At 53.5% G+C, this 57671-nt stretch carries 46 protein-coding genes, 1 tRNA gene and 1 pseudogene (1 of these 48 running past the window's edge); 16 read left to right on the top strand and 32 right to left on the bottom strand.

All coding sequences use genetic code 11. From position 1 onward, the window contains the following. The 5 genes from BITS_RS08430 to BITS_RS08410 form a co-directional block, all read right to left on the bottom strand. Window positions 1–107, bottom strand: partial view of a carbohydrate ABC transporter permease gene (locus BITS_RS08430; RefSeq protein ID WP_026642379.1) — the 5' portion only. It extends 829 nt beyond the left edge of the window; only the first 107 of its 936 coding nucleotides appear in the window; its start codon is at window positions 105–107; its stop codon lies beyond the left edge, outside the window. Between the two features lie 108 nt (window positions 108–215). Beyond that, window positions 216–1526, bottom strand: coding sequence for an ABC transporter substrate-binding protein (locus BITS_RS08425; RefSeq protein WP_026642380.1), 1311 nt, complete (start codon window positions 1524–1526; stop codon window positions 216–218). 246 nt (window positions 1527–1772) lie between these two features. Further along, a complete protein-coding gene (locus BITS_RS08420; RefSeq protein ID WP_026642381.1) occupies window positions 1773–2783 on the bottom strand; it encodes a glycoside hydrolase family 43 protein in 1011 nt (336 codons plus the stop codon). 324 nt (window positions 2784–3107) lie between these two features. Beyond that, window positions 3108–4184 carry a LacI family DNA-binding transcriptional regulator gene (locus BITS_RS08415; protein ID WP_026642382.1) on the bottom strand — a complete coding sequence of 359 codons (1077 nt, stop codon included), beginning with the start codon at window positions 4182–4184 and terminating at the stop codon, window positions 3108–3110. 20 nt (window positions 4185–4204) lie between these two features. Then, complete coding sequence (locus tag BITS_RS08410; protein WP_026642384.1) at window positions 4205–6355, bottom strand: family 43 glycosylhydrolase; 2151 nt, start codon at window positions 6353–6355, stop codon at window positions 4205–4207. A gap of 128 nt (window positions 6356–6483) precedes the next feature. On the opposite strand from BITS_RS08410, the gene BITS_RS08405 reads away from it, so the two are divergent. Next, window positions 6484–8055 (top strand): glycoside hydrolase family 43 protein, encoded by a 1572-nt coding sequence (locus BITS_RS08405; RefSeq protein ID WP_026642385.1) that lies wholly within the window; start codon window positions 6484–6486, stop codon window positions 8053–8055. Between the two features lie 142 nt (window positions 8056–8197). Here the strand turns inward: BITS_RS08405 and leuA are convergent, their stop codons facing one another. After that, complete coding sequence (gene leuA, locus BITS_RS08400) at window positions 8198–10105, bottom strand: 2-isopropylmalate synthase (protein ID WP_026642386.1); 1908 nt, start codon at window positions 10103–10105, stop codon at window positions 8198–8200. 312 nt (window positions 10106–10417) lie between these two features. Between leuA and BITS_RS08395 the strand changes: the two genes are divergently transcribed. Beyond that, on the top strand, window positions 10418–11971 hold the full coding sequence (locus BITS_RS08395; protein WP_026642387.1) for a metallophosphoesterase family protein: 1554 nt from the start codon (window positions 10418–10420) through the stop codon (window positions 11969–11971). A gap of 116 nt (window positions 11972–12087) precedes the next feature. On the opposite strand, the gene BITS_RS08390 is transcribed toward BITS_RS08395, so the two are convergent. The 6 genes from BITS_RS08390 to BITS_RS08360 form a co-directional block, all read right to left on the bottom strand. Next, window positions 12088–12708: a DUF5701 family protein gene (locus tag BITS_RS08390; protein WP_026642388.1), complete on the bottom strand. Its 621-nt coding sequence runs from the start codon at window positions 12706–12708 to the stop codon at window positions 12088–12090. A 111-nt stretch (window positions 12709–12819) separates the two neighbouring features. After that, complete coding sequence (locus BITS_RS08385) at window positions 12820–13890, bottom strand: aspartate-semialdehyde dehydrogenase (RefSeq protein ID WP_026642389.1); 1071 nt, start codon at window positions 13888–13890, stop codon at window positions 12820–12822. 511 nt (window positions 13891–14401) lie between these two features. Beyond that, window positions 14402–14968 carry an ACT domain-containing protein gene (locus tag BITS_RS08375; RefSeq protein ID WP_026642391.1) on the bottom strand — a complete coding sequence of 189 codons (567 nt, stop codon included), beginning with the start codon at window positions 14966–14968 and terminating at the stop codon, window positions 14402–14404. 168 nt (window positions 14969–15136) lie between these two features. Next, window positions 15137–15901, bottom strand: a complete 765-nt coding sequence (locus tag BITS_RS08370; RefSeq protein ID WP_026642392.1) for an aspartate kinase — start codon at window positions 15899–15901, stop codon at window positions 15137–15139. A gap of 158 nt (window positions 15902–16059) precedes the next feature. Then, window positions 16060–16662, bottom strand: coding sequence for a recombination mediator RecR (recR, locus tag BITS_RS08365; RefSeq protein WP_026642393.1), 603 nt, complete (start codon window positions 16660–16662; stop codon window positions 16060–16062). 3 nt (window positions 16663–16665) lie between these two features. Further along, window positions 16666–19674 (bottom strand): DNA polymerase III subunit gamma and tau, encoded by a 3009-nt coding sequence (locus BITS_RS08360; protein ID WP_026642394.1) that lies wholly within the window; start codon window positions 19672–19674, stop codon window positions 16666–16668. Window positions 19675–20342: 668 nt separating this feature from the next. On the opposite strand from BITS_RS08360, the gene BITS_RS08355 reads away from it, so the two are divergent. Next, entirely contained in the window at window positions 20343–20942 is a 600-nt protein-coding gene (locus BITS_RS08355; RefSeq protein ID WP_026642395.1) for a TetR/AcrR family transcriptional regulator, read from the top strand. 125 nt (window positions 20943–21067) lie between these two features. On the opposite strand, the gene BITS_RS08350 is transcribed toward BITS_RS08355, so the two are convergent. The 8 genes from BITS_RS08350 to BITS_RS08315 all read right to left on the bottom strand — a co-directional run bounded on the left by BITS_RS08350 (window position 21068) and on the right by BITS_RS08315 (window position 27788). Next, window positions 21068–22180 (bottom strand): diacylglycerol/lipid kinase family protein, encoded by a 1113-nt coding sequence (locus BITS_RS08350; protein ID WP_044259798.1) that lies wholly within the window; start codon window positions 22178–22180, stop codon window positions 21068–21070. Between the two features lie 41 nt (window positions 22181–22221). After that, complete coding sequence (locus tag BITS_RS08345) at window positions 22222–22641, bottom strand: Rv3654c family TadE-like protein (RefSeq protein WP_026642397.1); 420 nt, start codon at window positions 22639–22641, stop codon at window positions 22222–22224. Window positions 22642–23077: 436 nt separating this feature from the next. Then, entirely contained in the window at window positions 23078–23503 is a 426-nt protein-coding gene (locus BITS_RS08340; RefSeq protein WP_051264368.1) for a TadE family type IV pilus minor pilin, read from the bottom strand. A 74-nt stretch (window positions 23504–23577) separates the two neighbouring features. Continuing rightward, window positions 23578–23862, bottom strand: coding sequence for a DUF4244 domain-containing protein (locus BITS_RS08335; protein WP_034534108.1), 285 nt, complete (start codon window positions 23860–23862; stop codon window positions 23578–23580). Between the two features lie 193 nt (window positions 23863–24055). Beyond that, window positions 24056–24658 carry a type II secretion system F family protein gene (locus BITS_RS08330; RefSeq protein WP_026642400.1) on the bottom strand — a complete coding sequence of 201 codons (603 nt, stop codon included), beginning with the start codon at window positions 24656–24658 and terminating at the stop codon, window positions 24056–24058. A 13-nt stretch (window positions 24659–24671) separates the two neighbouring features. Then, window positions 24672–25244 carry a type II secretion system F family protein gene (locus BITS_RS08325; protein ID WP_152571245.1) on the bottom strand — a complete coding sequence of 191 codons (573 nt, stop codon included), beginning with the start codon at window positions 25242–25244 and terminating at the stop codon, window positions 24672–24674. 260 nt (window positions 25245–25504) lie between these two features. Next, window positions 25505–26494: a TadA family conjugal transfer-associated ATPase gene (locus tag BITS_RS08320; RefSeq protein ID WP_026642401.1), complete on the bottom strand. Its 990-nt coding sequence runs from the start codon at window positions 26492–26494 to the stop codon at window positions 25505–25507. Between the two features lie 145 nt (window positions 26495–26639). Continuing rightward, entirely contained in the window at window positions 26640–27788 is a 1149-nt protein-coding gene (locus BITS_RS08315) for a CpaE/TadZ family protein (protein WP_051264370.1), read from the bottom strand. An 881-nt stretch (window positions 27789–28669) separates the two neighbouring features. Between BITS_RS08315 and BITS_RS08310 the strand changes: the two genes are divergently transcribed. The 4 genes from BITS_RS08310 (at window position 28670) to upp (ending at window position 34508) form a co-directional block, all read left to right on the top strand. After that, window positions 28670–30904, top strand: coding sequence for an RNA degradosome polyphosphate kinase (locus BITS_RS08310; RefSeq protein WP_026642402.1), 2235 nt, complete (start codon window positions 28670–28672; stop codon window positions 30902–30904). A gap of 527 nt (window positions 30905–31431) precedes the next feature. Then, entirely contained in the window at window positions 31432–32466 is a 1035-nt protein-coding gene (locus tag BITS_RS08305) for an NUDIX hydrolase (RefSeq protein WP_081693563.1), read from the top strand. 4 nt (window positions 32467–32470) lie between these two features. Then, a complete protein-coding gene (locus tag BITS_RS08300; protein WP_026642403.1) occupies window positions 32471–33271 on the top strand; it encodes a hypothetical protein in 801 nt (266 codons plus the stop codon). Window positions 33272–33869: 598 nt separating this feature from the next. After that, on the top strand, window positions 33870–34508 hold the full coding sequence (upp, locus tag BITS_RS08295) for a uracil phosphoribosyltransferase (protein ID WP_026642404.1): 639 nt from the start codon (window positions 33870–33872) through the stop codon (window positions 34506–34508). A gap of 151 nt (window positions 34509–34659) precedes the next feature. On the opposite strand, the gene BITS_RS08290 is transcribed toward upp, so the two are convergent. From BITS_RS08290 to dnaB, 6 genes are all read right to left on the bottom strand, one after another. Beyond that, entirely contained in the window at window positions 34660–35682 is a 1023-nt protein-coding gene (locus tag BITS_RS08290; RefSeq protein ID WP_044259795.1) for a glycerophosphodiester phosphodiesterase family protein, read from the bottom strand. 108 nt (window positions 35683–35790) lie between these two features. Then, entirely contained in the window at window positions 35791–37476 is a 1686-nt protein-coding gene (locus tag BITS_RS08285; protein ID WP_152571247.1) for an ABC1 kinase family protein, read from the bottom strand. Between the two features lie 47 nt (window positions 37477–37523). After that, complete coding sequence (locus BITS_RS08280; protein ID WP_026642407.1) at window positions 37524–37751, bottom strand: phasin family protein; 228 nt, start codon at window positions 37749–37751, stop codon at window positions 37524–37526. A 149-nt stretch (window positions 37752–37900) separates the two neighbouring features. Beyond that, complete coding sequence (locus tag BITS_RS08275; protein WP_081693559.1) at window positions 37901–38737, bottom strand: type 1 glutamine amidotransferase; 837 nt, start codon at window positions 38735–38737, stop codon at window positions 37901–37903. Window positions 38738–38739: 2 nt separating this feature from the next. Continuing rightward, window positions 38740–40137: a MurT ligase domain-containing protein gene (locus BITS_RS08270; protein ID WP_026642409.1), complete on the bottom strand. Its 1398-nt coding sequence runs from the start codon at window positions 40135–40137 to the stop codon at window positions 38740–38742. 1 nt (window position 40138) lies between these two features. Beyond that, the gene (gene dnaB / locus BITS_RS08265) at window positions 40139–41572 is read right to left on the bottom strand and encodes a replicative DNA helicase (protein ID WP_026642410.1); all 1434 of its coding nucleotides are present in this window, start codon (window positions 41570–41572) and stop codon (window positions 40139–40141) included. 651 nt (window positions 41573–42223) lie between these two features. Here dnaB and BITS_RS08260 point away from each other — a divergent pair. Continuing rightward, window positions 42224–43629, top strand: a pseudogene (locus BITS_RS08260) (MATE family efflux transporter). A gap of 278 nt (window positions 43630–43907) precedes the next feature. On the opposite strand, the gene BITS_RS08255 reads toward BITS_RS08260, so the two are convergent. The 3 genes from BITS_RS08255 to ftsY form a co-directional block, all read right to left on the bottom strand. Beyond that, window positions 43908–44246, bottom strand: coding sequence for a P-II family nitrogen regulator (locus BITS_RS08255; RefSeq protein WP_026642412.1), 339 nt, complete (start codon window positions 44244–44246; stop codon window positions 43908–43910). After that, complete coding sequence (locus tag BITS_RS08250) at window positions 44246–45532, bottom strand: ammonium transporter (protein ID WP_026642413.1); 1287 nt, start codon at window positions 45530–45532, stop codon at window positions 44246–44248. The genes BITS_RS08255 and BITS_RS08250 overlap by 1 nt, the downstream gene beginning before the upstream one ends. Before the next feature lie 417 nt (window positions 45533–45949). Further along, the gene (ftsY, locus tag BITS_RS08245; protein WP_026642414.1) at window positions 45950–47191 is read right to left on the bottom strand and encodes a signal recognition particle-docking protein FtsY; all 1242 of its coding nucleotides are present in this window, start codon (window positions 47189–47191) and stop codon (window positions 45950–45952) included. A gap of 71 nt (window positions 47192–47262) precedes the next feature. Between ftsY and BITS_RS08240 the strand changes: the two genes are divergently transcribed. After that, window positions 47263–48033 carry a TetR/AcrR family transcriptional regulator gene (locus tag BITS_RS08240; protein WP_081693560.1) on the top strand — a complete coding sequence of 257 codons (771 nt, stop codon included), beginning with the start codon at window positions 47263–47265 and terminating at the stop codon, window positions 48031–48033. Window positions 48034–48332: 299 nt separating this feature from the next. Beyond that, window positions 48333–49364: a glycosyltransferase family 2 protein gene (locus BITS_RS08235; RefSeq protein ID WP_026642415.1), complete on the top strand. Its 1032-nt coding sequence runs from the start codon at window positions 48333–48335 to the stop codon at window positions 49362–49364. A gap of 329 nt (window positions 49365–49693) precedes the next feature. Here the strand turns inward: BITS_RS08235 and BITS_RS09165 are convergent, their stop codons facing one another. From BITS_RS09165 to BITS_RS08220, 3 genes are all read right to left on the bottom strand, one after another. Beyond that, complete coding sequence (locus BITS_RS09165; protein WP_155804635.1) at window positions 49694–49870, bottom strand: hypothetical protein; 177 nt, start codon at window positions 49868–49870, stop codon at window positions 49694–49696. Beyond that, window positions 49867–50157 carry a DUF2089 family protein gene (locus tag BITS_RS08225; protein WP_026642418.1) on the bottom strand — a complete coding sequence of 97 codons (291 nt, stop codon included), beginning with the start codon at window positions 50155–50157 and terminating at the stop codon, window positions 49867–49869. The genes BITS_RS09165 and BITS_RS08225 overlap by 4 nt, the downstream gene beginning before the upstream one ends. A 354-nt stretch (window positions 50158–50511) precedes the next feature. Continuing rightward, complete coding sequence (locus tag BITS_RS08220; RefSeq protein WP_026642419.1) at window positions 50512–52053, bottom strand: C69 family dipeptidase; 1542 nt, start codon at window positions 52051–52053, stop codon at window positions 50512–50514. A 156-nt stretch (window positions 52054–52209) separates the two neighbouring features. On the opposite strand from BITS_RS08220, the gene BITS_RS08215 reads away from it, so the two are divergent. The 6 genes from BITS_RS08215 (at window position 52210) to BITS_RS08190 (ending at window position 57353) form a co-directional block, all read left to right on the top strand. After that, window positions 52210–53022: an amino acid ABC transporter ATP-binding protein gene (locus BITS_RS08215; protein WP_026642420.1), complete on the top strand. Its 813-nt coding sequence runs from the start codon at window positions 52210–52212 to the stop codon at window positions 53020–53022. 376 nt (window positions 53023–53398) lie between these two features. Next, window positions 53399–54208 carry an amino acid ABC transporter substrate-binding protein gene (locus BITS_RS08210; protein ID WP_026642421.1) on the top strand — a complete coding sequence of 270 codons (810 nt, stop codon included), beginning with the start codon at window positions 53399–53401 and terminating at the stop codon, window positions 54206–54208. A gap of 272 nt (window positions 54209–54480) precedes the next feature. Continuing rightward, window positions 54481–55143 (top strand): amino acid ABC transporter permease, encoded by a 663-nt coding sequence (locus BITS_RS08205; protein WP_026642422.1) that lies wholly within the window; start codon window positions 54481–54483, stop codon window positions 55141–55143. 326 nt (window positions 55144–55469) lie between these two features. Next, entirely contained in the window at window positions 55470–55742 is a 273-nt protein-coding gene (locus tag BITS_RS08200; protein ID WP_034534117.1) for a mycoredoxin, read from the top strand. Between the two features lie 383 nt (window positions 55743–56125). Beyond that, entirely contained in the window at window positions 56126–57019 is an 894-nt protein-coding gene (locus tag BITS_RS08195) for an aldose 1-epimerase family protein (RefSeq protein ID WP_026642424.1), read from the top strand. A 261-nt stretch (window positions 57020–57280) separates the two neighbouring features. After that, window positions 57281–57353: transfer RNA gene (locus BITS_RS08190), tRNA-Lys, on the top strand. Window positions 57354–57671 lie beyond the last annotated feature (318 nt).

The raw sequence follows: 57671 nt of genomic DNA, 5'->3' as shown, positions 1-57671 counted from the left end.
ATGAGCGCAGGTGCCGTGAACAGAATGCCGGTTCGCATATCACGACGCGATATGGCTTTCTTGTTCTCCTTGGCAACCTTGTGCGCTTCGTGCGTTGCAGCAGACATGGTTTCCTCCAAATACCGGTAGCTGTGGGTCGTAGCAACGGCCGCACGAGGCGGACTGCCTGATGCGGCCGTTTGGGTTAGCTGATCGGCGACCCGTCAGCCGGAATTTTAGTTTTCAGCGTACTCGTCCAGATATCCCTGGATCTTGGACTGCGCCTCATCCAGCAGAGACTGAATATCGTCATCCGTACGAGTGGTATTCGTGGTCAGCGTATCCAAGGTGGCAGCGATGTCACCGAAGCCACCCTTCAGGCCTGCGATGCCGATGAAGGACTTGCTGGTATTCTCGGAGATCTTGGCGATCAAAGGACGCTCAGAAAGCTCGTCAGCGGTTACTGTGGTGTTGTTCGGCGGATATGCGGAGCCCAGAGACCACTTCACCTGATTGTCGTGGTTGTTGTAATACTTGAAGAACTCATAGATGCCGTCCTTCTTTGCACTGTCGCCAACCTGGGAAGTGACCCACCAGTACAGGCCGGTCGAACCGATGTTGGAACCCTTGGTGCCGTCAGGATAGGTGTAGGAACCGGAGCCATCCGGAACCGGGAAGAGATCGTGGTTGATGCCCTTGTCGGTTGCGGCCTGGTCTTCCCACGGTCCGACGATCACCATTGCGGACTGACCGGATTCGAAGGACTCACGCGCTGCGGTGTCATCCATACCGGGAACGGTATATCCACCCTTGTAGAATCCACGCATCTTCTCGAGGAATGCCTTATTCTCCTCGGAATTGATGGAGACCTTGCCATCTGTGGTGTACAGGCCGGTGCCGTTGCCCTTCATGAACGGAGCCCAACCCGCATCAGCGAGAGCGATGCCATACTGAGAACCATCGGACTTCGTGAGCTTCTTGGCCACTTCGAGCAGCTGATCCCAGGTCTGCGGGATATCAGCGTCGGTCAAGCCTGCGGCCTGCCACATATCGGTGTTGTACCAGACGGCAGTCGGTGCGTAGCCCATTGGCACTGCGCACTTTTCTTCATTGCCGTCGACATTGAAAGTAATCTGGTCGACAACGTTTTCGATGTAATTATCGGTTTCGTTGTCCTTATTGTCATAGAAATCGCTGACGCACTGGAATGTTCCATCCAGCGACCAGCCCTGTCCGTTGTCTGCGCCGGTGGTGACGAAATCTGGACCGTCACCCGAGGTGACCTTGGTTACCATGGTCTCGCCAATGGTGCTCCAAGGCTGGAGCTGTGCGTCAATTTCATACTTGTCCTGGGACTTATTGAACCCATCGACGATGGACTGCAAGGTCTTGCCATCAGCTTCGGAGAAGCCGTGCCACATGGTGATTTTCACTTTGCCGTCAGCAGTTGTTTCAGCGTCATTGGATGAAGAACCGCATCCCGCCAAGCCCATCGCAAGGGCAAGCGTCGCCGCCGCGGCAGCCATCAAGCTTTTCTTAAATTTCATGGATCTCTCCTTATTGCTTCCAGACCACGGAACCACCGCAATCCCATTCGTCGCAAATCGGCAACCTCGATATTCCTGCCATTCGCCGCTCTGCGGGCAGCAGGTGGTGCATATCAACGTCATTGCTGGTTGTCCGTGAGCGTCACCGCTCATTTGCAACGTTGTAATTGAAATTATATCGTGTTTTCTATCGTTGTACAAATGAAGGACACGCCGATATTACCCGACGTTTTCCTCCTATTCACCTCACAACTTTGTGCCAGCCTGAGGACCGCCATCCGCAGGAAGCACTTCGGTAGTCGAAGGCGACCAGACCACATCCGGCTCTGGGACGCCGAAGTCGGGGCCTGCCTCTGTCCACCGGACCACGCCCACACGAGCATGGCGATTGGGGTCAAACAAGGGGTCACCCTTAATTTCCGTGTAGTTGCGGGCATGATAGATCATCAAATCAGTGACTCCATCCTCAGCCTTGACGAATGAATTATGCCCCGGACCGTACTGCCCGTTCTTTTCGCATGTTTTGAATACTGGCACCGGACTCTTGACCCACGACTTCGGATCGAGAAGATCGCTGCCATGCTTTGCCGCAAGCAGGCCGACTGCATATGGAACGCCGGTGCCTGACGCCGAGTAAGCAATATAAATATCCTCGCCGTGCCGCAATACCGCCGGTCCTTCATTCACTAGGAAATCAACGCATTCCCAGTCATATTCAGGCTTGCTCAGCATCACAGGGTCTCCGGCCAGCGTCCACGGATTCTCCATGGCAGCGATATACAGATTTGAATTGCCTGCAATTGCGGGATCTTTCTGCGCCCAGATAAGGTACTGCACGCCGTCAATGACCTCAGTGGTGGCGTCCAAAGAGAACGAGTCGATAGGAGTCTTGATTTGCCCCTTCTCCTCCCAGTGATCGCTGGTCGGGTCATCGTCCTTGTTTTCCAAAACATACATGCGATGCGTAGGAAGTCCGGACTCCTCGAATTCGCGCTCGGCAGCGGCGAAATAGATGTACCATGCATCATTCACTCGATGGAGCTCAGGAGCCCAGATGTATTTGCTCATCGGTCCGGATTCATGTTTGCGCCATACCACGGTTTCAGGCGCGGCCTGCAGTTCATTGATCGAGGAGGCATGCCGTATGGCAATGGTGTTGTACTCCGGATCCGAACCAGTGAAATAGTATTCATCGCCGACTTTCAGCACCCAGGGATCAGCGCGCTGAAGCACGACGGGATTGTTATAAACAACCATGTTTACCAACCTCTTCAAGCCAAGTGGTTCAAGATTTACAACGTTGAATATATCAGCTTTACAACGTTGAAACAAGACGGCGAGTCCGATTAGAGCAACAGACTTCCAATTACTCTCAACAATCCAAGCCAAAACTGTGCGCTCTGCAAGCCATACGGGATCTTCGAATCCATTTCCGACAGCGATATGCGCGAAGCAATACTCCCCTGACAAGCTTGTCTACGGCGACATCACAGCTGGCTTCGGCATGCTTCATATGAAAACGGGGGCCGCCTCACCAGCAGACCCCCGTAACAGTCGCTTTCTTAAGCTCTTACGCCGGTTTTACACCATCGTCGCCATATTCAAGGGTTTTGTCGATTGACGTACGACGAGCTTTGAACTCACCTTGCGGAATACCGACTCCCCTTCAGACACATCAAAGGGAGCCACTCTATCGATGCGATCCTTCAGCACCTTTACCGACATGCGAGCAACCGCATCCAAACCAGGCGAAATGGTTGTCAGGGCAGGAGAGAGATACTGCGAATCATCCGAGTTATCGAATCCGATAACCGAGACATCTTCAGGAATCCGCAACCCCCGCATCTGGATGGCATGCATGGCGCCGGACGCCAGCATATCGTTCAACGCAACCACACCATCGGGAACGACACCAGTATCCAACATCTCATTCATCGCGTTCACGCCGTCGATACGATGCCATTTTCCAGTGGGAGCCACCAGCCGCTCGTCAAACGGTACGCCAGCTTCATCCAAGGCTTCTCGATATCCCCGAAAACGCAATCCGGCCGATCCAACCTGCTCACCAGGATGCACACCCAATACGGCGATACGCTTGCATCCGGTCTGCAACAGATATGAAGTCGCCCTCTTGGCTCCCTCGACATTCTCCGTGGCCACATGATCGACCTGGTCGGTGAACATGCGTTCTCCGACTAACACCAGCGGATAATCGACGTTCAGTTGGTCGACATCCTCTTGACCGAGCTCAAGCGGGCTGTAGATCACACCATCCAACATGGCTTGCTGCGAACCGTGAAGCGCCTCTATCTCGCCATCGCGCGAATACAGGGTCGGCTCCACGATTACCCGAAGTCCAAGTTTCTTCGCCTCTTCGATAACCAAAGATGACAACTGCGCAAAATATGGCATCTGCAGATCCGGTACCACCAAAGCGATTATGCCTGTCGAGCCAGTGCGCAGGTTACGCGCCGAAACGTTGATGACATAACCGAGTTTCTCTATTGCAGCATTGACCTTGTTGCGTGTGGCATCTGATACGAACTGATAATCATTCACCACATTGGAAACCGTCTTAATCGAGACACCAGCTTCCTTGGCAACCTCTTTCATAGTGACGACTTGTTCGCCACCCCTGCCGCTCGCTTTTCTCGCCATGTTCGCTCCATTGGTTCCCGTCACACCACGGTGATGTTCATCGTTGTGCAGGCATATGCCGGATCAAGTTCCTCATGCGCCTGCATATCCAAAATCGGCATACCTTCTGCCGACCAGTGTACTCGGCGCACTTGTGCATCGCGGCCGCCATACCGCCCTTCGTTGTATTCGGCATTATGGAATACGTAGATCAGATTGCCATCTTCATCATGCGACCACATGCCGTGGCCGGTTCCCAGTTGCCATTCACCGTTGTACATCCCGGACTTTTGCAAAGGATAGTCCTGCTTGACCCAATTGGTGGGATCCAGCAAATCCACTCCCTTGCCAGCAGGCGCGGTCACCAATCCAGTGGTGTAGTCAATGCCCACCAACGATCCGGAATAGATCATGAAAATGACGCCGTCATGGACGGTGACATTCGGCCCTTCGGCAATCAGGTTATCCCATGCGAATTCAGGGACGATCAGTTGCGAAGGCGCGCTGGTCAATCGCGTTGGGCGCTCAGGATCAAAGCTCGCAATCCATACGCTGCCCACTTGTTGCCAGGCGTAATACCACGTTCCCGAATCCTCGAAAACCGTCATGTCAAGGCTGATGCGTTGCACAGGATTCAGCGCCTTGCCTTCCGGATCCAGGATCGGATCAGGCACGCTCCAATTCTTTGGCTCGCGCGGATCAAGATCCTTGCCGTCCTCATCCTTTCGCAATTGCATGATGTGACAGCTGCCGGTCCACATATCAGGCTTGCCTGCCCTGTCATTGGGACTTCCGTCAGGATTCACCCGCTCCCCGTCAAAGCAAGGCATAAACAGTATCGATAGCGCACCGCCAATAACATGCAATTCAGGCGCCCAGAAGCAGCCCGTCATTTCACGTCCTTCGCTATTGCGATCTCCGCGCTTCAACAGGTCGATTTCTGCGCTTCGCCCGCCCGATTCATCCGATAGTTCGGCGATGGATGAGGCTACGCGCAAAGGCATATGCGTCCTTCCTCCACGAGGATCGATGCAGTTGCCATCCTCATCCTCAGTGGCGATGAACATGAACATCGGCTCGCCATTCCAGTTCCACGCAAACACCGAAGGATCCGCACGTTCCACAGCAAAGGGCACAGGATAGGTTGCTTGGCGAACGCGACCGCTGAGAGTCACCACATCGCCTTTGCAGATCGTGCCCTTCGCGGCCTTCTGCACAATGTGCTCGATCTGAGCCTTATCCCAATCCACCTTGCGCCGAGCCTGGGAACCGTCAGAATAATCCAATATTGCCTTGGTCTGAGTTATCTCATTCAGGCGCGTACGCAGTGCATCTTCACCCTCGGCATCACATGCCTGCAGCCTCTGCTGAGGAACGCTCACCCCTGTGTTATACACGCGGCCAAAACGGCCTATCAAAGTCCGGGCCTCTTCATCGCTGATGGTGATGATATTGCCCACTATTGCATCATCGGGCAACGCCGAAGTCGAGAGCTGCGCAACCGATGCATCATAACGCATGATTGGCTTGGTCGGCATTGCCGTCTGCTCGTCCACAGCCTGCACCGGCAAGACTTGGGCTTCTCTGACCACAGACTCAAGATCATCCGTCCTAGAAGACATCAGCCTTCCGCTATCGTCTAGCCACGTCATCACATATCGAGGAGACGCACCGTGCACAGAAACCTGCACACCATGCACGCCGGAATCGGTGTCCAAATGGACCAATCCCAATTGCGTGAAGGACGTCAGATTCTGACTGAGCACCAACAAGAAAGACGAGCGCTCTGAACCATCAGGCTCGCCACCCCTCGCCGTTCGCGTCGCTGCTATTGCGAAACCGCCATGGTGATACCTGAATATGAACGGATCGCGCAAGCTCTTCAATTCCACGTCATTTCCGGGCATAACAGCGCCATATTGTGGCGCATTACTGAGAGCACGCCCTTCAGGCAAAGTCTCCCCTGCGAATACCTGCGCTGCCGTGCATGCCGATCGCATGTTGTCGGAGAGCTCATCGCTAGGAACCGCTGCGGCGAATAGAATGCCGTAATTGTCGTTGAGAGCGGTCCAGTCACCGTCAACCGAGGAACGGATTGCCAGATGCATACTGGCGGCAATATCTTCGTTATTGGCATATTCGCGGCCAGTGGGCTTACGTGTATAACTCATCAGTGAGTATGTGCGCGCCATATCAGTCCTTTGTCATGCTGTGAATCGGCAGGTTGTGCCATCGTTTTACATCGTTGTATAGTATATCGTATTACATCGTTGTACAAATCGCGAGATTTGAACACCAGTCTCATTGAGGAGCTACGGAAATGACATTTTCAGCCTTTGCGCGACGCGCTGCCGTGTCGATAATCGCCGCATTCACTTCGATTAATCTGCTCGCCGCTTGCGGAACGACCGGCTCAGGCAACTCTGCGTCAGCGAACGGCGAAAGCAACGACACGAATTCCATCTCCCGCGTTTCGGTGCACGACCCGTCCATCGTCAAGGCCAACGGAAAATACTATGTCTTCGGCTCTCATCGAGCATGGGCGAAAAGCGACGACATGGTGAATTGGACGACTTTCACCAATAACATCAACACCGACTATGCCACCATGCTGGGCGATATTTGGGAAAACTGGGCCAAGCAATCCTCGAATCCAGACATAACCGGCAATATGTGGGCTCCCGACGTGCACTGGAATCCCACCATGAAGAAGTGGTGCATGTATATGTCGGTTAACGGCGCCAACTACCGATCCGTTATCGTCCTGCTCACAGCAGACGATATTGAAGGCGACTGGACCTATGTGGGGCCGGTCGTGTATTCAGGGTTCACAAAAGTCAATGCATCACACACTGACGTGCCCAAAGTGCTTGGAGAAGACGCGGATCTTACCCGCTACCAATCGCAGACCGACACCGGCATCAATGCAATCGACCCCAGCATCGCAACCGATGACAATGGAGATATGTGGATGACCTTCGGCTCATGGTTCGGCGGCATGTGGATGTTCAAGCTCGATCCCGCCACCGGCTTGAGAGATTATAGCACCACATATCAGACCGAGACCAACAAATCCGATGCGTATTATGGCATCAAGCTCGGCGGGGGTTACGGCAATTCCGGCGAGGGTTCCTATCTCCTGCATACCAACGGATATTGGTATCTCTTCGCTTCGTATGGCGGCTTGGAGCAAACCAAGGGATACCAAATCCGCATGTATCGCTCGCAGTCCATAACCGGCCCATATGTTGATCAGGCAGGACACCCTGCGGTATCAGAACGTGCCATCGGCAATAACTGGCAGAGCGACAACGGCATTCGCCTGATGAGCTCTATCCAATGGAGCGGCAATGACAATGCGAATATCGAAGTGGCCCAAGGTCACAATTCAGCATTGGCCGATGATGACGGCACGGATTACATCGTGTATCACACACGGTTCTCAGGACGTGGAGAGGAACATGAAGTCCGTGTGCGTCAGTTGCTGCCTACATCAGATGGATGGCTGGTTGCAGCGCCATATGAATACACCGGCACCAAAGCTGATACAAAGGGATATGACGCCAAGGAGCTTGCCGGCACCTATGAATTCGTGATCCATGACCCGAAGACATCGTTCAAGGGGCCCAGGAAAGTCACTGATAAGAACAGCACCGATTATCGCGGCGTCAACAGGCCCATCACGATAACCTTGAACGTCGACGGATCGGTAAGCGGTGATGCCACTGGTTCATGGACGCACCAAGATGGCTCCAATGCCATGACCATAACCGTTGACGGCACCGAATACACCGGCGCTTTTGACAAGCTGCCAAGAGATCTCGACCGCAAAGAGGTAATGACCTTCAGTGCACTAGGCAATAATCTCTGCGTCTGGGGTTCTCAGAAATAGGCACGAGTCTGGCTATATGCGCCTGACCGTGCACAATGCCCAGCAATGTCAGACACAATGTCAGGCGCATACAACGAACGCCTACGAACAGGGGCGGTGTGCATCACAATCAGTATGCACACCGCCCCGTCAGATCGACTTATTACCGCTGCGAACGGTTGATCGCCGAGATAATGGCCTTCAAGGAGCTGGTGATAATCGACGAATCGATGCCCACGCCCCAGATAATCTGAGTTTCGGGATCCTCGCCGATCTGGCATTCCACATAGGAGGCCGCCATTGCATCCGTGCTGGCCGTCATCGTATGCTCCACGTAATCCATCACGGAGACGGTCACGCCCAAATTGTGCAATGCATTGATGAAGGCTGCGATGGGGCCGTTGCCAATGCCGGAAAGCTCCCGTTCAACAGGCTGGGCATCCGGCGTGACTCCACGATCAAGCAAACGCATCTTGAGAACGGTATCAGAACCATCCTCACCGGAGGAAATGGAGACCTTGAGCAGCTTCAGGCGTCCCCACTGTTCCAGACCGTCATCATGGTGGTCACCGACGATGGCTCCGGCTGCAGTGGCTCCGCCCTCTTCCACCGGCAGATACTCGTCCTTGAAGAGACGCCAGATATCCTCGTCCTTGACTTCCTTCTTGGTTTCGTCGGCGTAGGCCTGCACGATTTTGTCGAATTCGACCTGCAAACGCTTGGGCAAATCAAGATTGTGATTGGTCTTGAGCAGATATGCCATGCCACCTTTGCCGGACTGGGAATTGACACGGATAATCGCTTCATACGTGCGGCCGATATCCTTGGGATCAATCGGCAGATACGGCACCAACCACACGAAGCTGTCGAGGTCGGCACCGGCGCGGCCGGCGGCAACCTGTCGAGCTTCCAAGCCCTTTTTGATGGCGTCCTGATGAGAACCGGAGAAGGCCGTGAACACAAAGCTTCCGGCATATGGATGGCGCTCGGAAATCTTGATCTGATTGCAATATTCCACCGTCTTGCGGATCTCAGGCACATTGGAGCAATCGATTTGCGGATCGATGCCCTGAGTCAGCATATTCAGCGCCAAAGTCACCAGATCCACATTGCCGGTACGCTCGCCATTGCCCAACAGGCAGCCTTCGATGCGGTCTGCGCCGGCGAGAATACCCAGTTCGGCAGCTGCAACGCCCATGCCGCAATCATTATGCGGATGCAGAGAAAGCACGATGGAATCGCGGTCCGTCAAGCGATTCGACACGAATTCCACCTCGTCTGCAAATACGTTGGGCGATGTCATTTCCACCGTTGCCGGCAGATTGATAATCATTTTGTGCTCAGGTGTCGGCTTGATGACATCAATAACCGCATTGCACACCTCAACCGCATATTCCGGCTCGGTTCCGGTGAATGATTCCGGGGAATACTCATAGTAGAGGTCGATGCCCTGCGCCGCGCCTTCAAGCTCCTTGCACAACTCGGCCGCATCCACAGCAAGCTGCTTGATACCCGCGCGATCCTTGCGGAACACGACTTCCCGCTGAAGCACGGACACCGAGTTATAGAAATGCACCACAGCACGCTTGGCACCCTTGAGGCACTCATATGTGCGACGAATAAGATGCTCGCGAGCCTGGGTCAATACGACAATGGTCACATCGTCAGGAATCAGCTCGCGCTCAATAAGCATACGAATGAAGTCATAATCGGTTTCCGACGCGCTGGGGAAACCGACCTCGATTTCCTTGAATCCCATGGATACCAGAAGATTCCAAAACCGCAGTTTGCGTTCTGCGTCCATAGGATTCACCAAAGCCTGATTACCATCGCGCAAATCCACAGAACACCAGCGCGGAGCCCGTTCCAAAAGCTTGCCTGGCCAAGTGCGGTCCGGATTGTCAAAGGGCACCTGCTTGTTGTATGCAACGTATTTGTTGTATGGCATAGGGCTTGGCTTTTGCGCCTCGCCTACGAATCGGGCCGGAGGCAGTAGTGGGCTGTTGTTCCCTCCGTTGGACGCTGCGGCAACAGCCGCGAGATCAAACACTGATGATTGATCCTGACCCATCACTCCTCCTTTGCTTTGTTGTATGAGTCTGGTACACCGCATGGCAGCACTGTGTGAGCGACGCGGCATCGTGCAGCTCATACTATCGATACCGGCATTATTGCGCCGGAATGGTTTCACGATATGGTTTTCCCTTTTATGGTATGCCTTGCATTGGGCACACACGAAATACCACAGCCGCCGATCACATGTCATGGGCGATTGAACGGGACTCGTCTCGCCTCACGGCATCAGATGAACGGGGAATGAATAGCTGTCGATCTTCGCGTCCTTCCTTGGCATCACGCCGCATAACGCCATACAGTGGTGTCCATGAACCTGCGATTCCGCGAAGACGGCACCTTTCGAGTTCTCCAGCTTGCCGACATCCAAGATGGCCCTGATCTCAATGCGAATACCGCGCGTCTGATAACCGCCGCCATCGATTCCGTTCAACCTGATTTGGTGGTACTGACCGGTGATCAGATTCGCGGGTATGATCCGGCCTTTATTGACACCTTCCGATCGAGACGGCATGACGATATCGGCAAACACATACGGTTGGTGACCAAGATTGAATCGTTCCTACAAGGCCGTGGCTCACTTCGCGATCGCAGACCCACCGCCAGCGGCTCCGCTCATACGGCACTCCTCGAAAAAGCCAAGCATCAGGTGCGTTCCGCTTTCGCCGCATTCCTCGAACCAATCACTCACGCCGGCATACCTTTTGCAGCCACCTACGGCAATCATGATTTTCAATGCGGAATCCTCCCCGATGAACAGGATGAGTTGTATCGAGAATTTCCAGGCTGCCTCAATCCTGCGGCACCCGGTGGGGCATATTCCACAACTCGCTCTGATTTGACTATTGCGGACACATCTGAGGATGACACAACCGGATTCGCTTATTCGGCGGTGCCTTCCACATCGAGCAGGGCAACCTTCTTCGACGCGAGCAAGGCACTCTCCTCCGATCGTTCCCGCGCTGATTCGCGCAATCATGAATATGACGAGACCCGGTCACGCACTTCATCGGATGAGCTCGCATTAGAACCCGGCACATTCGCTTTGCCCATACGATCAGCCGACGGGAAACGCATTGCCATGAGCGTTGTGCTGGTGAATTCAGGCGATTATGAAAGTCTTTCCACACCATCAATCTCGCAACCCGACTCTTCCACAACAACCCATATGGATCTGGAAGACGCAGAAAGTTACGGCAATCCAACGTCTCAGGCAGTGGCTTGGCTGGAATCAGTGCAATATGCATTACGCAGAATGAACGGCGGAAAATCCGTGCCTTCCATAGCTTTCCAGCATATTCCGCCGCAGGAGTTCTACGACTGCCTGACCGAGGTCCCCACATGGACTCCGTATGCGGTCGATGGGTCGGGGCCGTTCTCTGGACATAGTTTTGTATTGAACCAAGACGCCCTTAAATCCGGCGGGATCCTGGGCGAGGGAATAAGCTGTCCAGACAGCAATGCCGGCATGGTTCAGGCGTTGCGCAGAGCAGGTTCATATTTCGCGCTGTTCTGCGGACATGATCATAAGAATGCCTTCGTCTCGCATATCGGTGGGATGGATTTTGGATACGCGCCCACATGCGGTTTTGCCAGCTACGGACCATCGGCTTCCACCCGAGGCGTACGTCTATTTGAATTCCATGAAAGCAACCCTCAAAACTACACAACTCGAGTACTCACATGGGCTGAGCTTGTAGGGCACCGCCCGAGTCCGGCATTGCGTATGTGCCTTGAAGATCTGCCGATAAGCGCAACGGCATGGCGGAATATGCTCAGACGTCCCCGCACAGCTATTGCGATATCTCTCGGCGCCTTGGGGATGATGTGCGTGCTGAAACGCCTAGTTCGTCGCAAACGCTAGAGCGTTGCGGTTTGCACTGTAACCGGCATGATTCATGCCATCCGTAATATGACCGACTTGTTACGGCACGTTCATACATCACGAATTGTGCAATACCGAATTGGCAGTCCGTCTGTTTAATAGAACAAACTGAGTCCTCGACGAGAAACGCAATAGGCATTGCCAAGCCAGGTATGGCGTGAGTTCGGCCATACCGACCCTAGTCTCGGCGCATTCTGACTCATCCAAATACTTGGCACTCGTCCGTCGGCACTGCGCGAACCAAGTAGATTGAAGCCATTCTTTTCCAGAAGCCATTCAGGATGTTGCGTGGCAATAGCCAGGCCCTCTTCCAAAGTCAACGGCGTCCTCTCATCGGAATCGATGAGCTTTCTTGCCACATCCGGCTCGCGGTTCACATAGCATGTTCCAGTATGAGGCTCAATGACCAGGTAGAAAGGGCCCTCAGGAGGCTCAAAGCCATCCTGCGGCATGAAGCTGGCGATATCACGCGGAGGCATTGTGGTAAAACCCGCCATACGATTGATACTGGTTCGTGCAATCAAGGATTCAGGAGAGACCAACTCTCGAGTTGGAATAAGCAAGATATTCGAGCCCAAATCGCTATGCTCGAGCTCTTCGATCAACGGCTGGGCCAATGCACGGAATGCCGCGTCGCTCATATCGGCGACATCAGGGTAACCCAAAGCCACAATACGATCCAACTGCTGCTGCGCCTCTACTGATGCCTTTGACATAGTTCCAGTGTACGTGCTTCCGCACTCATCCGCCGGAGGATTCATTGCGTGACCGAAGTTGACTGCCCTGCATGCCGTCAGTCAACGGCTATTCCACACGTTTACGAGCGTTTACAAACGATCCGCAAAATGCTTGCTCGCCACCAATTCAGCAAGCTGAACCGCATTCAAAGCGGCTCCCTTACGCAGATTGTCATTGGTCACGAAGAAAGCCAGGCCCTTCTTGCCGTCAACGGCCTGATCCTGGCGAATGCGCCCGACAAAACTCGGAGTCTTGCCTGCAGCCAATTGAGCAGTGGGAATATCCACCAATTCAACTGCCTGGGCCTTGCTGAGCACTTCTCGAGCGGCATCCGGGGTGGCGTCCTGCTCAAACTCCGCATTCACGCTCATGCCGTGGGCCGTGAATACCCCGACACGCACGCAGGTGCAGGAAGCTTTCAGCTCAGGCAAGTGCAGAATCTTGCGGCTTTCATTGCGCAGCTTCTGCTCCTCGTCAGTCTCTTCAGAACCGTCATCAACAATGGCGCCGATCATAGGAACTTCATTGAAGGCAATGGTGCGCACCACCTTGGTCGGCTCTGGGAAGTCAATCGCATCGCCCCCGAATACCAATTTATCCGCGCCCTGCTCGACGGCAGCCTTCGCTTCGTTCATCAACTGCTCAACCCCAGCGCGACCCGCGCCGGAAACTGCCTGATACGAGCTCACAATAAGGCGCTTTAATCCAAAGGCATCGGCCAAGGGCTTGACGACTGGCATGATTGCCATGGTTGTGCAATTCGGGTTGGCGATAATGCGATCCGGAACATCATCCAAATCTTGCGGATTCACCTCTGCAACGACCAGAGGAACATTGTCATGCATACGCCACTGCGAAGAATTATCGATAACATATGCGCCTGCCTCGGCGAAGCGAGGAGCCCAAACCTTGGAAGTGCCGCCGCCCGCAGAGAAAATAGCGATATCGATACCGGACAGATCGGCGGTTGCCACATCCTCAACGGTGATGTCATGACCTCGCCAAGACAGCACCTGACCTGCGGAATGAGCCGAGGCCAGGAACCTCAGATCCTTTACCGGGAAATCTCTCTCATCGAGAACGCGGCGCATCACCATACCGACTTGACCAGTTGCGCCCAAAACAGCAACATTGACGCCACGTTCACTTATCTGCACCATGCGGAGCTCCTTCAAACAGCATTGTGAAACCACTCACCCGAGTTATGAGGTACCCTACCATTCTGCATACCTTGCGGCCAAAAGCCTTGTTATCTCCATCTTTCGGACATTTGCAGACGAGATAGGCGTTATTGGTGAGGCAACATATCATGCGGCAACCGGCCAGCAATGCGGCACGGCGTTCTCGACGTGCATTGCCAACTTGGAATAGGACATTCCCGTCGCCGATTGCCCTTGCATAGCCGGGCATTCCCGCTATCAATCACCATCGCAAATGATTCATACAACGAACCGAGTGCATGGTCAGATGGGGACCGCTCGATTATGCGCATCCGCTGGTATCGCTGACACACTTCAACTTGTAGTCTCATTGGTGGCTTCCGGATTCACACCCATCCAAATGGTTTGCCAAACCACTTCAACCTGTGATGTCGTTGATGGCTTCTGGATTCATGCCCAATCAGTGGTTTGCCGACGCATTTCGACCCAAAATAGCCGAGAATGTCTTCAATCAGCGGCCGGTGCCGCCATACACCACAGCTTCCACGCTATCGGCATCCAAACCATATGCCGTATGCAGCGCACGCACGGCATCGTTGAGCTGCTCCAAAGGTACCAAGGCTGCGATGCGGATTTCCGAAGTGGAGATCATCAGCACATTGATGCCCTTTTCACTCAGAGCAGTGAAGAAACGAGCAGCCAGCCCGGAATGGGTCTTCATGCCCACACCCACTACTGCCACCTTGCCCACATTGGTATCCATATCGAAGGAGTGATAGCCGATTTCGTCCTGGCGCTCCTGCAATACATCCTCAACCCTTTTGGCATTCAAACCGGGGAATGTGAAGGAAATATCGGCAGTGCCAATGGAAGCGCTCGCCTGCACAATCATGTCCACATTGACGCCGACCTCGGCGAGAGTAGTGAACACCTTCGCAGCCATGCCCGGCTCATCCGGAACTCCACGCAGTGTCACGAGCGTTTCGCTGCTGTCGTGCGCAACTCCGTAAATAACTGGATTTTCAGGCCCTAGATCGGGAAACAGATCTCCCATGGACACATTGTCTTGGTCACTCATAATGCCGCCTTATCGTTGATATTCTGCAATTGAACTTATCAATTCGCCGGATTCCGGCTGAAACTTTCTCAACCCATCCACCTATTCGTATGCAGTCGCGTCACTCGAGCCACACAGTCTTTCGCATGGCTTATGCACACCGCCTTGGTGAATGAGCATCATTACCCGCTATTCCAAATTCGGCAAGGAACGCGGATCGACTTGGTTGGGCACGATAACCGTGCCTCGACGGTGCGAGAACGAGCTGCGCACATGCAACGGCATATTAAAGCGCTGCGCGTATTCTACGCACCGCAGAGCCAATACCTTCGAGCCGCATGACGACATTTCCAGCATCTCTTCATAGCCTATGGATTCGATACGTCGCGCGGTGGGAACAATACGGGGATCCGCAGTGAATACACCATCCACATCCGTATAAATCTCACATACGTCTGCACCTAAAGCCACCGCCAGGGCCACTGCAGAAGTATCAGAGCCACCACGTCCCAAAGTCGTGGCATCTCCGCCTTCGTTAATTCCTTGGAAACCAGCCACTATGGCAACGCTTCCCTTGCCTAAGGCACGGCGTACGCGATCCGGCTTCACCGCCTTGATATGGGCGGCTCCGAATCGGGCATCGGTCATGAATCCTGCCTGCGAACCGGTGAAGGAATACGCATGCGAACCTTCGGCGTGTATTGCCATTGCCAGCAGGCTCATGGAGATGCGTTCACCTGCGGTCATGAGCATATCCATCTCTCGTGCAGGAGGATTGGAATCGATGCTCATGGCCTGATCGATGAGATCGTCTGTGGTGTCACCCATCGCAGACACCACCACGGCCACATCATTGCCGGCATTCTTGGTCTCTACAATGCGTTTGGCGACGCGCTTAATCGAATCCGTGTCTGCCACGGAAGAACCACCGTATTTTTGGACGATAAGTGCCACGATTATCCAATCATTCGGGATGCAACAGCGTTCTGCACATTCTACGCAGTCGGCACGATTATAGGATTCGCGGTTTCAGCAGGAGAGATTGCTCCCGCTCAGCGAACACCAACGACGCGCTCTGGAGCACACCAACGGTGATCAATATTGCGACTGTTTCAGACTTCCCTACGCCCTGCGAGCGCACGGCCCAGAGTGATCTCATCGGCATATTCCAGATCCGATCCGACTGGCAATCCGCTCGCCAAACGCGTAACGGTGATCCCCAACGGTGAAAGCAGCCTACTCATATAGGTCGTGGTGGCTTCGCCTTCGATATTGGGGTCAAGCGCGAGTATGACTTCCTGAACCTGCGCGTCCTTCAAACGCTCAAGCAGCTTGGGAATATTCAGATCAGCCGGCCCGATATTCGACATGGGATTGATTGCTCCGCCGAGCACATGATATGTGCCGCGATATTCGCGCGTGCGCTCAATGCTCATCACATCCTTGGGCTCTTCCACAACGCATATCTTCGTATGATCACGCCTCGGATCCGCACATATCGGGCACGGGCTGCTCTCGCACACATTCCCGCAAATATCACAGAAAGTCACCTGTTCCTTGACCTCGGCGATTGCTTCGGCAAGTTCCTGCGCTTCATCTTGTGGTGCGGAAAGAATATAAAACGCTATGCGTTGCGCACCTTTGGGACCTATGCCCGGCAACCTAGAGAACGCGTCAATGACTCGCTGGATGGCGCCATCATATGCCAGTGCCATGTACTAGCCTTCCTGCAGTTTGTGATGTGACTGCGCATTCTTGGGATTCCGTGGATCATCAGCTGCGAAATCCTCAATGTGTTTCACGTCAAACAATCGTTCCAATTCTTCCAAATCCATGGCGTTTGCATCCCCCAAGGACTGGTCATCCATGGAATATTCATCCTCTTCAGCAGCAACCTGCGGCTCGGAATGCGCTGGCATGCCGTTGGCTGGCGGCTGATGACTCCACGGATCATCGTCTGAAACGACAGGATTGGACTGATTATTCCTACCCGCGTCCGGCCTTGGCGTCAAGTCTTGTTCTGCTCTCGGTGCGATTGGATGCCTTCCGGTTTGCATATTATCGGCAGATGCATCGAAACTGTCATTCTCAGCAGATCCGGCTGCATGGGCTACCGATCCATACGCAATTCCTGTGCCACTTGAAGCGGTATGGTCGCCGTACTGTCCGATTGAATGCCCATTCGGTCGCGCTGATTGCTGATCAGAACGCCCGTCCGGTCGTCCGCTTGTGCCATCCCCATGGGCTGTGGGTGTGCTTGCGACATCCACAGCCCATGGATCTATGCCATCGCTGATATCAGGCACTGCCACATGCTTGTGAGGAACATGCTCTGCTGGTTGTTGCAGTGCGTCTGAGACCCCCGCGGATGACTGCGACGATGAGGCATCTTGCCCTGGTATTGGCAAAGGATGCAGCCACGGGTCATCGTCTGCATCATCCTCATTCGCTGCAACGGCATCCGAACCTCCCTGCGTCGAGAGGCTGTCTGGATCCTCATTCAGCGAAGGAGTCTGCGCATTTGCCGTTTCCTCTGTGTTCGAAGCGTCCGAGGCGTCCGAGGCGTTCGGCGATCCGATCGCCCCTTGCGAGGAAGCGCCTAGGACTGGTGCACCCGTTCCATTGCCGTTTCCTCGATGACTTGAATCATCGCTGTCGCCATCATTGTTCACAGAAGACGTATCCTGCGCGGCATCCTGCTGTGTGGATGAGGCTCTGGGGGTTGGCATGGTCATTCCGACCGCCTTGCCCATTTTGGCGAGCGCAATCTGCTTTTTTACTTGTGCGAGTTGATCGCTTGACAGTCTGCTGACAGGGAATACTCGCTCACCGTTTGCCGCAACCTTGGTTGGAGCGATCTTCGTATTGGATCCGAATTCGGTAAATACCGCATCCAAAACGATTTGCTGTGCTCGCATCCCGCTATGTGCCGCGTCGGAGGATACCGCCAAGGCGAACGCATGCTGGCTGAGTGCATTTGCGAAGGTCATGGATAGATGCATCTTGCCTGGGGCAACAGGCAGCAGCTCTACAGTGGGCACGCTTTCACGTGAAACATATTCACGTATGTCGCTGGGCAGCGCTGCAACAACGGCATCCCAACGTTCATCTACGCTTCGGCCATCTGCAAAGGAGCCTAAGTCCACAGCCGCAGAATTCACAGCATTGCCCTGTGGCGGCGTGGCATTGGCAGCTCCTACAGAGGCATCTGCCGCTGCCTCGCCCCGCGTACCCGTGATATTTGCGGCAATATTATTGGGCCCTGCCGTATGTGCAAACTGATTGCTTGGTGCATCGCCTTGGACTTGAGCTTGCCCTGCTGCTGGCGATGCTGCCCACTCTTGGCTCTGCACATTATGTTGCGCCGTATTGGATGCGGCAGCTGACCGCTGGGTTCCCGATGCACCGAAGCTTTGCGATTGCTGAGCATTTCCAGCGACCGGTTGCACGGACTGTGCGGACTGATGCGCGCTGGTATTGCGCTGTTGCTGGAATCTTGACGCTCCAATAAACCCTACACGAGGACCATGTTGCGCCGAAGCTTGTTGTCTCTGCTGGCTTCCCGAACCAGTCGGAGGAAGCGCCCGATCCCCTTGATTGGCGCCGACCGAACCGAAACCGGACTCCATGCCCGCCAATAATCGTGCAGCGAGCAGCTCAAGCCGCATGCGGGGGGAGATGGCTCCGGTCATGCTGCCCAGAGTGCTGTTCATCGTCTCCGCCATGCCTGCGAGAGTGGCTAAGCCAAGTGCGGATGCTTGACGGCGCAGCACATCCATATCTTCTGCTGCGGCATCATCGCTCAAGGCACGTTCCGCACCTTGACCACCCAGACTGAGCACGAGGAGATCCCGAACCCGCGCGAGCATATCTTCCACAAAGCGGCGCGGATCAAAGCCCCCTACCACGACCTTTTGCACAACTGCGTAAAGGGCTTCGCCATCGCGATTGATCACGGCATCAATCGCATCACCGATTAGCGCCTCCGGTGTAAATCCGAGCAGAGCCACTGCAGAATCGTAACCGATAACCCCATCGACGGCTCCGACCATAAGCTGATCCAAAACCGAAAGAGTGTCGCGCATAGAACCGCCACCGGCTCGCATGGCGAGCTTGAGCACTCCCGGCTCAGCTGCGATATGTTCCTTCTTGCACACATCTTCCAGATATGGCCCCATCACCTCAGACGGCACCAAGCGGAATGGATAATGGTGGGTGCGCGAACGAATCGTGCCGATAACCTTTTCGGGTTCGGTAGTGGCGAAGATGAACATCACATGTTCCGGTGGCTCTTCCACGATTTTCAGCAATGCGTTGAATCCCTGTTGGGTCACCATATGGGCTTCGTCGAGAATGAAGATTTTATATCGATCTCGAGCCGGCGCGAATCCAGCTCGTTCGCGCAGCTCCCTGGCATCCTCAACGCCGTTATGGCTGGCTGCGTCGATCTCCACAACATCAATCGAACCTGGCCCACCGGTTGCCAAATCCTTGCAGCTCTCGCACTCTCCACATGGATGAGAAGTAGGACCTTTCGCACAATTGACGCAACGTGCCAGAATCCGCGCGGAACTGGTTTTGCCGCAGCCACGCGGACCGGAAAACAGATAGGCATGCGTTAATTTGCCCTCATCGAGCGCTCGGGACAAGGGAACCGTGACCTGATCCTGCCCTACAACCCCGTCAAATGTGTCGGGACGATATCGTCGATACAGTGCTAATGCCATACCTTCCAACCTACCTCATCGTCTTGTCCTCGATCCGTATTGCATAGCACAACATAAGTATTTCCTCGGCTTTGCCGAACAACACGCTAATGACGGCACATTCGACTGTTCTCTTCCACGCATTCCCTGCTATTTCCTCTTGTCTTTCCTGACGCCCCACGCATTCTCTCATTCCTTCTCCCAGCATCTCCTCAGTCCCCACGTCCCCTGTCCATTCTTGGCATCTCCTTTGACCCCCAAATCGCCCCCCCCTGCTCTCCCATCATCGCCTCGCTCTCCACGCAGTCCCTGCCCTCTCACATCATCTCCTTACACCCCAAGCCACACCCCTGACCTATCTCACCATCCCTTTGCCTCCCCCGTTCCCTCGCACTCATCTCGTCTTCTCCTTGCTTCCCATGCTCCTGTGCCCCATCTCATCTTTCTTCGCCCCTACGTCACCCCGCCCCCTCTCATCTATTCTTCTCTCTCCACGACGGTCCTTTCTCCGTATCCACTCACACCTCACTTCGCATCCGCTCGCACCTCACAACCTCAATACCTTCGCGCCCATGCACCCGGTTAGACGGTAAAATTCGCTGTCAGCATTGTTATGACATTTATGCTGTGCAGATATGTCGTATGATTGCCCGAAGATGACGAGTTGTCACCCAAGGAGTATTTCGGAGATGTCCGATTCAAGCCATTCTCAGTCCGCATCTGCAAAGCCGAAAAACACACGGCAAGCGATTGTTTTGGCAACCAAAGCCATCCTGCAGTCAGATGGTTTTACTCGGGTTTCCGTAAGCAGCATCACTCAACGTGCGCAGGTCACTCGTTCGCTGTTCTACCACTATTTCGCTGATAAGGAATCAGCTGCCAACGCCGCACTTGATTCGATTATCGACGATATGTTGGTGAGGGTGAAGGCGTGGGACGAACAACGCGAGGTAGGCAATATCGCCAAGGCTCTTGAAGATTTTGTTCAGCTCGCCAAATCAATCATCGTTGAGAGCGGGCCTTTTGGACAGCATATCGTTCAGTCAGGCAATGCAAAGTTATACATCGATTTCATCGACCGCGTGACTGAACGGGTCACCGACTACTTGTGCAACACCACAGTCCAGGATTTCGCCGAATTGCACAATATCCCGATCGCCTACGTGCGAGAAACCTTCCACATGCTCATTCCCGGCCTGATTGCAGTGCTGAGACTGAATCCGACCATTGACGATGTTGTGCTCAAGCAAATCACCGCGCAAACCCTGCATCTGGAGAGATACCTGTAGTTCACGTAAAGCTCAGGGAATTGCGCGATTCAGACACAGCGATCAAAGAGCCGCTTTGCGATAACATCCGAATGAACGATCTGCTTGTGAGGCATTCTTCCTTGGCGATATCGCGTTAAACGAATTCAGCGGCTCTCCCCTTCATACGATTTCTCCATACCGTGGTACTCAGCCACTGCAGGAGGAACGAGAACCTGCAGCGAATGCTCTTGCGCAGTCACCTTCACTGGAAGCTGTCCCACATACTCGCCGTCCGCCATCAATGCCGGTGGCTCGGCGCCCTCTGCATAATGACTGATTTCAATCGACTTCACACGTTGGGTGTGGAATATTGGTTGGTCAAGTATTTTCCCGTTGTATGCATTGGCTACTGCTGTGATGCATTGAGCAAGCGAAGGCATTCCTTCCAGCCAGATTACATCAAGCAAGCCATCATCCAGTTGAGACTGTGGCGACATGAATATGCCACCACCGACATATCGCGAATTCGCCACAGTCAGCAAAGGACTGAGCACATCACGCTCGTCCACCGAACCATCTTCAAGCACGGCGCGCAAATGGTATCCATATGGCTTAAGCCTGGTCAATTCAGTCATCAATGCCGCGAAATACCGCAATGTGCCATTGGGCAGCCTGGAGTGGTTGGCTCGATTATTCACGCTCGCATCCATGCCGCATGACAGCATGCCCGCATAATATTTGTCAACCTTCATGGAATCCGGCTGGTCTTCCTGCGCGTTTGCCTCATGAGAAACGGATTCATGAAGATTCTCCGCCTGTTCCGGATTGACATGTGCATCCTGCCGCACAGCCGACGCCAAAGAGGTCACATGACCCATATCCACTTCAATATGGGATCCACGCACAATCGCTCCGATAATTCCTTCGACTGCAATCTGCACACGGTCAATGGGGAGCCCCATGGACCGAGCAAAATCATTGCCCGATCCTATGGCGACTATTCCCAAGGGCTTACCGCTATGCCCAAGGGCATTCACACCCAACGACACCATTCCATCGCCACCGACGACGATGACGTAATCGAGATCGTCAATGGCATCACGAACCTTCTGCAGGGAATCCCCGTAATTCTCGCCCGTAAGATCAACAACCTCAAAACCATGTTCATTGCCGGCTTCGAGGAGCATGGCGTGAACGTGAGTATATGTCTCTCCTGCTTTGCCTTTATCGGAGGTCGGATTACCCACTACCGCCACGGTCCTACGCTCTTTTTCCATATCGTTCACATTAGCTTGACCCAATGCCGTTTGTCAGGAGCTTAAGGTGATCTGACACACTGCCTCGTCAAAGTCCCGACAGAATGCGCACTGCCGCCGACCTCAGCCCCACACTGCACCGGCCCGGCTCTTGAGGTGCGCCACACCTCATCGATAAATGGCAAGGACACGGGCACAGCCGTTTCCACGATGGAATCCTCGTCTTCGATGAAGCAGTGCACCACCGACGCCCCATTCGCCTTGCCGATTTCACGGGCAGTGCCACAGGGCGAATCGTCGAAGGCACGGATCTGCACAGCCGCAGACAATGCCGATAAATCGGCCGCCGTCCGCGCTTGTCGCTGTTTTATCAACAGCTGACCGGCCGATGCCGCAACCAGGGCCAAGATTGCCACCAGTGCAATCAAGGCAACACCTGCCATCGTTCCAGATCCCTCATCTTTGGCAGTTGCTACTTCCATGAAACTACGAGCGCAATGCATCACCCTTCCCTGCGGTTTGATTCGATGATGTCTCCGCGTTTTATGCATTGCAGTCACGGACATGTGCATCCCTGGCCTTATGCGATGATTGCTGCACCACAATTGTTTTTTGCAGCCAGAGCGTTGTATCGGCTCCATAATTACTCCCACTCGTTGATTTGCACCCTCGGCAATACTCTGGGCACGACTTTGGAAGATTCCTGCCCTGGGACTCGTCTAGCAGCCCAAAGACTGCATCTTGCGAGTTGTGAATAGCCTTATGGTGAGTTGCGGATTGCATTCCGGCGCTGCAAACATCGGCAGGACCCTCAGGCGCTGCGCGGAATTCTTCCTAGGCCGCCCTAGCATTCGATTGAAGATGGATCAATCGCCAGCCATTGCCAAAGACAGCTGGATCTCAGACTTCCACATCCCATCACTGTTTGACCACGGCAGCATGAGCCTCGACCATTGCGGGAATAACATGAAGAGGGCCCGGCATGGCAGTACATTTTACCAAGACCTCGTACCTGTTCCCTACATCTGTTATGGAAACCTGCACATGCTCCCCTGCAGTGGTTCGTGCCGCCATCCTCGCCTCCTGTTGATCTGCGGATAGCATCATGGCGCGGGCCGCTGCTGATGCAGCATCTTGGCAATCCATAGTCACCACAACCGCTCGGCACAGCGACAGCAATACTGCGGCAACCACAAGAACTGCAGGTAATACTATTGAAAATTCGGCAGTAGCCGAACCTGCATCAGCTTTGAACCAAATCGAATGCTTCGTTGCGAAACAATATTGCGAACACTTGCGTACAACAGCCGACACACTGTCTACGGCCTTGCTGGTTACTTTCATCGGTATCAATGCCCCTCGCCATCAACATCCCTGCTTCGGAACGCGTATGAAACACGATCGCAGGCGAACCGCAGCTAGCCAACGTTGAGCGCTTGTTTGACCAAATCGTTGAGCACTTCCCGTATGGCATCAGATTTCAAAATCACCACCAGCAAAGCCGCAAAGCCCGTAGCGGCAATAAGCACCACTGCGTACTCAGCGGTAACGGCGCCCTGCTCCGGATTTTCCAACAGAACCTCCAATCGTTTGCGCATATTCGCGTCAGGTATGCGCATGGCGTTTCGCCAGGTCTGAGCCGCCTCCCAGGCCCGATCAAGAGCGTTCCCACGATGTCCATCTGCATTCAGTGTGTAGTCCATGACATTCCCTTTCTTTTCCAATTGCATCCCGTCTGGGATGCTCTCAGTGTGCCTGATGTCACGCGATTGGCTCCGAAAATTACACCATTGTGGTCGGAGGCTCTCAGTTATCCACATTTCAGGCGTGTCGATGCAATACAGACGCTCGCATTGTTCCGTCATACTCCAGATGCATATGGCAACTCCATCGTGGCTACATCACGAATGACGCTATAGACGGAATCACTGCGATACACAGAAAAGCAGGCAAAAAGCAAAGTCCTGTGGGCAACAACAGGCGCACTGTCAGACGCGCAGCACTTTGCTCAATAGCAGAGCGTTCAGCAGCATCGGCACGCTCTATCGCCGCTTCGAGGCGTCCCACAGGAGAAACTCCCATATTCCAGGCGTCTGCGAGCGCATCTTCTATATCCCGATACATCCCTTCTATGGCACTCTTGGCTGAGTCGGATGTGGTTTTTGACCCACTATGGTCAATGTCATCAGGCCTTGCTGCTCTCCAAGCCTCGTCCCACGCATACCCGTGCCTGAGTGATTGAGCGGAATTGCACAGGCATTCCCCCAATTCACCGCCAACCGACTTACCCACTGCCCAAACGGCCTTTGGCACCGAAGCCCCCTGCCTTACCGCCACGGCGATCATTTCAAGAACCGTAGTTACCGCAGGCATGTCTTCATTCGGCGCCGCATGATGATCTGTCTGGATATGTTGAAGACTCCTAGCCTTCCTGCTGACAGATAGCCAGTACGCGAACGAGGCGGCGAGCGCTGCCGCAAGAGAAAACGCATTCAGCATGCCAACCCCTTCGTCAATCCCCGGCCTCTTGCATTGCCAAAGCCAAATGCGTATCTCCTGCGCCGCAAAGCAGGTGTTGCATCCAGAGCATACCTATTCCGTATGCGACTGCTCCCATTCCAAGAAATACCCAACCCAACCGCGAGCCAACTAGGAATTCCAACGGGTGAGCTCCTAGTACATATCCCAATGCCACCGTTGCAAAAGGCAGGACGGAAAGAAGCGTCACGGTGGAACGAGGCATTGCAAAAGCATTACGTCGCAGATCTTCCACAATGCATAGGCGTTTATATGATGCAGATACTGCAGCAAAACACTTCGCAGCTCCGCACCCCAGCGTTGTGCTCAATCGATAGGCCATTCCCAATTCCGCGGCGACAGCCTCTCCATGTCCCTCCCGTTCTTCCCGATCGGTTGCGCAGTCGTGCACCATCATTTGAATATCAACATCCTGCAAAGAGTTGTGCGAATGCGTAATGCGAATACCTTGAGCAATTCGCGCATGTGCTTCGTGAACGCTTGCCCCTGCTTTGACATGTGCATGCAAGGCGGCCAACATTGCAGAAATGCCAATTGGCCGTTGCATTTGGACACTCGAATCGTATGCATACGCCATAGTACGCAATCTCCATACAGTCAGCCCGCACGTGGCTTGTGTTTGCCATACATAGGCGCAAGCCGCGAGTATTGCCAATACCAATCCAATTCCCATAGCGCTTCCTTTCACGCGGCATTCCCCGCCATCGAACATGTATTGGAGCACTGCACCATGTGGCCCGTATGCGAATCCGCCCCATGTCTCTGTGCATCCGGATTCCCGCGATCCTGTATCGACCCCAAAACTCCTCACTCCCAGCGTTTGCTGAAATCTCGCCACCCGGATGACAGTTCGATCGCATTCCGTCCATCCCACCGAGCCACGCTTATGCCCGTCAAACTGCCCTCTTTCACGGTTAAATACCCCACTTGCGCTATGCGTCGAACACCTCGATGTCGCTGCAAATGAATAACAACATCAAACGAGTCCGGAGCCAAAGCCGTTACTGCCGGCGCTGACAAACCCGACAGCAATCCCAATGCAATCATTCGCGCGGGGACACGCTCCACACAATCCGCATGAAGCGTCACCAAGCCACCTCGATGACCTGAACTGAAAGCGCGCAATACATCCGCCAGTTCCTCGCCACGGCATTCTCCAAGCACCACACGATCGGGACGCATGCGCAAAGTCGCTTTGACGAGTTCAGGAAGACCTACTGCCCCAGCGCCTTCAACATTGGCTTCGCGCGTTGCCAACGACACATAATCAGCATGTCCGATATCACCGAGCTCACGCACTTCTTCTACGCTGACAATGCGTTCCTCTTCAGGGCATTGCCGCAACAATGCCCTCAACAGGGTTGTCTTGCCTGCCCCTGTTCCCCCAGTGATCAGAATGCTTGCACGACGTCGCACCAACGAACGCAGCAGATCGAGCCAATCCCTTGGAAACATACCAAGTGCCTGAAGTTGTTCCAGATGCAAACCTCCCCGTTGAGGAAAACGAATGGAAATTGCAGCACCATAGGGCACTAACGGTGCAATAACCGCATGCACACGCACTCCGCCCACAGTCGAGGCATCCGCTATGGGGCAGGCATCATCCAAACGCCTGCCGAGCTGAGCACATAATTGTGTGGCATATTCCCGCACAATATGAGGAGTCCGGAACGGGATCTGCGGAATGTGTTGGCGCAGTCCACTTCCCCAATCAGCCCATACCTTGCCATCGCATGTCACCACAATATCGGTGACTCCGTGCCGATCAGCAATCCCTTGCAAAGGACCTAGATCCATTTCGCCCTCATATGGGTCATCTACTGCGCCCATTCTTCAAACCCGCCCTTCTTACCCTCAGACCTGCTCTTCATATGAGTGTTGTTGGTACGCCCGCTCGCAAGATCCGTGTCGACTTGTAATGAAATCCCATAAACGCCTCTACCTATCTGTTCTTGACGTGTCTGCCGCGGCCTTTTCGCTTCCTCTCCTCACCGCTTGATTGCCGCACCGCCTCCTGAGGATGCTCAATGGCCTCTGCAATAGCTTCTATTGAGGAACGGTTGGATCTTGCAATGCGCCGCACACCCAATCCGGATCTGATATCGGCACACAGTTTTCGATCATGGTCGATGACACCCAATACAGGCAAACGCAAATATGCTTCTGCTTCCTCTGCGCTCACAGACCCTACCGTATGCGGAGCACCCCGGGGCATCATGCCGATCACAGACATAGGAATGTCGACAGCATCTTCGGTTCCCACTCCCAAAGCAGGGCCCGCACCATCGCAATATGCTTGTGCACGGGCCAATCCCAATACCGATAATTCTGCTGCGACAATGTGGAGTTCAGCTCCTAAATGCGCCTGAACCAGTTCCTCATTGCCCAGACCGCAATCGACGAGAACGATATCATTATGCTCTTGCAACGCCCGCACAGCGGCTTTCAATTCCCACCATTCAGTCCGTTTTCCTTTCCAAGGATTACAAGGCAATACGCCGATCCCTTCCCATTGCACAAGATCGCGTTGAAGCGCTTCGCTATTCAATCGTCCAAAAGGTGCCTCGATATCGCTCATTCGCAGCCCCTCATCATGTTCCAGCCCGAGCAGCACATCGATTCCGCCCGCGCGGAGATCGCCATCGACAATTGCGCATTCCGACCCATGCCGAGTCAAATACCATGCCACCATTGCAAGCAGGGTGCTCAAGCCTATTCCGCCATTCGGCGCACTGAACAGAATCACACGTCCACGAAAACCGCGCTCGCCGTCTTCCTCATATGCTTGACGCACCGGGGAGCTGCCGCCCTTATTTGAGAACGGATGTTCAACTGCGGCACTACGATTATTCGACTCGAATCCATGTAAAGTGTCATCGATTTCACGCTGATGTACCTTCCCTGCAAGCGCTTGGGGAAGATGCTCTCGATATTGTCCTTCGCCTTCATAAGTCACCCCGAACGACGGCAACGAGTCATCGGTATCTGCGGTGTAGTACTTTTCAGGCGGCACATTGCTCCCACCATGCCGAATGCCACCATGTTGCGAGTCCATTGCCACAAAACGCTCGTTGCCTATTTCCTGGGTCATACGACCATTGAACCGTGCTGATCACGAATGAGGCAGTGCATTCAGACAATGTGGTCGGAGGCTTGCGCGTGCTCACATCTAGGCATACAGAACGCTAAACGTGGGTTAGCGGACAAGAGCGATGCGGCTCACTTTGGTCTGAGACGAAAAAGGAGGCCCGCAATGCGAGCCTCCCTACAAGTCCAACTCGAGCAGAATCGCTTCACAACATCATCGTCGTAACGGTAAGTCTTTCCAATGCCCGTTCAACGTACCAGTCCTCGTGACCATACACCTTTGTGGGCTTCTGCTCTGTTAAGTTGTCCTTGTAGTTACACATTATGCTCAGTCATCGCCGGCCTGCAAGTTTCGCACCTGCTATGTGCTCTTATTTTCGCAAATGTAGCAATATGAGATATCGCATCGAGTTCATGTCCGCAGACGTGCAAATCGAACCGGTTATATGTGCATTTCCTTGTCACATCGAACATTAAACGGCGTGTCGTTCCCCTATAGTGAACACCCCTTGCGGCTCTCTATAAACACACTCTCTCCTCGCCGCCCTAAAGAGCATAGCCAATCGCATACGTACCGTGCTGAGCCCTGCGTCCACGGGTATTCTCAAAGGACTTCCAGTCCTCTCACAAAGCCAAATGCATATCTTAAGACCTCGCCGATTCACAACAGCGCTATCCAAACATCAAACACCTAATTCCCGCCAACCATATCCATTCACCGCAGCTCATTCACTGCAGCCCAATCACCGCAGCCCATTCACCGCAGCCCATTCACCGCAGTTCGCACACCGCAACCCGCCTACCACAACACCTCTTTTGTAAACAGCATCTAAATTTTGCTCAATAATCACGTGTCTGGTGGAGCGTACCGCATAGAGTAGTGGTATGGCACAGATTTTTGACGCACCCTCGAAGGCGATTCTGCGTAGTCAAATCGCAGAACATATCGCCGAAACCGACAAGGTCGACAAGCGCGACCGACCCGATGAATCCCCCTTGCCTGAGGACCGGTTCTTTGACCGTGAACTCAGCTGGCTGAAATTCAACAAACGTGTGTTAGAACTTGCCGAAAGCAACGACCTTCCATTGCTGGAACGTGCAAATTTCGGCGCTATATTCGCTTCGAATCTCGACGAATTCTTCATGGTGCGCGTCGCTGGACTCAAGCGCCGCATCGATTCGGGCATCGCCGTCACAGCAGCCTCTGGATTGAGCCCGCGCCAACAGCTGCGCGCCATCAGCGAGCAGGCGCATCGCCTCCAAGATGAGCATGCGCATTACATTATCGAGCACATTCTGCCAGCTCTCGCCGAAGAGCGCATCATGCTGCTGAGCTGGGATAAACTCACCGCGCCCGAGCAGGAGCGCCTTTCCAAGTACTACCGTCAACAGATCTTCCCTGTGCTCACTCCACTCGCAGTGGATCCTGCACACCCCTTCCCATACATCTCAGGAAACTCGCTGAATCTTGCAGTTCTCGTGGAAAATCCGGCTTCCGGAAAATCACATTTCGCACGTGTTAAGATTCCAGATAATATCAATCGTTTGGTACCGGTCGATGATCTCACCGATGAGGAAACCCGCGAAGAGCGATACGGTTTCATCACCATGGAGAACCTGATCATCGCTCACCTGGAATCGCTGTTCCCCGGAATGATCATCAAAGAAGCACGTTCCTTCCGCGTCACGCGCAATGAGGATATCGACGTCGAAGAAGACGACGCCGAGAACCTGCTCAACGCCATGGAGAAGGAATTGCTGCGCCGACGCTTCGGACCGCCTATTCGTCTGGAAATCTCTGATGCCACAAGCCCGTTCCTCTCGCAATTGCTCGCAAGCCAGTTGCGTGTGAGCGACGATGAGGTCTATCGCCTCCCCGCCCCGCTGGACATGACCGTACTCTTCGAACTGCAGGGACTTGACCGCCCGGATCTGAAGTATCGCCCGTTCATCCCCATAACCAACAGGCAGATCGCAGAAGTCGAATCCAGCCATGCACAAGATATCTTCGCATCCATTCGTGAGCACGATATCCTGCTGCATCACCCGTATGATTCCTTCTCGACTTCGGTCCAGGCATTCCTGGCTCAAGCAGCCGCAGACCCTCGCGTTCTGGCCATCAAGCAGACGCTGTACCGTACCTCAAGCAATTCGCCTATTATCGATGCCCTTATCGATGCAGCGCATGCAGGCAAGCAGGTGCTGGCATTGGTGGAAATCAAGGCTCGTTTTGACGAGGATGCCAATATCGCCTGGGCTCGTAAGCTTGAGCGCGCAGGCGTGCACGTGGTGTACGGCATCGTCGGTCTGAAGACCCACTGCAAGCTCTCTTTGGTGGTGCGCCAAGAGGCCGGTGGTCTGCGCAGGTACTGCCACGTCGGCACCGGTAATTACAACCCGAAGACCGCCCGTTTGTACACCGACCTTGGTCTACTCACCGTGGATCCGGTTGTGGGTCAGGATTTGACCAGACTGTTCAACCAGCTTTCCGGATATGCTCCGAACTCCAGCTTCCATCGCCTTTTGGTTGCTCCTCGCACCGTGCGCACCGGCCTGATCCAACGCATTCAGCGCGAGGAAGAGGCCGCTCGTGCAGGCAAGGAAGCTTGGATCAAGATCAAGGTCAACTCAATCGTTGACGAGAAAACGATTGACGCCTTGTATCGCGCAAGCCAAGCAGGAGTCTCCATTGATATCGTCGAGCGAGGCATCTGCGCTTTGAAGCCTGGAGTTCCGGGAATGAGCGAGAACATCCGAGTGCGCTCCGTGCTCGGCCGTTTCTTGGAACACAGCCGCATATATGCCTTCGCCAATACCGACGGCCCGCAGATCGGCGAAGGTCCTGCAACCGGTCCTGAGGTGTGGATTGGTTCGGCCGATTTGATGCACCGCAATCTGGACCGTCGTGTCGAGGCGTTGGTACGCATCACCGATTCTGAACAGATCAACGAATTGATCCGCTATGTGGATATGCAAATGGATGACACCACAGTCTCCTGGCATATGGAACCGGACGGGTCTTATGTATTGCATTCACGAGATGAAGAGGGACGTCCTTTGGTCGACAGCCAGGAATACCTCATCAAAACCCATCAGCGTCGTCCAAGCACGAATAATTAATAATCCCTAGCGCGCAATGCCGGCATTCTTTCCATACGATTGAGTGCCGGCATTATGCTGAGCAGCAGTCACATACGCCCCACGCATGCGGCCATTACCGAGAGGAAGTTACCATGTCTCGCACCATCGAAGCCGCCGGCGGAATCGTGTATCGAATCCGCCCATACGCCAATACACCGCAAACGCCAATTCTTGATTCCGTAACGCTTCCTGAATCGAATCCCCGCATACAACAGCACAATGCGAACGCATCCATTGATGGTTATGCAAATGCCACCAATGACAACGCTGCCACCAGCGCCTCCAACACCGCAGATTCCGACAATGCCGACGATATCAATATGCTCACCACTCATGACACAGACGTCATAGACCGAGAATCGGCGGCGAGCACAGGTGATTCTTCGCAAATCGCGGACATATCGCCCACGCCCAATACCGCCACCGGGCTCGACTCAGAGGAAGAGCATGACTCAAACTCATCTGAAACAACTCATCCGCAATATTCTTCGCAATACTCTGCACAGATGCCAACGCCGATTCTCCGTCATCATAACTGGTATCAACCTTCTGACAGCGTTGAGCAGTCTCTTGCTGACCGCATCGAATTATGCGTCGTGCACCGTCCCAAATACGACGATTGGAGCTGGCCAAAGGGCAAGCTCGAACCCAATGAGACGCATCGTCATGCCGCTGTTCGTGAGATGGGCGAGGAGACCGGCGTACCTGTGGTTCTCGGCCCGATACTGGGCGCCATTGAATACCCTATGGACAGCGAAGGCAGGCACGTCCGTCGTTCTGGGGGGAAAACCGGCAAAACCAAGCATGTGGTGTATTGGATGGCCCGTCCTATCGATGAGGCGTCAAATAGCCGTCGTTTCGCCGCTTTGGGACCAGTATTGCCCGCTGATATCAGCGAAATCGACGAAGTGGCCTGGGTTTCGATTCGTCAGGCACGCAAATTGCTGTCGCATCCTCTTGACCGCGATATTCTTGACCTCTTTGTTGATCGCATCGAAGAAGGCGCGGTCGAAAGCGAGTGCGTACTGATGGTGCGTCACGGCAAGGCGGAATCTCGCAAGCAGTGGGCCGGCACTGATGCCGACCGCCCAATTACCCCGAAAGGTGCTGCAGCAGCTTATGCTCTGAACAGGGAGCTGGCTTGTTTCAACCCCACTCGTCTGGTCACCTCCCCGTGGGTGCGATGCGCTCAGACCTTGCAGGTGTTGTCCTGGCAAACCGGAATACCCATGCAATTTGCCGAAGCCCTTACCGAGGATGCTTTCGATGAACAGCCTGAGGAATCGTGGGATTGCTTCCTGAAAGAGGTCGAATCGGCTCTCGCATCTAGCGAAACCACTGCTATTTGCATGCATCGCCCTGTTATAGGTGGTATGGTTAACCACCTGCGGGATATGTGCGTGTCCAAAGCAGTGGCAAGGCAGCTAGTTCCTTCTTCGCCATATATGCCCACAGGCACCGCAATAGCTCTGTTCATTGTGCAAACGCCGCAAGGCCCATCTGTTGTCGATATCCAGAAAGTGACGCCACTTGTCTACTAGTTCCATGCAGTACAGCTCAGGTTCCATCCACTCCAGCGGTTCCGGTTTTGCCCCGGCTCGGACTGGAAGCAACAGGCCTGCACGACCTGCCCAGCTCGATTCTGCCATTGTGGATCATATGGCTGGTGGAATGGATCCGGAAACGCTGAGCGAGATCAGCCACACCTCGGCAGCGGCTCTGTTAGATCGCGTTCATCACAGCGAAGATCCGGCAGTAGTCGATCGGGTGCTGACTCTGGTTGACCGCGAAGGCGTGGATATTATCGCGGAGCTATGGAGCCAAGCAGATCCGGAATCCCTGCCAGGCATTCTTTGGAGGCTGTATTTGCTGCGCACCTGGATGCGCCGCAATTCACGATCCATTGCACAGCTTTGGAGCGTTGCCGAGCCCGAGGCGACATCAGCATCTGCCATAGCCGGCATTACTGAAATTCCGCATGAGGAAGATATTGCCCGCACAGCGGATGCCATTCTCTCCGGCGCCTTCACAGGTGATTTCGCAGTCGCCTTGGAGCGTGCAGCCAGCTTCACCGAGGTCATTGTGCTTGGATTGCATATCGAAGCCCGCCGCATCGCACATGGCAATACCTCCGGAGCAGGAGCTTCCACTTCTGATTCAGCATCCTCCAACGATTTCAGCATTGAAAGCGCCGACGGCAACGCCTCTGGTACAAGTGGCAACAAGCCATCCAAAGATGCCAATACCACAGCAGCGCGCTTGCTTCATAATGCAGCCAATCTGGCCAATACCGCCAAAGTATTCACCGCTGGAGCTCGGTTGTGGAGACAGGGCAAGCTGGAATAACACCTAGAAGAACTCGGGTCTCGGAATCCACGATATTCCTTAATCAATCGCGCAAACGGCATGGTTATTTCCAACTGTCTTTGAGCGATGAAAGCCACTATCAACACGCCGCCTGCACGGGAACATATCACGCTCTTCGCGTAGGCGGCATTGAGTAAATGCCGTCAATGGTTATACTTGGTTGATGCGTCGGGCCGTGCTTAAGCCCCGGGCTCCATTTGTTGCCGCTGCGAGCGGCGTTTGCGCCGACAGGCGCTTTCACGGTTCGGCGCTTCTCTTCTTCTCTCGCAAGCCTGTTTCTCCCGCAAGTTTGTTTCTCCTGCAAGCGGGCTTCTCTTGCAAGTCTGTTTCTCTTGCAAGTCTATTTCTCTCGCAAGTTTGTTTCTCCTGTAAGAGGGCTTCTCTTGCAAGTCTGTTCAATACCCAAGGCTTTGGTCTCATCCCGAATCACACGAGCCACTTTTCTTGCAAGTCCGTCTCGTTTTGATTTGTGAGTCTCTCACCACGACCACGTGCTTTTCGGCAGCATCCCATATTTTGATAGGTACCCCTCAACCCGGGTAGCCACATGCCCGTACAAGGGGTTACTCTAGGAATCATGGAACTTCACGTTTTGGATCATCCTTTGGTGGAGCACAAACTTACTGTGCTGCGCGATAAGAACACCCCTTCAAACACCTTCCGCGAGCTGGTCTCCGAGCTTGTCATGCTCGAAGCTTATGAGGCTACACGCAATCTTGAAATCGTCGACCGCGAAATCGAAACGCCTATTTGCCCGATGGTTGGCAAGCATATTGCCTCTCCGAGGCCTATGGTGGTGCCGATTTTGCGTGCCGGACTGGGCATGCTCGACGGTATGACCCGCTTGCTTCCCACAGCCGAAGTGGGATTCCTCGGCATGAAGCGCGACGAAGCGACACTGGACATCGTCACCTATGCCAACCGTCTCCCGGACGATCTCACCGGCCGTCAGTGCTTCCTCTTGGATCCAATGCTGGCAACCGGCGGCACACTGGTTGCAGCCACGCACTATTTGGCCGAACGCGGCGCCAAGGATGTGACCGCCATCAACATTCTCGCCGCTCCAGAAGGTTTGGAACGCCTCAAGCGCGATATCGATCCCAGCATCGATTTCAAGGTGGTCGTCTGCGCAATCGATGAGAAGCTCAATGATCAGGCGTATATCGTGCCCGGCCTGGGTGATGCGGGTGATCGTTTGTACGGACTCATTGACTAGTCATTGACCAAAAAGGGCATTGCGCAAGGCAAAACCGTCCACGCGCGTTGCCCTCGTCACCGCATATCTTCCTGAGACATGATGAGGGCGTGAACACCAGAACCGATCTGTGTTCACGCCCTTATCATGTCTCGAGCAGTCGTTTCACCGTTCAGCGATACTGCGGAACGAAGCTTTCAAAGATATGCCTATCGAACCAATCATCGCAGATTGCATATTCGTCACTGCTGCGAACCGTCCAAGACACTGCCGTGGCTCCCATGGCACGCGCTGCACGAACCTGCGGCAAATTGCCTCCATGCCAGTCATACGCCACAAAATCAGGGCGTCCGAGGAAGTTGAATCCAAGCGAACCTGCCGCCCAAGGCAATACGCCATTGCCGAAGCTACTCCGCCTCGGCCAACTGCCCACGGCATACGTCGGACGATGCTTGCGATACCATGCCACAGCGCCCGGATGGAAGGATTCCATAACGTATGTTCCGTCATAGGCACTGAGCAGGGCATCGCCTAGATCCATGAACTCTTCATCGCGTTCATCCCAATACCTATTCGTTTCAAATTTGTATTCCACAATGATCGGGACGCGACCATTCACGACCTTGAGCACATCGGAGAAGAGCGGAACATGCTGATAATATCCCTGAGGAACCTGCGCCGGCTCTCCGTCGCCAGCCTGAGCACTCCTGGCGTCGCCCGGTTTGGATGGGCTTGGGAACAGCGGAATCCTCGTCAGCTCATCATAGGTCAGATCAGCGATACGACGGGGATCTCCAGCAACCCTCATCAAATCGTTGTCATGGACCACCACAATCCGACCATCGGCCGTCATCTGAATATCCAGCTCAATACCGAAACCTGCTTCACAAGCGGCTGCGAATGACGCCAATGAATTCTCCGGCGCTATGGGACCGGTAACCTCAGGAGTCCCATAACCGGCCTTCATGGCCATGCGTCGAGCGAGTGCCACATATTCTCCGCTTTCGGCCGCATACTGCTCATTGAGTCCGGACCCTGCATCATGCAATCCGCGATGGGCGTACCACACATCAGGAACCGGCTGAACCGCGTGACGGTGCTTGTCGCTGGAACGACGTGGAGCAATCGCCCACGCTGCTGCACCTGCTGCTGCCAAACCGCCGAGCAGCACTTTCTTCACCATGTTGGATGCCATGAATTCCTCCTTGATTCCCTTCCGAGACTATCGCATATCTACGTCAAATCACAGAGGAAACAGAGGAACGAATATCGGGTTTCCCACGCGGGAACCCACCTGCCAATGCTACCGTTTCTTCTGAGGATTGCCTTTGCGATATATATCAAAGACAATCCAGAGCGAGAGTAGAAAAGCGATGACATATCCCAGGAAGCCGATAACCGGAATACCAAAGACCACAGGCTTCATGCCGGCGAAATACACGATGGACGACCCCACAAAAAGACCAACCACAATAAGGGCCATGGTCAGCCGGTTCACCATATCGGAGAGCATCTGAAATGGCTCTGTGGAACCCACCAATTCCATATTGACCTTAAGTTGTCCACGAGTGAGCATCCTTGCCGCAACCTTGGATTCCGACAGCATGCCGAACAAGCCATGCAAGGCTTGATATCCTTCAATACCCAAGGCTTTGGTCTCATCTCGTATCACACGGTCCACTGCCTTGTCAGTAGCGATATGCTGCGAAATTATCTCGATCATATTCACATCGGGGATGAATTCATCCAATAGCCCTTCCAGAGTCACCAATGCCCGGGCGACTGTGGTGACGCTGGACGGCACAGCTATTCCATGGCGTTGGGCCATCTGCGTCAGCGAGGTGATGAATGCGGCGATATCCAGATCTGCCAGACCGACTGTGCCGTATTCTTTGACAATAACATCCAAATCAGCAAGCAACGCCGGATAATCCTCCTGATCTGCCTGCGTGCCTGCGAAGCGCAATAACCCGTCTGCCAATCCCGGGGAATCCTGCTTGGCAACGGCTCCTATCATTTCGCGCATAACCGATCTTGTCTGCGCATTCAACCGCCCGGTCATGCCTAAGTCAATAAGCACTATCTGCCCACCTGCGATGATGATATTGCCAGGATGAGGATCTGCGTGGAAGAATCCGGCATCCAAGACCTGCGTGGCATAGTTATCCACCAATTTGGTGCCTATTTCTCTCAGGTCATATCCGGCATCCTGCAACACTTTCGTGTTTTCCACCGGTATGCCGTCCACATAATCCATGACAAGCACATGTTCGGTGCATAATTCGTTATATGGCTTAGGACAGTCGATATATGCGTAGTCATCGCAAAAGCGCTTGAATTCGCTCAGATTTCGCGCCTCGACGAGGAAATCCGTTTCCGAAGCGAAGGTATCCCACAATTCATTCACCACACCACGCAGATCAACTACCTGAGCACTGGAGACGAATTTGCTGGCCGTCTGAGCAATGGAACGCATTATGGAAACATCCAGTGCCATGGTTTCACGCACTCCGGGCCTTTGCACTTTGACAGCGACATCCTCGCCGCTTATCAGTGTGGCGCGGTGCACCTGCGCCAAAGACGCCGATCCGAGAGGAGTCGGATCGATGCTGCTGAAAATCTCGCGCACTGGTCGCTTGCATTCCGCTTCCAAGGTGTCGAGCACCGTCTGATATGGCATTGGGTCGGCATCGGCCCGAAGCTTTGCCAACTCGTCGCAGAAGGACTGCGGCAATATCTCAGAGCGCATGGAAAGGATTTGCCCGACCTTGACAAAGGTTGGCCCCAGTGCCTCAAACATAAGACGCATCTTTACAGGGGTAAGACCGCGCATAATGTCAAACTGCTTGGCAATTCCGGCAATCTGCCCCAAACGCTTCAACTTATCGCGCCTGGTCAGATGATATTTGCTGGAAAATGAAGCACTCTTCGCGCCGAAAATCCCTATGGTTTCATGCTGTGCAGCGGAACCGGTGTTGAATTCAGACATAGTACACCTCATGACGCGCCTGCCTGGGCAAACGCGCCATACGAACGCTAACGGTCTGAATCGCTGTCGTCAGCAGAGGTCTTGTCTTCCTGAGAAGCCTTTGCCATATTCCGCTTCAACTCGGTATTCAGCGCCTTGCCCTGCTCCACAGTCAATTCGCCCTTACGAACCAAGTCGTCGATTACTTCCTGCCCTTTTTCAACCGTCACTGCAATAGCACCGACTCCGGCGAGAAATACCTTGCGCAGACCTTCACCCAAATCAAAATCAGCCATGACTACCTCCTCGGGTCACTGGTGTCTTCACTGTACCATCACATGCACACAGCGAGAAGCCGTTTCGTCATAAGGCCATACTTCCAATTCGGCCTTCACTGATGAATCACCTGCTCCGGCCTAAGCTCGACCGACTGAATCGAGAGGGCTTATCGAGGCCTATTTTTCGCCACAGCCCTGGCACGATCCGCTATGCGGTCAATTCGAGCCAATTCATTGCGCATCTGATCATTTTGGATGGGTTCAAATACTCCATAGCGTCGCTCGGCGGCCGTCCGAATCAGGAAGTCCGCAATTTTCGGGTTCTTCGGCAGCAAGGAGCCATGCATATATGTGCCAATGACATTGTGCACACGAGCACCCTCGGTGTGGTCCTCGCCATTATTTCCCGTACCGTCGAACTCCACGCGCCCCAGTGGCTCGGTACCTTCGTGCAAGAAGGTCTGCCCAGAGTGGTTTTCGTATCCGATGATCTTGTCGAATTCTTCAGAAGTCTCGGTCAGATTGCCGATCATGCGCACATCCTGCCCCACGGTATGCACACCCATAATGCCGATGCCTTCGAGGCGGGTGCCGTCGATGGTCTCAAAATACTGGCCAAACAACTGATACATGCCGCAGATCATCAGCATGGGCACGCCTTGCCGAGCAAGATCACGGAGAGTGTCGGCCCGCTCGAACAAATCATCAACGATCTTTTTCTGGCCGTTATCCTGTCCGCCGCCCCCAAGCACGATATCGACATGCTCAGGCCACTGATCACCCTGATTATATTGGTGAACTACCGGCTCATAGCCATACAACGCCGCGCGCCGGCTGACCGTGAGCACATTGCCGTAATCCCCATAGATATTCATATCCTTGGGATACAGCGAAACAATATCAAGCCTTCGTGATTGAGCACCCGAACTGGCGTCATTGTTATGGACTGCCGTCTCATCGGCCGCATCCGATGGCTGTTGAGTAGTGATTTGCGCATTTTCCATAATTAACGACCCACTCCCGCATCAGGAACCTCTGTCATTTTGGCAAGCTGCGCACGCGCCCTCAGCATTGCCGTATATGTGCAATACATATGCTTGGGAACCTCAGGATTGCTGGTAACGAACCGTTCCACTGCGGCTTCCAATTCCACATCGGTGGTATCCACTTGCACGCCGTCATATTCCAGACGCAATGCCATATCCCAGGCGCGGGTTCCGGATACCATGGCGACGCCGGTCTCGCGCAAAGATGTGAAATCAACATCCCACAACCAACTCATATCGCGTCCATCCGCATATTCATCGCATATGGCGATCATGGTTTCATGACCCTGCGGAGGGAAAGATGCCAATGACATGCGGAATCCCATAGGATTTTTGACCAGCAGCAACTCGACGGGCACACCGTTGACATCGATAACCTCTCCGCGGCCAAAGGCCGGGGTGACTTGCCCCATTGCCTTGGCCAAGCTTGCGTTATCCGCCCTCCCCAATTCGGTGTGCGCCATCACGGCACGCACCGTGGCAGCCGCCGCAGCGGCATTGAAGATGTTGTAGATGCCTTCGAGCTGCAATGCGACCGATATATTGCTGCCATCAATGAGGAATTCACCCTGATGGTCCCCAATTCGGGTCAGTACCACATCTGCAGGAATACGTTCAGGATGTCCTTCTTGATCCGTCACATCCGCCGTCACGGGTTGCGCAAACGAGCCTCGAGTAGCATCAGCTTCAGCCTCAGCCGCGCCTGTGGACTCGGCATGGAGTGCATCATCATTGGGGAATATTGCGCGAAGGCTTGCATCCAGCCCGAAATACTTCACCGCCACACCCGGGCGAACCTGATCGGCCAATGCGGCAATCCTCCGGTCTTCTCTGTTGAGAATGACCGTACCGGTTGTGGATTGAGCCACCTTTGCCAGCAAATTCGCCGTATTGTCTATTTCTCCGAAACGATCCAGCTGATCGCGCATCACATTGAGTAGCAGGCTGAACTGAGGACGCACCTGCTGCACAAAATGCACGGCATACGCCTCATCGAGTTCCAGCACTGCAATATCGGCATCCAAACGACCACTCACACTGACTTCATTCAGCAGCGCGGATACCACACCTCTGGTGAAATTGGAACCGGTTGGATTGGAGAACACTTTCAGTCCCATATCACGCAACATGGCGGTGACCATGCGCGTGGTGGTGGTTTTGCCATTGGTTCCCGACACCAGCACCACACCATATTTCAACTGCCCAAGAGTACGCGCCAAAAATCCCGGATCGACTTTTTCAACCACCTGACCGGGCAGAGCGCTGCCACCATGCTTGAGAATACGGGCCGCAGCACGTACCGACTTGCCCAAAATAGGCGTGGCAAAAGCATGCCATGGAGTATTTTGCTGGCTCATATCACACTCCCTGCGAATAATCCGGAGCCATATCCTGGAATCGCGAAGTTGCACCCTGGAATGCCAGAGCGAAGGTTTCTGTGGGACCATTACGATGCTTGGCCATGATGATATCGGCCTCTCCCGGACGGTCTTCCTTGTCGTAATAATCAGGGCGATGCACCAGGAACACCACATCGGCATCCTGCTCGATAGAACCGGATTCACGCAGATCAGAAAGTTGCGGCTTGCGGTCATTGCGCATTTCCGGGCCACGGTTCAACTGGCTCAGCGCCACAACCGGCACTTCCAATTCCTTTGCCAACAATTTGAGGGCTCGAGAAAACTCAGAGACTTCCTGTTGCCTGCTCTCCACCCGTTTTCCGGAGCTCATCAGCTGCAAGTAATCGATAATCACCAATTTCAAGTCATTGGTCTGTTTCAATCTGCGGCATTTGGCACGTATCTCCATAAGGCTCATATTCGGGCTGTCATCAATGAACAACGGCGCCTCTTGCACACGGTTCCAACAGTCATTGAGCATATTCCAACGTTCAGGCGTTATTTGGTCGGCATGATTGAGCACTGACAAAGGAATACCGCTTTCGGCGGAAATAATGCGCTTCGCTACTTCCACCTTGCTCATTTCCAAATTGAAGATAATGGAGGTCATACCGTGCTTCAAGGAAGCCGAACGAGCAAAATCCACTGCGAATGTGGACTTACCCATTGCAGGACGACCCGCCACCACGATCATCTGCCCTGGCTGCAGACCTTGGGTCAGATCATCGATATCCCTGAAACCGGTAGGTACGCCTTGTTCGATTTCACCATTTTGCAATTTGTCCAACTGCGACAGCGCATCCTGCACAACCGGACCGATAGCGGCATAGTCCTGACGAACCTTGCCCACGCTCATTTCATAGACTTCGGCCTGCGCAAGATTGACCACGTCTTCGGCTTGTGATCCCTCTGCCGAATAGCCCAATTGAGCGATTTTGGTTCCAGTGGCAATGACATTGCGCAAAATCGCACGCTGATGCACGATTTCTGCATAATATGTGGCATTTGCCGCTGTCGGCACTGATGCGACCAGACTATGCAGATAATCCGTTCCACCCACCTTATCGAGATCGCCGGCCTTGATCAGCGCATTGGCGACCAAAACGATGTCAACGGGCTCCGAAGCCGAGAACAAGTCAATTATGGCTTCGTAGATCGTCTGATGCTTGGGTTGATAAAAATCGGTGACATCAATCATCTGAGATACTTCACCGATGGCATCCTTACTCATGAGCATGCCACCAAGCACTGCCATTTCAGCCGCGTCATCATGCGGAGGAACCCGATCGAAAATCACATCACGCCCTATGGATGAGCCTGTTGTCGACGAATCGCCGGACCTTTCCCCATGAGATTGCGACGATCTGTCGAGCCACGAATCTTCATCTGCCATAATCTCGAGTATAAGGACGGCTCAGGAAAGCGCCCATGGCGAACGCATATCCTCATACAAGGTTCATCCAATCCTTCTGGGCTGGCCATCCGCATGAAAAGAGCATTCTCACGAAAGCGCCATACTCATAGCCATTCTCGTGAAAGCGCCATACTCATAGCCATTCTCGTGAAAGCGTCATCCTCATAGCAATTCCCGCGAACGAACTATCTTCATAGAAAGCGCATCCCGACTCTGCTCCGTATTGAATTGGCCATATTCGATCCGCTCCTTGATATTCGGTTCGCTCTTTGATTGTGCCAGACAACACCATGCACAATGCCAGTGATTATTCACATCTTGCTTCCCCGGGTTCGCATGGAGTTTACCTTCCCGACACGCGGAAAGGCTGAAATGTGTATAAAAAAGTTGAGTTATCCACTTTTTGGGGAAAACTCTGTGCATAGTGCACATGGTTATGCACATATTGGGGATAACTTTGTGTATAACTTGGGGATAGCTGTGTACTGCGCCCTGTGACGCCAAATTGCGATTTGCTCATTCCTTCTTCTCGTGATAGAGCGCTACAGTGTCGCAAATCTCACATCCAATATGTGCATTTCAGCGTAATTCACACTTCAGGCAGGCATTCCATCTTGTTATTCTGAAGCCATGGTGAAGTCAGAGTCCCCATTACAATCGCACAGCATATCCACCAACAGACGCTCTGATTCTGGACCGCAGCACCTCTCCAGAGCCGCGATCAATCGCCGCCTGCTTACCTTGGCTGTACCCACTTTCGGACAGCTCATCGCTGAACCAGCATTCATCCTCATCGACACTGCAATAGTCGGACATATTGGCGATTCCGCTTGGCAGGCCTATCAGTGGGATCGACCATAATTCTCACAACAGTGGGGTTATGCGTATTCCTGGCATATGGCACAACTTCTCAAGTAGCTCGACTCATGGGAGCGGGCAGGCGCCGAGAGGGGCTGGAAACAGGCATTGACGGCTTGTGGCTGGCCTTGATTATCGGCATTGTGGTGAGCGTTGTCATCTTCTTCGGAAGCGAACCATTGTGCGCAGCCTTGGGCGCGCGAGGCGATGTCCTCGCAAATGCCGTAATCTATGTCCGAGCACTCGCCTTCGGCCTGCCCGGCATGTTGCTGGTCTATGCAGTCAATGGCATATTCCGCGGACTGGGCAGAGTGAAAATGACCTTGATTGCAGCCGTTGTCGGTGCTGTAATCAACACCATTCTGGATGTACTTTTTGTTTTCGGCCTGCACTGGGGAATTGCCGGATCTGGCTTCGCAACGTTCATCGCCCAATGGTGCATGGCCTTATTCCTTATCATTCCGGCGCTGAAATGGGCCAAGGATGAAGGCGCGCGTTGGTCGCCAAGGCTCTCGGGAATTGCCCACACCGCGAAAAGCAGTGTCCCCTTGTTTATCCGCACCTTGGCGCTGCGCAGCTCGATGGTTGCCACGGTGATGTTGGCGACAAGTATGGGAACCCATGTTCTGGCTTCCTATCAAGTCGTGAACTCGAATTGGAATGTGGTGCTGAATATGCTTGACGCTATCGGCATTGCAGGCCAATCCATGGTTGCAACCGAACTCGGTGCACAGCGTCGCGATAATGCTTCTACTCTGGCACGAGCCAGCGCACGATTTGGAATGATAGGCGGCTTGATTATCGGCATAGGCATGATTGTTTTTGGCTTGTTCGGCTCGTCGTTGTTCAGCCCTACACAGCAAATCCAATGGCTGATTACACTGGGCATGATCGTGCAGGGCATATTCCTTCCGCTTGACGGTTGGATGTGGGCTCTTGACGGCATCCTTATCGGCGCAGGCGATTACCGATATCTTGCTACCACCTGCTCACTGGTCGCCATTATGTATGTGCCCATTCTCGCGCTCACCTCATGGGCAGAAACGACTTTGGGCCTGAGCAATTCATTACGCACAGTATTGCTATGGACGATTATCAATGTGGCATATATCGGCGGACGCGCTGTTTTCAATGGCCTACGCATACGGGGCGACGCCTGGATGGAGGCGCGTGCCTAAACAGTCTGTTCTTCAGGCATGTCGCCTTGCATGGCGTTCGTAGGCGTTCTGATTCTTGTGCAGAAACAATTCAGACGATTGATAGAGGCGATGTATCGCAGGGAGCCGAGAATCACAGCGGCCACCACAAATCCGGCAGCTTTCTAGGAATCCCGCAGCCATTGAGAATCCCGCAATATTATGCAAATTGTGCAAGAGGAACAGAGGGACACAGGTATGCAAACGGCTCCATACCATATTGATATGGAGCCGTTCATTCACACAGCTTGTCTGCAACCTTAGATAGCTGCGGAACCCGTTTCACCAGTGCGCACGCGAGTTACCGAATCCAGCGAGGTGACCCACACCTTCCCGTCGCCGATGCTTCCGGTTCCGGCGGATTTTACGATAACTGACACCAGATTCTCTGTGTCCACATCATCGGCGAGCACTTCCAAGCGGATCTTTTCAATAAGATCAACGGTGTAATGAGAACCGCGATAAACCTCGGTGTGGCCGCGCTGGCGTCCGTAACCACTGGCGGCGGACACAGTCAAACCGTGCACACCCGCAGCCGCAAGCGCTTCTTTGACATCATCGAGCTTATGGGGCTGGATAATAGCCGTAATCAGTTTCATCACTTGGCCTCCTTCAACGAGAACCCGTTGCTACCGGCGAAATCATAGCCACGTTCACCTTGATCAGCCAAATCGATGCCGCCGATCTCCTGATTCTCAGAAACGCGCCATCCCAGCGTTTTCTCCAAAGCGAAAGCGATGATTGCGGTGACAACTGCCGAATACAGAACAGCGACAATGACCACGCATACCTGCACAGCCAACTGCTTCCAATCGCCTCCGGCCAACAAACCAGCTCCGGCCGCAAACAGACCCACCAGCAATGTGCCGATAAGACCGCCAACGCCATGAATGCCCACGACGTCCAGAGAGTCATCGAAACCAAACTTGAACTTGAGACTGCAGGCGAGGCAGCACACAATACCTGCGATAATGCCAATAACGATCGCCCACAAAGGAGATACCACATCGGCCGCAGGGGTGATGGCCACCAAACCCGCCACAATACCGGATGCGGCACCTATGGCTGTGTAGTGACCGGAACGAATCTTCTCGGTGAATCCCCAAGCCAACATGGCCGAGGCAGAAGCCAAAGCCGTGCTCACCCATGCGTATCCAGCGGTTCCATTTGCCTGGAATGCGGAACCCGCGTTGAAACCGAACCATCCGAACCACAGCAAGAAAGCGCCGAGCATCACGAATGGCACATTATGCGGACGGAACGGCTGGGTGCCAAAGCCCTTGCGCTTACCGATTATGAGCACCACGATAAGAGCCGCCACTGCCGCGTTGATATGCACTACTGTGCCACCTGCGAAATCGTGCGCGGCAGCACCGATTGCCTGAGAGATTGCGCCTGTGGACGACAGAATGCCGCCATTCCACACCATATGAGCCATTGGAGCGTACACAAAAGTGATCCACAATGCGACGAAAAGCATCCAGGTGCTGTACTTGACTCGTTCCGCCAAAGCGCCTGAAATCAGCGCCACGGTGATCATGGCAAATGCAGCCTGGAATGCAACATTGATGCTCACCGGAACACCGTTGCTGTCAGTAGCCGCAGATGTGAACACGCCTCCGTCTGAGACCATGGAGTCCTTGAGCAGGAATCCCGTAGCCGGATCTCCGAAGATGCCCGCAATATCACGGCCTGCGTAGGCGATTGACCAGCCCCACAAGGTCCATACCACGGTGGTGACCGCAATTGCACCAGCGGACATCATCAACATATTTAAAATGGCTTTGGAACGAACCATGCCCCCGTAGAAAAACGCCAGTGCCGGCGTCATCAAGAACACCAAGGACGCGGATATCAATAACCAAGCGGCATTTCCTGAATCCATGCCTACCCTCCTTACCCGTATGCATCGGCCACATTACGTGGCGCAATGCCATCGAGTTTCGTTTATTCTCGCCAACTTTCCGCAAAGTCGACACTGTCATGGAACGTCGTTCATTTTTTCGTGATCATTACGGCAAGTTACAGCCGCGTTACAGACGTTCGGTTCTTCGTGCACAACATTCTAGTGCATGCACCCTGATATCGGCCTTAAGTCAGGGATGAGCCTTTGTTTTGGCCTTATGCCTGCGAATGAGCATGAGCCCGGATCAGAACATCTCACATAATGAGCATTTGTTCAGAATGCGGAATTCTTCATTGACTATGCATGACACATGCGAACCGGATCCCGGCACAGTAGATCATCACAAACACCGCCCTATGCTGTCTTCTCATCACTAGGCGGAACTGCACTCAAACGCTACGCCAGAATGCCGTCAACGAACCCTTCAGGATCAAAAGGCGCCAAGTCATCAGGGCCTTCTCCCAGACCGACCAGCTTCACAGGCACACCAAGCTCACGCTGCACCGAAATCACAATGCCTCCTCGAGCCGAACCGTCCAGCTTGGTCAACACGACGCCGGTGATGCCGATGGCTTCGGCGAATACCTTGGCCTGAGCCATTCCGTTTTGCCCGGTTGTTGCATCCAATACCAAAAGAACCTCGTCCACAGGGAGATTTTTCTCGGTAACGCGACGGATCTTGCCGAGCTCATCCATGAGATTGGCTTTGTTCTGCAAGCGGCCTGCGGTATCGATAATCAGCACATCAGCCTGTTCGTCCTTGGCGCGCTGGGCGGCTTCGAATGCCACCGAGGCAGGGTCTGCGCCGTCCTTGTCAGAACGAACCACAGGGACACCTACGCGAGCACCCCAGGTTTCCAACTGGTCAGCAGCTGCAGCACGGAAGGTATCAGCGGCCCCAAGCACCACTTTCTTGCCCCCTGCAACGAAGAGACGGGCCAACTTTCCCGCAGTTGTGGTTTTTCCGGTACCGTTCACGCCCACCATAATGATGACACTCGGCGTATTGGCATCTGCCCTATCGGCATTCAGACTTCGATCAGTATCGCGCCCGACCAAATCCAGCAACTTGCCGCGCAAGGCAGTGCGCACCTGAGCCGGATCGGATTCGCCAACAATGCGAGCATCGCGACGCAATTCCTCAACCAACTCGCCACTTGCCTGCGCTCCGACATCAGCAAGCAACAAAGTGTCTTCGACATCTTCCCAATCGGATTCGGCGAGCTGATCCTTTGCCAAAATATTAAACAAAGCCTTGCCAAAAGGATTCGAACTCTTGGCAAGACGCGCTTTCAATCTGCTGATTCTGGAAGTCGCGGATTCCGGAGCATCCAATGGACTTCTTGCTGGCTTCTCGGATTCAGCGGAGGCTTGCGCAGCATTCGCTCCAGCAGACTGGGCTTGGGATGGTACTTCCGTATCTCCTGCAGCACCACGGGCGGCAGAATATTGACTTTGACGAGCTGCGCCTTCGCCACCTTCGGAACCAGCGGCCTCTGCACCGCCACCAATTCGAGAACCGTCCTGAATATCACGCTGATTGCGGCGCCTGCTGGACCGCACTGCAAAAATTACTCCGACAATAACAGCAATGGCGACGATACCTGCCACGATGCCGATTATCACATTCATATCCATACCTCAAGCGTATGGATGTCAAAGGACAGCGAACTTTCTTGTCTATCCGGCATCCATGACAGACTAGTCATATGAGTACTGCGTCCAGAATGACTTCTTTTCAGCGCCGTGAACAACTCATCGCCGTCGGACGTGCTTTGTTCGCAGCCAAAGGATTCGAAGCCGTCAGCGTTGAAGAGATTGCCGCGAATGCGAAAGTCAGCAAGCCCATTGTCTATGAACATTTCGGAGGCAAAGAGGGCTTGTACGCAGTCGTCGTGGATCGCGAGATGCGCACACTCACTGATGCGCTTATTGCCGCCTTGTCAGACCCCGAAGCCCATCCGAGGCAAATCGTGGAACGCGCCGCCCTGGGTCTGCTCACATATATAGAGGAGCATGCCGAAGGCTTCCAAGTCCTGGTACGAGACTCCCCCAGCACCGATCCAGACGGATCGTTCAGCTCACTGCTCGGCGATGTGAGCTTGCGAGTGGAAAGACTGCTGGCCGATTCTTTCAAACGCAGCAAACTCCCGACCAAAGGCGTGCCGTATTATGCGCAAATGCTGGTGGGCATGACGGTATTCACCGGTCAGTACTGGGCAGACCAACCCAAAGTGAACAAAGAGCAGCTGGCAGCGCATATCGTCAATCTCGCATGGAATGGTCTGTCTCGGCTGCAGGCCAAACCTGAACTTCGATTTGAGAGCGCAAAGGCCAAGAAGGAAGCAGCCAAGCAAGCCGCGCAGGAACACAAGCAATCCACCAAATCCCCTGATGTTGCAGGCGAACAAGAGCCCCAGCAAGAACACCCGGGAGATCTGAATCAAAGCGCAACAGAAACAACGAAGGCGGTCGATTAAGTCGCCGCGGCAGCCCCCACCCCAAAAACTCCATTGCGCGTCCAAGTGAGCGCGCATAGCCGAGAAGGCGACAAATCGAACGGATATCGTCCACCCGCACATGCATCGCCAATCAATTCCCATTTCAATGAAATCATTGGCAGTTGTTCACTGATTTGCCAAGGTTAATCACGCATATCATGCTCATATCCCGACCCAATATGCATATTTTCCGTGCAATCCCATACTTTGATGCTAGGTTTGTGCTGTATAAGCGTATATGTAGCTTGACGGCCAACAGATGAGGAAAGACCCTAGTCATGGAAACTGCCAAAACACTCACGTTCGTGGTTCCTGCTTTCAATATGGAAGAATACCTTGAACGCTGCGTGAATTCGTTGCTGTCAACACAACGCACTGACGACATTGAAGTGATCATCGTTGACGACGGTTCTTCTGACGGTACGGCCAAATTGGCCGATTCCTATGCAAACCGTATGCCCGAAGTGGTTCGGGTTATTCACCAACCCAATAAGGGACACGGCGGAGCCGTGAATACTGGCGTCGCGCAGGCACGAGGCATGTATGTCAAGGTTGTGGATGCCGATGATTGGGTGGGTCCAGAATCCCTGAGCAGGGTTATGGACACGTTGCGTGCGCAAATCGACGCAGAAACTCCCCTGGATTTGATCATCACCGATTATGTGTACGACAAGGTCGGCAAACGCCGCAAACATGTGGTGCGATTCAACAGGGTTATGGATTCGGACACCGTGCTGAGCTGGGATGATTTGAAGCGTTTCGGCATAGCCCAATACATGATTATGCATACGCTGATATTCCGCACCCAGGTGGTGCGCGACTCCGGCATGCAATTGCCGGAACACACCTTCTATGTGGACTTTATTTATTCATATCAGCCATTCCCATGGGTGAAGACGCTCACCTATTTGGATACGCCGCTTTATCACTACTTCATAGGGCGTGACGGTCAGTCCGTTCAAACGGATGTCATGGTCCGTCGCGTCGATCAGCTACGGCTGGTGAATCGTCGTATGGTTGAGGCAACACCGGAACCGGGAACCGTTCCTGACGGCTTATATCGATACATGATTCACTTCCTGGCAATCCAGAGCTCCGTGACTTCCGTCTTTTTGATTCTTTCGCGCAAGCCGGAAAATTATGCAGCAAAAGACGCCATGTGGGATGAAATCGACAAGGCATCCCCAGCCATTGGAAGAGATGTGCGACGCAAAATGATTTCACGCCTATTGAATCTGCCCGGCAGCGTCGGCCGTTTCATTATTCGCTGCGGCTATCACATCGCGAATGATGTGATTGGCTTTAATTAATATTTCGCATATCTTTTCAGCGACAATCCATAGGAATCGCCGTCTACTGCCGCTCATATCGCAGTCAGTTTTTGCCCGCTCCCAACCCAACGGTTTCAGGGAGTAGGCAAAGACTAATCCCAACCTCAGTTGTTACTTATCCATGCGTTATATCGCCAGTGACGTTTATCTGCATCAAAGCGGTCCACCCTATTGGAAATCCACGAAATGCCACATCAAGGTCTGCGCTCAAGCGAACCTGCATACACAATATGCGGGCAATTGTTGCAATAGTTCCGAGTACCTGGCAGCCGTCCCCCTCATTGACCTCGGTGTAAATGAGGAGAACCTCACAGATCATGAAGAGTTATTTTCTTATTCTCACGATTCTTTTTTTGTGACACATCTCCTTTCCTTGCAGCTTGTGAATAGCGGATCAAGCTTCTGCCGGCAAAATAGACTAAAGCGCATGCGACAGCCACCAGCAAAATCGTAATTATCGGGGCAAAAACTGCGGCACTCATCATTCATCCTTCCTTTTCCTGTACTCTTCTATGAGCACGCGAGCCGTGTCAACGTCATATTTCTCGTCAATTGCAAGACTTTTTACAAGTAAGACAAATGGATCTTCGTCTCCGCTATCGTTTAGGCGGATTTTGTCGATGAGCTTATCAAGCCGGACTCTCATCGTTGGGTATGAGACTTGGTAAAGCTGTGCCATTCGTTTCAAGGAGCCAGATGCCAACATAAAATTCTTGATAAAGGCTATATCCTCGTCCGCCAGATTCGCTAGCCACTCCGGCAGATGCTTCATACCACTCCCTTTCTTTAATAAAGATAAAATTATATTAATAATATTAAAGTGAGCAGTCAGTTGTGTCAACTCATTTTTCAATTGTGTCGAACAAATCCGAACATGTGGAACATGCATAAGAGACAAATTGAAGGAAGCCAATAATAGCCTCTAAATCCGCGCATCCTGTAGATGATGTTCCCATCGCCAAAGGTGTGATCAGATGAATCAAGGAAGAGAGTCAACATCACACACATGCGAGAACCGTCAGCATTACCAGCTGTGCAGCAAAACAATTCAAGGGGTGCGACCACACAGCCGCACCCCTTGAATTCCGCTTCCCAAAGAATCAGATATCACTGCACATGCCGCAGCTCAGTCATTCCAACGATCTGACATGGCAAAGGAATTATGCATATTGTTGCTGACGGTATACAGCACCTTTGCCAGCAGGTCGCCGGTCTCACGCTGCAAATAGTCACTCATCTGCTGGTTAGCGGATTCCATAACCTCACTGGCATCGGCTTTTTCATCCCGAGAGGATGCTTCACTACTGCGCATCGCGGCATCGGTGTCATGAACTAGTGCATGCCCGAACGACAGCACATTTTCTCGATATTGCTCAATGAAATTGCTCGTGTCCATATAATGCGAGTCCGCGAGCGCAGCAATGATACGGTTCGTCCAGTAGAAGGATGCAGTGCTCACCTCAGCAGTGGTATTGCTGAGATATTCCGGCGTGCTCCGCACATTGGTATAGAACGGCGCAACCGAGGTGAATGGATTCGAACCGTATGAAATCCACATAACCGAACGCCATGCCTCCGGTGCATATGGACGGATCTGCAGCACACCCAGCTGACCATTGCGATTGATACCGATAGGACGATAACGATGCCGGGTTTCCGCGGTTCCTTGGGTTCCGTACGGATCATATGGCGTATCCTCATAATGCGAACTCATGAGGAAGTCCACATCTTCAATGCTTATCTTGACTTCCGGCCTGCGACACCAAGGCAGATCATCGGAAATCGGCGTATATCGAGCTTGCGGAGAGTCCCAATCTTCGCTGGGATTCAAGTACCGCTGCATATACCACGCGCGCGGGGTGTTATAAATATGGTCTTTGGTGGTGCGAGTACCGAATAAATCCCGTGGATTCAAATGTTTCACATGTTCAGGATCATCGCTCATCGTACGATCCAGATGGTGTTCTTCTATGAATTCCAACAAGTCGGCGCTGCACATATGTTCCCGCTGCTCGCCCAGGGCATCCCGCACATCGAAATCATCCAATCCAAGCTGATTGGGAATAGCGGCATAACAATCATCAGGCAAGCGTCGGGCAATCCAATGATGACCGCCTATGGTTTCCACATACCAAATATCATTCACATCACTCAAGATGATGCCGTTGGCCTCATAAGTTCCGTACTCTTCCAACAGTTTGCCAAGACGCTCAACGCCTTCTCGTGCTGTGTGCACATATGGAAGAACAAGAGTAATGAAATCTTCCTCACCGATGCCACCTGCCTGCTCAGGAAGATATCCCTCGTCTCCGGGCTCGCCCTGCGCAGTTTTCAAGGCAACCATGGGATCTGCGGCCAGGACGCGCTCATTGACGGCAATGGTCTCCGTGGCACTCATGCCCACATTGCGCTCACTAATACCACATTCGGCAAGGATGCCACGATTTGGCAGTGCGTTCGGAACGATGCTGTACGAGCAAGGATTATCCGGTAGCTCTATCGAAACATGGCTGAGCGTGCTGCGGTAATGTCGGGTCTGATCCTCAGGGAGCACTGCGACAAAGCGCTTTGGATCATATTTGCCACTTCCGGAGTCATCATTCCGGGCGACAATCGTCGAGCCATCGTACGAAGCGGATTTTCCTACAAGAATTGTTGTGCATGACATGATGTTCACTCTAAGAGCAGAGGTGTAAAACACGGTAAAGTAAACGACGAATCACAAACCGGATGGCCGGATCGAAGTGGGCGCACTCGCCTATCGCGACCGCGGTGGTCACGACAACGTCATGTGGCGGCAAGCCACGCGGCACAGGGACGGAATATGATAGAGCTACGGGGAATCACCAAGCGATTCGACGGCACCACGGTGCTCGATGGACTTGATCTTGACATCACCGACCGTCATATTGTCACCATCATTGGCCCCTCTGGTTCAGGCAAATCCACGTTATTGCGCATAATCGACGGTCTCGAGCGTCCCGAAGCTGGCAGCATCCGTTTTACAGGAGACAATTCTCGCGCCAAAGGCGAGGCCGCTCAGGGCTCCGACACGTCTCATAGCCCGCTTGAAGTGGATTTAGCGAATGCGAGCGCCAGAGAAATCAAGCAATTGCGCTCTCGAGTTGGATTTGTGTTCCAGAATTACAATCTTTTTGCCAATAAGACCGTTCTGCAAAATGTCACCGAAGGCCTGATCTATGCGCAGGGCATGAGCAAATCACAGGCGAACAAGCTGGCACTTGAGCAGCTTGACCGCGTGGGCATGGCGGATTTTGCGGATCGTCATCCCAGCACGCTTTCCGGCGGACAACAACAACGAGTCGGCATCGCACGGGCCATTGCCTTGGATCCTGATCTGCTGGTTCTGGACGAGCCGACATCTGCACTTGATCCCGAGATGGTTGGAGGTGTCCTGCAAACCATCGCACAACTTGCCCATGAAGGCATGACGATGTTGATGGCTACCCATGAAATGCGATTCGCCCGAGATGCGTCTCATCACATGGTGTTCGTTGAGCATGGGCGCATTGTTGAACAGGGGTCGCCTGAACAACTCTTCGATCACCCTGAACATCCACGAACCGCAGAATTCCTATCGTCCTTCGTGCAAGTGGGCGGAGTCCCCGGTTGTTGATCCAACGAGTATGAGCCGCCGCACTCACAGTGCAGCTTGCTCGTCTCGGATGGCTCTTCGTACCACGAGCATTGCTATCGCATCTCGGCAGTAATGCTGGGTTTGCGGAATGATTGCCTTGGTCGGCGAGCCCAATCGGACACGCGATCATGAGACGGTGTGCATGCGACTGCTACCGCGACTGCCGTACAGCCCGTTCACTCATGGTTCTGCGTGACTTGTTCCAGAACAAATCGTGCAGAACCGCAACGCTGTCTGAGAGGACAGCGCAGCAGAATTGCAAAAACGTGGATGCAGGCTGCTGAACCACATAAAACCAATACTTACCAATATCAACACACCTGACAATTTGTTGGAAATAACAAGGAGAAGACACATGTCACTAAGTTCACTGTTCCGCTCGTCAGTAGCGGTCGTAGCCAGCGCAGCCGCCCTCGTCGCCATCGCCGGCTGCAGCAGCACCAATAGCTCGCAAAGCGCTTTGGAAGAAATCAAGAGCAAGGGCGAGATCGTCGTAGGCACCGAAGGTACCTATGCGCCTTTCACCTATCATGATTCTTCAACCAATGAACTCACCGGCTACGATGTCGATGTCATGAAAGCCATTGCCAAGGAACTCGGCGTCACTGCAAAGTTTGAAGAAGCCAACTTCGACTCCTTGCTGGCAGGCTTGGATACCAAGAAGTATGACACTGTAGCCAATGAAATCGGCACTTCGGATGAACGCAAGCAGAAGTACGATTTCAGCGATCCGTATTCATATTCGTATGGCGTGATCGTCACCACCAAGGACAACAACTCCATCACATCCTTCGAAGACCTCACCGGCAAGAAGGCTGCTGAAACCATGACCAGCAATTGGAATGCAACCGCTCAGAAGTACGGTGCTGAAATCGTTCAGGTCAATGATTTCAGCCAGGCAGTTGATACCATCACTTCGGGTCGCGCCGACGCCACGGTGAATGACGGACTCGCATTCCTCGACTATATGAAGCAGAAGCCCGACGCGGACATCAAGGCTGCCGTGAAGTCCGAAAGCGTGGCATCCGGTTATCTGCCGTTCCGCAAGGGCAGTGACGATCTGGTCAAGGCCGTCAATGACGCCATCGCCAAGCTGCAGCAGGACGGAACGCTTGCGAAGATCTCCGAAACCTACTTCGGAGAGGATGTTTCCAAGGCTCAGTAAGACATTGACTGAGCGACAGGGCCGGGTCGAGCAAAGGCTCGGCGCACCAGTACAACAGAAGTGAAATGGTGGATGGGGTCAGCTAAGGATTACCTCGCAGGATCTCCATCCACCATGCCTTGTTTATCCTGTCGAAACCACTGGAATCCGTCAGCATTCAGCTATAAACGCAATACGCATACAACCTTGGCGATATCGCCTGATTGCGCCGATTGATATGCCTATGATGGCACAGAAACAGCGTTCGAAACATTGTATGGAGGTGGGAGCCTATGGATGCTCGCATATGGAATATCATCATTGAATCCTTTGGCAAGCTGATAATCCCAGGCATCACGGTAACCATTCCCCTTACCTTGATTTCATTCGCCATAGGCATGCTTATCGCCATTGCCGCGGCACTCGTGCAAGTCACCAATGTGCCTGTGGTCAAGCAGATTGTGCAGTTTTATGTATGGGTTTTCCGTGGCACGCCACTGCTTGTGCAACTTTTTGTCATCTTCTTTGGCCTGCCTTCCATAGGCATTACGCTTCCCGCCTTCCCAGCGGCGGTGATAGCATTCTCGCTTAATGTGGGCGCATATGCTTCAGAAACTTTGCGTGGCGCGATTCTTGCCGTTCCGCAAGGACAGTTTGAAGCGGGATACACCGTCAATATGCCGTATTTGACGATTATGCGGCGCATCGTGCTTCCGCAAGCCTTTCGATCCGCATTCCCCGCGCTATTCAATACGTTTATCGGTTTGGTGAAAGATACTTCGCTGGCTGCCAATATCACTGTGGTGGAGATGTTCATGTCGGCACAACGAATCGTCGCCGTGTATTACGAGCCACTGGTGTTGTATGTCGAAGTCGGCTTGATATATCTGCTCTTCAGCACGGTGCTCACATGGTTGCAGCATTGGTGCGAGCGCAGGTTGAATGCAAGTTTCTAATATTGCGCTATCTTGTGCGCGGCCGATTCGTGAGTCTGCGCATTGAGTCCGACCACATGTGCACATATAAAGCACCGCATGAATAACGTATAGGCGACAACGTATAGGCGACTGGAATCCATTTCCGGCCGCCCTTCTTGTGTTTAACAACGAATTGAATACGGAATACCATCCATCCAATGGAGGATGTGTCACAATAATATTCCTGCGTTCTCTTGAAGCGCATAGTCGCCAAATACGATACATTCATTGAGGTGATCGTCGCGGCGAATATGCAGTTGCATATAGCCAAGCGATGATTGAAGCACGATCATAAGGAGGCTCGCATGGCAGAGACCGCAGTGAACAATAACGAAATCCATGTGTATGGAGCTGATTGGTGCGGCGACTGCACCCGCGCCAAGGCAGCATTGAAGACTTACGGTGCCGACTACGTATGGCACGATATCGAATCCGAAGATGGCGCTGCAGAAAAGGCAGTGGAGATCAGCGGTCAAAAGCATATCCCAGTGGTGCTTTTTGCTGACGGAACCCACTTCGTGGAGCCTTCCGCAACCGATATCAAGAATAAGCTCGAAGCCCTCGGCATGTTGCAGTAGTTTTCGAAGCTTAGGCAGCGAGCAATCTGGCTGGGTTATATCTCGGCTGAATATTTTCGTTTTGGGCAGTCTGGCTAGTTTCGAGCACTGATTGCCTGAAGTGGTGGCGACAACTGAAAACGGTTGCCGCCACCACTTGTATATATGTTGCATAATCTCATGAGTGCTGGTGATATATAGGCTCTCGCTAGTGGCCTAGTCGCCTAGCGGCCACGCATTGCGGTGCCTACACTATGCATGTTCAGCCATTGTTGGCCTTTGTCTGCCGCCGCTGGCCGCCATTAGTTATTGTTCGCTTTCAGGCACACCGCCCGGATTTGCCTGAACTGTAGAATGGGTGTGCGCTTATTACCAATAACCTGTCAATCGAGAAAGGTCTCGTCATGTCGCAACGCACAGTAATCAGCAACGGGTCTTTGAGTGCCACAATCGACTCAGACGGGGCTCAGTTGGTCAGCCTCGCCAAAGATGGCAAGGAATATCTGTGGCAGGGCGATCCGAAGTGGTGGGACAGATCAGCTCCTGTGCTGTTTCCTGCTGTCGGGGCACCTGGCTCAGCAGTTCAGCGCTCTGCGGCCGGAGAGAGCCGAATCCCCAAACACGGTTTCGCTCGGGATTTTGAGCACCATATTGTTGAGGTCGCCGCTGCAGGCGATGCCGTGACCTACGAACTCAGCGATTCCCCTTCGACCCGGGAAATCTACCCTTATGCATTTACCTTGCGTATGACCTACGCGATTACCGGACCTTCTACGCTGTCGCAGACCTTCCGTGTGGAAAATACTGGTTCCGAGCCCATGCCATTTTCAGTTGGCGGGCATCCGGCTTTCAACGTTCCTATGCCTGGGACAGATGGCGAGACCTTCGAAGATTACGAACTTCATTTTGCCGAGCCTTGGACCGCTTCCTCACCAAAGGTTGTCGAAGGCGGGCTGCTCTCTTATGCCGACCCATTCCCGGTTGTCGAGAACTCAGACACTGTGCGCATAAACCGGTCCTGCTTCGATTTTGACACCATAGTGTTGCGCGATGTGCCTAGCAATACCGTAACTTTGCAAGGGATGAAAAGAGGACGCGGAGTGCAGGTCGACTTCCCCGGATTCGATTTTATTGGCATTTGGTCCGCGCAGCCCGATGCGCCGTTTATTGCCTTGGAACCGTGGACTGGTCATGCTGCGACAGACACGGATGATGATGTGCTTGAACACCGAGACAACATCACCATTCTTGAGCCGGGCAAGATGGATGAGCGTTCGTTCTCGATAACTCTGTTGTGAAATGGAGTTAGATTGGGGTCGCAGCTGGAAGCTTGTGGTCTCCGCTTCCGCATCTCTGTTGTGAAATGGAACGAGATTGGGGTCGCAGCTGGATTTGTTGGTCTTTGATCGATGCGGGTGCGGTCTCAGGTCTTTTGCGCGACTGAAAAACTTGGACCATTCGACATTCTGTGTCCTTCGGGCTGCTAGAGTGGGCAAGCATTGCGTTGCGCGAATTATGCACGCGCCTTGTCAAAGGTTGATGTAGAATATCCATTTGTTGCCCCTCTAGCTCAACGGTTAGAGCAGCGTCCTTTTAAGTCGTGGGTTCAGGGTTCGAATCCCTGGGGGGGCACATGGCAGAGCCGGTACCGCGAGGGCCGGCTTTTTTCATACCCATTGCAATTACTGCAAACCGTTGAAAACGTGGGTTAATGGACAAAATGTGTGTCTAATACGGCGTGTCAGAGTGGTCGTCCTGCCCATCCCTTTCTGATGCCGAAACCTCCTTCCCATGCATCGATTCCGGGTGCCGGCCGTTGCACTTCGGTATGGTCCGTGCGGGCGACGGGATGCCGTGCCAGTTCGGCAGTCGCCCGCCCCCATAGCTCCGGGGTGACGAATCGTTCCGGCCTCGGATCCGCGGTCTTCATGTAAAGCACCCACTCGCAGC

The organism is Bifidobacterium tsurumiense, assembly GCF_000741765.1.
Classification (GTDB): domain Bacteria; phylum Actinomycetota; class Actinomycetes; order Actinomycetales; family Bifidobacteriaceae; genus Bifidobacterium; species Bifidobacterium tsurumiense.
Note: the sequence above shows the minus strand (reverse complement) of the source record. Positions and strands in the feature narration are given on the sequence as shown.

What these genes read in the sequence shown, in the direction of transcription:
- BITS_RS08425 (WP_026642380.1), bottom strand. Translation starts at nt 1,526, where the DNA reads ATGAAATTTAAGAAAAGCTTGATGGCTGCCGCGGCGGCGACGCTTGCC.
- BITS_RS08420 (WP_026642381.1), bottom strand. Translation starts at nt 2,783, where the DNA reads ATGGTTGTTTATAACAATCCCGTCGTGCTTCAGCGCGCTGATCCCTGG.
- BITS_RS08415 (WP_026642382.1), bottom strand. Translation starts at nt 4,184, where the DNA reads ATGGCGAGAAAAGCGAGCGGCAGGGGTGGCGAACAAGTCGTCACTATG.
- BITS_RS08410 (WP_026642384.1), bottom strand. Translation starts at nt 6,355, where the DNA reads ATGGCGCGCACATACTCACTGATGAGTTATACACGTAAGCCCACTGGC.
- BITS_RS08405 (WP_026642385.1), top strand. Translation starts at nt 6,484, where the DNA reads ATGACATTTTCAGCCTTTGCGCGACGCGCTGCCGTGTCGATAATCGCC.
- leuA (WP_026642386.1), bottom strand. Translation starts at nt 10,105, where the DNA reads ATGGGTCAGGATCAATCATCAGTGTTTGATCTCGCGGCTGTTGCCGCA.
- BITS_RS08395 (WP_026642387.1), top strand. Translation starts at nt 10,418, where the DNA reads ATGAACCTGCGATTCCGCGAAGACGGCACCTTTCGAGTTCTCCAGCTT.
- BITS_RS08390 (WP_026642388.1), bottom strand. Translation starts at nt 12,708, where the DNA reads ATGTCAAAGGCATCAGTAGAGGCGCAGCAGCAGTTGGATCGTATTGTG.
- BITS_RS08385 (WP_026642389.1), bottom strand. Translation starts at nt 13,890, where the DNA reads ATGGTGCAGATAAGTGAACGTGGCGTCAATGTTGCTGTTTTGGGCGCA.
- BITS_RS08375 (WP_026642391.1), bottom strand. Translation starts at nt 14,968, where the DNA reads ATGAGTGACCAAGACAATGTGTCCATGGGAGATCTGTTTCCCGATCTA.
- recR (WP_026642393.1), bottom strand. Translation starts at nt 16,662, where the DNA reads ATGGCACTGGCATATGATGGCGCCATCCAGCGAGTCATTGACGCGTTC.
- BITS_RS08360 (WP_026642394.1), bottom strand. Translation starts at nt 19,674, where the DNA reads ATGGCATTAGCACTGTATCGACGATATCGTCCCGACACATTTGACGGG.
- BITS_RS08355 (WP_026642395.1), top strand. Translation starts at nt 20,343, where the DNA reads ATGTCCGATTCAAGCCATTCTCAGTCCGCATCTGCAAAGCCGAAAAAC.
- BITS_RS08350 (WP_044259798.1), bottom strand. Translation starts at nt 22,180, where the DNA reads ATGGAAAAAGAGCGTAGGACCGTGGCGGTAGTGGGTAATCCGACCTCC.
- BITS_RS08345 (WP_026642397.1), bottom strand. Translation starts at nt 22,641, where the DNA reads ATGGAAGTAGCAACTGCCAAAGATGAGGGATCTGGAACGATGGCAGGT.
- BITS_RS08340 (WP_051264368.1), bottom strand. Translation starts at nt 23,503, where the DNA reads ATGAAAGTAACCAGCAAGGCCGTAGACAGTGTGTCGGCTGTTGTACGC.
- BITS_RS08335 (WP_034534108.1), bottom strand. Translation starts at nt 23,862, where the DNA reads ATGGACTACACACTGAATGCAGATGGACATCGTGGGAACGCTCTTGAT.
- BITS_RS08330 (WP_026642400.1), bottom strand. Translation starts at nt 24,658, where the DNA reads ATGCTGAATGCGTTTTCTCTTGCGGCAGCGCTCGCCGCCTCGTTCGCG.
- BITS_RS08325 (WP_152571245.1), bottom strand. Translation starts at nt 25,244, where the DNA reads ATGCAACGGCCAATTGGCATTTCTGCAATGTTGGCCGCCTTGCATGCA.
- BITS_RS08320 (WP_026642401.1), bottom strand. Translation starts at nt 26,494, where the DNA reads ATGGATCTAGGTCCTTTGCAAGGGATTGCTGATCGGCACGGAGTCACC.
- BITS_RS08315 (WP_051264370.1), bottom strand. Translation starts at nt 27,788, where the DNA reads ATGACCCAGGAAATAGGCAACGAGCGTTTTGTGGCAATGGACTCGCAA.
- BITS_RS08310 (WP_026642402.1), top strand. Translation starts at nt 28,670, where the DNA reads ATGGCACAGATTTTTGACGCACCCTCGAAGGCGATTCTGCGTAGTCAA.
- BITS_RS08305 (WP_081693563.1), top strand. Translation starts at nt 31,432, where the DNA reads ATGCCAACGCCGATTCTCCGTCATCATAACTGGTATCAACCTTCTGAC.
- BITS_RS08300 (WP_026642403.1), top strand. Translation starts at nt 32,471, where the DNA reads ATGCAGTACAGCTCAGGTTCCATCCACTCCAGCGGTTCCGGTTTTGCC.
- upp (WP_026642404.1), top strand. Translation starts at nt 33,870, where the DNA reads ATGGAACTTCACGTTTTGGATCATCCTTTGGTGGAGCACAAACTTACT.
- BITS_RS08290 (WP_044259795.1), bottom strand. Translation starts at nt 35,682, where the DNA reads ATGGCATCCAACATGGTGAAGAAAGTGCTGCTCGGCGGTTTGGCAGCA.
- BITS_RS08285 (WP_152571247.1), bottom strand. Translation starts at nt 37,476, where the DNA reads ATGTCTGAATTCAACACCGGTTCCGCTGCACAGCATGAAACCATAGGG.
- BITS_RS08280 (WP_026642407.1), bottom strand. Translation starts at nt 37,751, where the DNA reads ATGGCTGATTTTGATTTGGGTGAAGGTCTGCGCAAGGTATTTCTCGCC.
- BITS_RS08275 (WP_081693559.1), bottom strand. Translation starts at nt 38,737, where the DNA reads ATGGAAAATGCGCAAATCACTACTCAACAGCCATCGGATGCGGCCGAT.
- BITS_RS08270 (WP_026642409.1), bottom strand. Translation starts at nt 40,137, where the DNA reads ATGAGCCAGCAAAATACTCCATGGCATGCTTTTGCCACGCCTATTTTG.
- dnaB (WP_026642410.1), bottom strand. Translation starts at nt 41,572, where the DNA reads ATGGCAGATGAAGATTCGTGGCTCGACAGATCGTCGCAATCTCATGGG.
- BITS_RS08255 (WP_026642412.1), bottom strand. Translation starts at nt 44,246, where the DNA reads ATGAAACTGATTACGGCTATTATCCAGCCCCATAAGCTCGATGATGTC.
- BITS_RS08250 (WP_026642413.1), bottom strand. Translation starts at nt 45,532, where the DNA reads ATGGATTCAGGAAATGCCGCTTGGTTATTGATATCCGCGTCCTTGGTG.
- ftsY (WP_026642414.1), bottom strand. Translation starts at nt 47,191, where the DNA reads ATGGATATGAATGTGATAATCGGCATCGTGGCAGGTATCGTCGCCATT.
- BITS_RS08240 (WP_081693560.1), top strand. Translation starts at nt 47,263, where the DNA reads ATGAGTACTGCGTCCAGAATGACTTCTTTTCAGCGCCGTGAACAACTC.
- BITS_RS08235 (WP_026642415.1), top strand. Translation starts at nt 48,333, where the DNA reads ATGGAAACTGCCAAAACACTCACGTTCGTGGTTCCTGCTTTCAATATG.
- BITS_RS09165 (WP_155804635.1), bottom strand. Translation starts at nt 49,870, where the DNA reads ATGATGAGTGCCGCAGTTTTTGCCCCGATAATTACGATTTTGCTGGTG.
- BITS_RS08225 (WP_026642418.1), bottom strand. Translation starts at nt 50,157, where the DNA reads ATGAAGCATCTGCCGGAGTGGCTAGCGAATCTGGCGGACGAGGATATA.
- BITS_RS08220 (WP_026642419.1), bottom strand. Translation starts at nt 52,053, where the DNA reads ATGTCATGCACAACAATTCTTGTAGGAAAATCCGCTTCGTACGATGGC.
- BITS_RS08215 (WP_026642420.1), top strand. Translation starts at nt 52,210, where the DNA reads ATGATAGAGCTACGGGGAATCACCAAGCGATTCGACGGCACCACGGTG.
- BITS_RS08210 (WP_026642421.1), top strand. Translation starts at nt 53,399, where the DNA reads ATGTCACTAAGTTCACTGTTCCGCTCGTCAGTAGCGGTCGTAGCCAGC.
- BITS_RS08205 (WP_026642422.1), top strand. Translation starts at nt 54,481, where the DNA reads ATGGATGCTCGCATATGGAATATCATCATTGAATCCTTTGGCAAGCTG.
- BITS_RS08200 (WP_034534117.1), top strand. Translation starts at nt 55,470, where the DNA reads ATGGCAGAGACCGCAGTGAACAATAACGAAATCCATGTGTATGGAGCT.
- BITS_RS08195 (WP_026642424.1), top strand. Translation starts at nt 56,126, where the DNA reads ATGTCGCAACGCACAGTAATCAGCAACGGGTCTTTGAGTGCCACAATC.